The sequence below is a fragment of the Pseudomonas neuropathica genome, from assembly GCF_051174785.1.
GTDB classification, from domain to species: Bacteria; Pseudomonadota; Gammaproteobacteria; order Pseudomonadales; family Pseudomonadaceae; genus Aquipseudomonas; species Aquipseudomonas neuropathica_A.
This window is the reverse complement of the sequence record NZ_CP195111.1, coordinates 4,709,045-4,763,905: the sequence shown is the minus strand read 5'-3', so window position 1 is coordinate 4,763,905 and position 54,861 is coordinate 4,709,045. Positions and strand designations below refer to the sequence as shown.

The 54,861-nt window shown below is 58.9% G+C and carries 59 protein-coding genes and 2 tRNA genes (2 of these 61 only partly in view); 21 read left to right on the top strand and 40 right to left on the bottom strand.

Features of this window, described 5'->3' with window-relative positions:
- Nucleotides 1-1,329: the 3' portion of a ligase-associated DNA damage response DEXH box helicase gene (locus ACRRSD_RS21485; RefSeq protein ID WP_435035213.1), read on the top strand. It extends 1,161 nt beyond the left edge of the window; 1,329 of the gene's 2,490 nt are visible here — the last part of the coding sequence; the start codon falls outside the window, past its left edge; the stop codon is at nt 1,327-1,329.
- Nucleotides 1,326-1,982 (top strand): ligase-associated DNA damage response endonuclease PdeM, encoded by a 657-nt coding sequence (gene pdeM, locus ACRRSD_RS21480; RefSeq protein ID WP_435035212.1) that lies wholly within the window; start codon nt 1,326-1,328, stop codon nt 1,980-1,982. Before ACRRSD_RS21485 ends, pdeM begins: the two co-directional genes overlap by 4 nt.
- Nucleotides 1,983-2,028: 46 nt before the next feature.
- On the opposite strand, the gene ACRRSD_RS21475 is transcribed toward pdeM, so the two are convergent.
- Nucleotides 2,029-2,238 (bottom strand): hypothetical protein, encoded by a 210-nt coding sequence (locus ACRRSD_RS21475; RefSeq protein ID WP_095119221.1) that lies wholly within the window; start codon nt 2,236-2,238, stop codon nt 2,029-2,031.
- A 106-nt stretch (nt 2,239-2,344) separates the two neighbouring features.
- Complete coding sequence (dcd, locus tag ACRRSD_RS21470; RefSeq protein WP_122600782.1) at nt 2,345-2,911, bottom strand: dCTP deaminase; 567 nt, start codon at nt 2,909-2,911, stop codon at nt 2,345-2,347.
- Between the two features lie 355 nt (nt 2,912-3,266).
- Here dcd and ACRRSD_RS21465 point away from each other — a divergent pair, with 355 nt between their 5' ends.
- Complete coding sequence (locus ACRRSD_RS21465; RefSeq protein WP_002554837.1) at nt 3,267-3,476, top strand: cold-shock protein; 210 nt, start codon at nt 3,267-3,269, stop codon at nt 3,474-3,476.
- A 164-nt stretch (nt 3,477-3,640) separates the two neighbouring features.
- Here ACRRSD_RS21465 and ACRRSD_RS21460 read toward each other — a convergent pair whose 3' ends face one another.
- The gene (locus ACRRSD_RS21460) at nt 3,641-4,648 is read right to left on the bottom strand and encodes a DUF481 domain-containing protein (RefSeq protein ID WP_150749399.1); all 1,008 of its coding nucleotides are present in this window, start codon (nt 4,646-4,648) and stop codon (nt 3,641-3,643) included.
- Between the two features lie 164 nt (nt 4,649-4,812).
- Here ACRRSD_RS21460 and ACRRSD_RS21455 point away from each other — a divergent pair, with 164 nt between their 5' ends.
- The 4 genes from ACRRSD_RS21455 (at nt 4,813) to ACRRSD_RS21440 (ending at nt 9,585) form a co-directional block, all read left to right on the top strand.
- Nucleotides 4,813-5,166 carry an MGMT family protein gene (locus ACRRSD_RS21455; RefSeq protein WP_038358095.1) on the top strand — a complete coding sequence of 118 codons (354 nt, stop codon included), beginning with the start codon at nt 4,813-4,815 and terminating at the stop codon, nt 5,164-5,166.
- Nucleotides 5,167-5,209: 43 nt separating this feature from the next.
- The gene (locus tag ACRRSD_RS21450; RefSeq protein ID WP_435035209.1) at nt 5,210-6,769 is read left to right on the top strand and encodes an AmpG family muropeptide MFS transporter; all 1,560 of its coding nucleotides are present in this window, start codon (nt 5,210-5,212) and stop codon (nt 6,767-6,769) included.
- Nucleotides 6,770-6,898: 129 nt separating this feature from the next.
- A complete protein-coding gene (locus ACRRSD_RS21445; RefSeq protein ID WP_435035207.1) occupies nt 6,899-8,614 on the top strand; it encodes a proline--tRNA ligase in 1,716 nt (571 codons plus the stop codon).
- 17 nt (nt 8,615-8,631) lie between these two features.
- Nucleotides 8,632-9,585, top strand: a complete 954-nt coding sequence (locus tag ACRRSD_RS21440) for a hypothetical protein (RefSeq protein WP_435035205.1) — start codon at nt 8,632-8,634, stop codon at nt 9,583-9,585.
- 96 nt (nt 9,586-9,681) lie between these two features.
- Here ACRRSD_RS21440 and dinB read toward each other — a convergent pair whose 3' ends face one another.
- Nucleotides 9,682-10,743: a DNA polymerase IV gene (dinB, locus tag ACRRSD_RS21435; RefSeq protein ID WP_435035203.1), complete on the bottom strand. Its 1,062-nt coding sequence runs from the start codon at nt 10,741-10,743 to the stop codon at nt 9,682-9,684.
- A 280-nt stretch (nt 10,744-11,023) separates the two neighbouring features.
- On the opposite strand from dinB, the gene ACRRSD_RS21430 reads away from it, so the two are divergent.
- The 5 genes from ACRRSD_RS21430 to ACRRSD_RS21410 all read left to right on the top strand — a co-directional run bounded on the left by ACRRSD_RS21430 (nt 11,024) and on the right by ACRRSD_RS21410 (nt 16,659).
- Nucleotides 11,024-11,100 (top strand) — tRNA-Met (locus tag ACRRSD_RS21430).
- A gap of 220 nt (nt 11,101-11,320) precedes the next feature.
- A tRNA-Met gene (locus tag ACRRSD_RS21425) sits at nt 11,321-11,397 on the top strand.
- Nucleotides 11,398-11,676: 279 nt separating this feature from the next.
- On the top strand, nt 11,677-14,316 hold the full coding sequence (mprF, locus tag ACRRSD_RS21420) for a bifunctional lysylphosphatidylglycerol flippase/synthetase MprF (RefSeq protein WP_435035201.1): 2,640 nt from the start codon (nt 11,677-11,679) through the stop codon (nt 14,314-14,316).
- Nucleotides 14,316-15,611, top strand: coding sequence for an AcvB/VirJ family lysyl-phosphatidylglycerol hydrolase (locus ACRRSD_RS21415; RefSeq protein WP_435035199.1), 1,296 nt, complete (start codon nt 14,316-14,318; stop codon nt 15,609-15,611). The genes mprF and ACRRSD_RS21415 overlap by 1 nt, the downstream gene beginning before the upstream one ends.
- Nucleotides 15,612-16,332: 721 nt before the next feature.
- Nucleotides 16,333-16,659, top strand: coding sequence for a DUF3077 domain-containing protein (locus ACRRSD_RS21410; protein ID WP_435035197.1), 327 nt, complete (start codon nt 16,333-16,335; stop codon nt 16,657-16,659).
- 76 nt (nt 16,660-16,735) lie between these two features.
- Here the strand turns inward: ACRRSD_RS21410 and ACRRSD_RS21405 are convergent, their stop codons facing one another.
- From ACRRSD_RS21405 to ACRRSD_RS21395, 3 genes are all read right to left on the bottom strand, one after another.
- Nucleotides 16,736-17,023 (bottom strand): type II toxin-antitoxin system RelE family toxin, encoded by a 288-nt coding sequence (locus ACRRSD_RS21405; protein WP_435035196.1) that lies wholly within the window; start codon nt 17,021-17,023, stop codon nt 16,736-16,738.
- 11 nt (nt 17,024-17,034) lie between these two features.
- A complete protein-coding gene (locus tag ACRRSD_RS21400) occupies nt 17,035-17,325 on the bottom strand; it encodes a Phd-YefM (RefSeq protein WP_064393110.1) in 291 nt (96 codons plus the stop codon).
- Nucleotides 17,326-17,501: 176 nt separating this feature from the next.
- Nucleotides 17,502-19,343, bottom strand: a complete 1,842-nt coding sequence (locus ACRRSD_RS21395) for a potassium transporter Kup (protein ID WP_435038533.1) — start codon at nt 19,341-19,343, stop codon at nt 17,502-17,504.
- Nucleotides 19,344-19,692: 349 nt separating this feature from the next.
- Between ACRRSD_RS21395 and rimO the strand changes: the two genes are divergently transcribed.
- The 6 genes from rimO to tsaA all read left to right on the top strand — a co-directional run bounded on the left by rimO (nt 19,693) and on the right by tsaA (nt 25,146).
- On the top strand, nt 19,693-21,030 hold the full coding sequence (gene rimO, locus ACRRSD_RS21390; RefSeq protein ID WP_435035194.1) for a 30S ribosomal protein S12 methylthiotransferase RimO: 1,338 nt from the start codon (nt 19,693-19,695) through the stop codon (nt 21,028-21,030).
- A 432-nt stretch (nt 21,031-21,462) separates the two neighbouring features.
- Nucleotides 21,463-21,936, top strand: coding sequence for a GNAT family N-acetyltransferase (locus ACRRSD_RS21385; RefSeq protein WP_435035192.1), 474 nt, complete (start codon nt 21,463-21,465; stop codon nt 21,934-21,936).
- A 190-nt stretch (nt 21,937-22,126) separates the two neighbouring features.
- The gene (locus ACRRSD_RS21380) at nt 22,127-22,837 is read left to right on the top strand and encodes an rRNA pseudouridine synthase (protein ID WP_042704893.1); all 711 of its coding nucleotides are present in this window, start codon (nt 22,127-22,129) and stop codon (nt 22,835-22,837) included.
- A gap of 72 nt (nt 22,838-22,909) precedes the next feature.
- The gene (locus tag ACRRSD_RS21375; RefSeq protein ID WP_007908719.1) at nt 22,910-23,380 is read left to right on the top strand and encodes a DUF1456 family protein; all 471 of its coding nucleotides are present in this window, start codon (nt 22,910-22,912) and stop codon (nt 23,378-23,380) included.
- Between the two features lie 129 nt (nt 23,381-23,509).
- Nucleotides 23,510-24,280, top strand: a complete 771-nt coding sequence (locus ACRRSD_RS21370; RefSeq protein WP_435035190.1) for an SDR family oxidoreductase — start codon at nt 23,510-23,512, stop codon at nt 24,278-24,280.
- A gap of 167 nt (nt 24,281-24,447) precedes the next feature.
- Nucleotides 24,448-25,146, top strand: coding sequence for a tRNA (N6-threonylcarbamoyladenosine(37)-N6)-methyltransferase TrmO (gene tsaA, locus ACRRSD_RS21365; protein ID WP_435035188.1), 699 nt, complete (start codon nt 24,448-24,450; stop codon nt 25,144-25,146).
- A 178-nt stretch (nt 25,147-25,324) separates the two neighbouring features.
- Here the strand turns inward: tsaA and fpr are convergent, their stop codons facing one another.
- Nucleotides 25,325-26,104: a ferredoxin-NADP reductase gene (gene fpr / locus ACRRSD_RS21360; RefSeq protein WP_007908723.1), complete on the bottom strand. Its 780-nt coding sequence runs from the start codon at nt 26,102-26,104 to the stop codon at nt 25,325-25,327.
- Nucleotides 26,105-26,237: 133 nt separating this feature from the next.
- On the opposite strand from fpr, the gene ACRRSD_RS21355 reads away from it, so the two are divergent.
- On the top strand, nt 26,238-27,164 hold the full coding sequence (locus tag ACRRSD_RS21355) for a LysR family transcriptional regulator (RefSeq protein ID WP_038358063.1): 927 nt from the start codon (nt 26,238-26,240) through the stop codon (nt 27,162-27,164).
- Here the strand turns inward: ACRRSD_RS21355 and ACRRSD_RS21350 are convergent.
- The 3 genes from ACRRSD_RS21350 to ACRRSD_RS21340 all read right to left on the bottom strand — a co-directional run bounded on the left by ACRRSD_RS21350 (nt 27,161) and on the right by ACRRSD_RS21340 (nt 29,218).
- Nucleotides 27,161-27,523: a diacylglycerol kinase gene (locus ACRRSD_RS21350; protein ID WP_003222276.1), complete on the bottom strand. Its 363-nt coding sequence runs from the start codon at nt 27,521-27,523 to the stop codon at nt 27,161-27,163. The genes ACRRSD_RS21355 and ACRRSD_RS21350 overlap by 4 nt on opposite strands.
- A gap of 74 nt (nt 27,524-27,597) precedes the next feature.
- Nucleotides 27,598-28,248 (bottom strand): response regulator transcription factor ErdR, encoded by a 651-nt coding sequence (gene erdR / locus ACRRSD_RS21345; RefSeq protein WP_095119237.1) that lies wholly within the window; start codon nt 28,246-28,248, stop codon nt 27,598-27,600.
- 223 nt (nt 28,249-28,471) lie between these two features.
- Nucleotides 28,472-29,218 carry a tRNA-uridine aminocarboxypropyltransferase gene (locus tag ACRRSD_RS21340; protein WP_435035185.1) on the bottom strand — a complete coding sequence of 249 codons (747 nt, stop codon included), beginning with the start codon at nt 29,216-29,218 and terminating at the stop codon, nt 28,472-28,474.
- Nucleotides 29,219-29,407: 189 nt separating this feature from the next.
- On the opposite strand from ACRRSD_RS21340, the gene ACRRSD_RS21335 reads away from it, so the two are divergent.
- Nucleotides 29,408-29,833, top strand: coding sequence for a PA3611 family quorum-sensing-regulated virulence factor (locus tag ACRRSD_RS21335; RefSeq protein WP_008077172.1), 426 nt, complete (start codon nt 29,408-29,410; stop codon nt 29,831-29,833).
- Here ACRRSD_RS21335 and ACRRSD_RS21330 read toward each other — a convergent pair whose 3' ends face one another.
- Nucleotides 29,834-30,028: a hypothetical protein gene (locus ACRRSD_RS21330; RefSeq protein ID WP_034154934.1), complete on the bottom strand. Its 195-nt coding sequence runs from the start codon at nt 30,026-30,028 to the stop codon at nt 29,834-29,836.
- A gap of 338 nt (nt 30,029-30,366) precedes the next feature.
- Here ACRRSD_RS21330 and ACRRSD_RS21325 point away from each other — a divergent pair, with 338 nt between their 5' ends.
- Entirely contained in the window at nt 30,367-31,485 is a 1,119-nt protein-coding gene (locus tag ACRRSD_RS21325) for a TIGR00730 family Rossman fold protein (RefSeq protein ID WP_435035184.1), read from the top strand.
- A 54-nt stretch (nt 31,486-31,539) separates the two neighbouring features.
- Here the strand turns inward: ACRRSD_RS21325 and recX are convergent, their stop codons facing one another.
- The 28 genes from recX to ACRRSD_RS21185 all read right to left on the bottom strand — a co-directional run.
- The gene (gene recX, locus ACRRSD_RS21320; RefSeq protein ID WP_435035182.1) at nt 31,540-32,010 is read right to left on the bottom strand and encodes a recombination regulator RecX; all 471 of its coding nucleotides are present in this window, start codon (nt 32,008-32,010) and stop codon (nt 31,540-31,542) included.
- Nucleotides 32,011-32,018: 8 nt separating this feature from the next.
- A complete protein-coding gene (gene recA, locus ACRRSD_RS21315) occupies nt 32,019-33,074 on the bottom strand; it encodes a recombinase RecA (RefSeq protein WP_007908746.1) in 1,056 nt (351 codons plus the stop codon).
- A gap of 83 nt (nt 33,075-33,157) precedes the next feature.
- On the bottom strand, nt 33,158-33,658 hold the full coding sequence (locus ACRRSD_RS21310; RefSeq protein WP_435035180.1) for a CinA family protein: 501 nt from the start codon (nt 33,656-33,658) through the stop codon (nt 33,158-33,160).
- A gap of 67 nt (nt 33,659-33,725) precedes the next feature.
- Nucleotides 33,726-34,244, bottom strand: coding sequence for a lysis system i-spanin subunit Rz (locus ACRRSD_RS21305; protein ID WP_435035179.1), 519 nt, complete (start codon nt 34,242-34,244; stop codon nt 33,726-33,728).
- Entirely contained in the window at nt 34,223-34,789 is a 567-nt protein-coding gene (locus ACRRSD_RS21300; RefSeq protein ID WP_435035178.1) for a glycoside hydrolase family 19 protein, read from the bottom strand. Before ACRRSD_RS21300 ends, ACRRSD_RS21305 begins: the two co-directional genes overlap by 22 nt.
- Nucleotides 34,790-34,908: 119 nt before the next feature.
- Nucleotides 34,909-36,069 (bottom strand): tail fiber protein, encoded by a 1,161-nt coding sequence (locus tag ACRRSD_RS21295; RefSeq protein ID WP_435035177.1) that lies wholly within the window; start codon nt 36,067-36,069, stop codon nt 34,909-34,911.
- A gap of 13 nt (nt 36,070-36,082) precedes the next feature.
- Nucleotides 36,083-36,682, bottom strand: coding sequence for a YmfQ family protein (locus ACRRSD_RS21290; protein ID WP_435035175.1), 600 nt, complete (start codon nt 36,680-36,682; stop codon nt 36,083-36,085).
- A complete protein-coding gene (locus ACRRSD_RS21285) occupies nt 36,670-37,713 on the bottom strand; it encodes a baseplate J/gp47 family protein (protein WP_435035173.1) in 1,044 nt (347 codons plus the stop codon). Before ACRRSD_RS21285 ends, ACRRSD_RS21290 begins: the two co-directional genes overlap by 13 nt.
- Nucleotides 37,703-38,101, bottom strand: a complete 399-nt coding sequence (locus tag ACRRSD_RS21280) for a phage GP46 family protein (RefSeq protein ID WP_435035171.1) — start codon at nt 38,099-38,101, stop codon at nt 37,703-37,705. Before ACRRSD_RS21280 ends, ACRRSD_RS21285 begins: the two co-directional genes overlap by 11 nt.
- Nucleotides 38,101-38,610 carry a phage baseplate assembly protein V gene (locus ACRRSD_RS21275; RefSeq protein ID WP_435035169.1) on the bottom strand — a complete coding sequence of 170 codons (510 nt, stop codon included), beginning with the start codon at nt 38,608-38,610 and terminating at the stop codon, nt 38,101-38,103. The genes ACRRSD_RS21280 and ACRRSD_RS21275 overlap by 1 nt, the downstream gene beginning before the upstream one ends.
- A gap of 67 nt (nt 38,611-38,677) precedes the next feature.
- Nucleotides 38,678-39,721, bottom strand: coding sequence for a phage baseplate assembly protein (locus ACRRSD_RS21270; RefSeq protein WP_435035167.1), 1,044 nt, complete (start codon nt 39,719-39,721; stop codon nt 38,678-38,680).
- A gap of 3 nt (nt 39,722-39,724) precedes the next feature.
- The gene (locus ACRRSD_RS21265) at nt 39,725-40,963 is read right to left on the bottom strand and encodes a DNA circularization protein (RefSeq protein ID WP_435035165.1); all 1,239 of its coding nucleotides are present in this window, start codon (nt 40,961-40,963) and stop codon (nt 39,725-39,727) included.
- Nucleotides 40,950-42,521 carry a phage tail protein gene (locus ACRRSD_RS21260; protein ID WP_435035163.1) on the bottom strand — a complete coding sequence of 524 codons (1,572 nt, stop codon included), beginning with the start codon at nt 42,519-42,521 and terminating at the stop codon, nt 40,950-40,952. Before ACRRSD_RS21260 ends, ACRRSD_RS21265 begins: the two co-directional genes overlap by 14 nt.
- A gap of 130 nt (nt 42,522-42,651) precedes the next feature.
- Entirely contained in the window at nt 42,652-42,948 is a 297-nt protein-coding gene (locus ACRRSD_RS21255) for a phage tail assembly protein (protein WP_007908778.1), read from the bottom strand.
- Nucleotides 42,945-43,292 (bottom strand): phage tail tube protein, encoded by a 348-nt coding sequence (locus ACRRSD_RS21250; RefSeq protein WP_085581482.1) that lies wholly within the window; start codon nt 43,290-43,292, stop codon nt 42,945-42,947. The genes ACRRSD_RS21255 and ACRRSD_RS21250 overlap by 4 nt, the downstream gene beginning before the upstream one ends.
- 67 nt (nt 43,293-43,359) lie before the next feature.
- On the bottom strand, nt 43,360-44,856 hold the full coding sequence (locus ACRRSD_RS21245) for a phage tail sheath subtilisin-like domain-containing protein (RefSeq protein WP_435035161.1): 1,497 nt from the start codon (nt 44,854-44,856) through the stop codon (nt 43,360-43,362).
- The gene (locus ACRRSD_RS21240) at nt 44,856-45,035 is read right to left on the bottom strand and encodes a DUF2635 domain-containing protein (protein ID WP_034154909.1); all 180 of its coding nucleotides are present in this window, start codon (nt 45,033-45,035) and stop codon (nt 44,856-44,858) included. The genes ACRRSD_RS21245 and ACRRSD_RS21240 overlap by 1 nt, the downstream gene beginning before the upstream one ends.
- Entirely contained in the window at nt 45,032-45,616 is a 585-nt protein-coding gene (locus ACRRSD_RS21235) for a phage tail terminator protein (protein ID WP_435035159.1), read from the bottom strand. The genes ACRRSD_RS21240 and ACRRSD_RS21235 overlap by 4 nt, the downstream gene beginning before the upstream one ends.
- Nucleotides 45,617-45,712: 96 nt before the next feature.
- Nucleotides 45,713-46,681 carry a hypothetical protein gene (locus ACRRSD_RS21230; RefSeq protein ID WP_435035157.1) on the bottom strand — a complete coding sequence of 323 codons (969 nt, stop codon included), beginning with the start codon at nt 46,679-46,681 and terminating at the stop codon, nt 45,713-45,715.
- Nucleotides 46,682-46,769: 88 nt separating this feature from the next.
- Nucleotides 46,770-47,126 carry a phage tail protein gene (locus tag ACRRSD_RS21225; protein ID WP_435035155.1) on the bottom strand — a complete coding sequence of 119 codons (357 nt, stop codon included), beginning with the start codon at nt 47,124-47,126 and terminating at the stop codon, nt 46,770-46,772.
- Entirely contained in the window at nt 47,123-47,440 is a 318-nt protein-coding gene (locus ACRRSD_RS21220; protein ID WP_435035154.1) for a hypothetical protein, read from the bottom strand. The genes ACRRSD_RS21225 and ACRRSD_RS21220 overlap by 4 nt, the downstream gene beginning before the upstream one ends.
- On the bottom strand, nt 47,440-48,564 hold the full coding sequence (locus ACRRSD_RS21215) for a hypothetical protein (RefSeq protein ID WP_435035153.1): 1,125 nt from the start codon (nt 48,562-48,564) through the stop codon (nt 47,440-47,442). The genes ACRRSD_RS21220 and ACRRSD_RS21215 overlap by 1 nt, the downstream gene beginning before the upstream one ends.
- Before the next feature lie 122 nt (nt 48,565-48,686).
- Nucleotides 48,687-49,487, bottom strand: a complete 801-nt coding sequence (locus tag ACRRSD_RS21210) for a hypothetical protein (protein WP_435035151.1) — start codon at nt 49,485-49,487, stop codon at nt 48,687-48,689.
- A gap of 89 nt (nt 49,488-49,576) precedes the next feature.
- Entirely contained in the window at nt 49,577-49,825 is a 249-nt protein-coding gene (locus tag ACRRSD_RS21205; protein WP_435035150.1) for a hypothetical protein, read from the bottom strand.
- A gap of 55 nt (nt 49,826-49,880) precedes the next feature.
- The gene (locus tag ACRRSD_RS21200; protein WP_435035148.1) at nt 49,881-53,444 is read right to left on the bottom strand and encodes a host specificity protein J; all 3,564 of its coding nucleotides are present in this window, start codon (nt 53,442-53,444) and stop codon (nt 49,881-49,883) included.
- A gap of 68 nt (nt 53,445-53,512) precedes the next feature.
- A complete protein-coding gene (locus tag ACRRSD_RS21195; RefSeq protein ID WP_127926041.1) occupies nt 53,513-54,118 on the bottom strand; it encodes a tail assembly protein in 606 nt (201 codons plus the stop codon).
- A 30-nt stretch (nt 54,119-54,148) separates the two neighbouring features.
- Entirely contained in the window at nt 54,149-54,754 is a 606-nt protein-coding gene (locus ACRRSD_RS21190; protein ID WP_435035147.1) for a tail assembly protein, read from the bottom strand.
- Nucleotides 54,755-54,781: 27 nt separating this feature from the next.
- Nucleotides 54,782-54,861, bottom strand: the 3' end of a protein-coding gene (locus ACRRSD_RS21185; RefSeq protein ID WP_435035145.1) for a C40 family peptidase. Its footprint extends 724 nt past the window's final position; the window shows 80 of its 804 coding nt (coding positions 725-804); its start codon lies beyond the right edge, outside the window — the gene reads right to left on this strand; the stop codon is at nt 54,782-54,784.

Below are 54,861 nucleotides of genomic sequence, written 5' to 3'. Positions count from 1 at the left end.
CGGCGCATCGAACCACGCCAGTCACCGCACAAACCGCTGGATGTGCTGGTCCAGCATTTGGTCAGCATGGCCCTCGGTGGTGGGTTTATTCCTCAGGACTTGTACGAAGAAGTCCGTGGTGCCTGGGCCTATCGCGACCTGACCCCCGCCGATTGGGCCTGGGCGCTGGCTTTCGTACGCCACGGCGGGATGTCTCTGACAGCCTATCCGGATTACCGCCGGGTCGAGCCGGACGAGCACGGCGTCTGGCGTGTGCCGGATGCGCGATTGGCGCGGCGCCATCGCATGAGCATCGGCACCATCGTCAGCGACGCGAGCATTCACCTGAAATTCTGGAGCAAGGGCGGCGGTGGCAAACAACTGGGCAGTGTCGAGGAAGGCTTTATCGCCCGACTCAAACCCGGTGACGGTTTTCTCTTCGCCGGGCGTTTGCTGGAACTGGTGCGAGTGGAAAACATGACCGCTTACGTCAAACGCAGCACCGCCAAAAAAGCCGCCGTACCGCGCTGGAATGGTGGGCGGATGCCACTTTCCAACGAACTGGCCGAAGCCGTGGTCAGGCGTTTCAGCGAGGCCGCGCAAGGTGAGTTTGTCGGCCCGGAAATGCAGGCCTTGCGACCGTTACTGGAAACCCAGATGCGCTGGTCGGGTTTGCCCACGACAGACAACCTGTTGGCCGAAGTGCTGAAGTCCCGCGAGGGCTGGCACCTTTTCCTCTATCCGTTTGCCGGGCGCCAAGTGCATCTGGGGCTGGCGAGTCTGCTGGCATGGCGCGTCAGTCAACGGCAACCCGTGACGTTTTCCATCGCGGTGAACGATTACGGCCTGGAATTGCTCAGCGCTACGCCGATCGACTGGGCCGAGTACTTGAATGCCGAGCTGTTCCATGCCGATGATTTATTGGTGGACGTTCTGGCCAGCCTGAACGCCGGCGAACTGGCCCTGCGGCGCTTTCGCGAGATCGCGCGCATTGCCGGGCTGGTCTTCGCTGGTTACCCCGGCGCGCCGAAAAGCACCCGACAGGTGCAGGCTTCCAGCGGTTTGTTTTTCGAAGTGTTCAAACAATACGACGCCGACAATCTGTTGCTGGCTCAGGCCGGGGAAGAAGTCCTGCGGGAAGAACTGGATATTCGTCGTCTGGAACAGACATTGGAGCGGATCAACGGGATGAAACTGGACGTGCATCTGCTTAAACGTCCTACACCGCTAGGCTTTCCGCTGCTGGTGGAACGCATGCGCGAAAGCATGAGTTCGGAAAAACTCGCTGACCGCATCCGACGGATGGTCGGTGATCTGGAGAACAGCGCCGACAAGGATAGATCCCCATGAGTTCAGGCTATCCGGTGCGTCTGGCCGGCGAAGAGCTTTGGCTCTTGCCGGAAAAAGCCTTGTACTGGCCCGCGCAGCAGGTTCTGTTGATTGCCGATGTGCATTTCGGCAAAGCCGCGGCTTACCGCAGTCTTGGTCAACCGGTTCCACACGGCACCACGGCGAGCAATATCGCCGTGATTGATCGGTTGCTGGCAAAGCTGCCCTGCCGTTTATTGATCTTTCTTGGGGATTTCCTCCACGGGCCCGGCTCTCATGCCCCGGGCACGCTGAGCGCGCTGGCGCAATGGCGTGCGCGCCACGCTGAGCTACCGATGACACTGATCCGCGGCAACCACGACAAACGCGCTGGTGACCCACCTGAATCGCTGAACATCAGGGTGGTGCCGGAACCGCTGCTGCTCGGGCCATTTGCCTTGCAGCATGAACCTGACCCCCACCCTGAAAGGCATGTGCTGGCGGGCCACGTACACCCGGTCTATCGCCTGCACGGCAAGGGTCGGCAGAGCTTGCGCCTGGCGTGTTTCAGGCTTGGCGAGCACATCAGTCTGCTGCCGGCATTCGGCGCCTTTACCGGCGGGTACGCGGTCGAGCGGGAAGAAAGTTGCAGGATTTTCGTCATCGGCGATAACGAAATATGGCCAGTCAGTTGAAGTCTTTGCAGACCTCAGCTGACTGGCCATTCGTTTTCAATGCAGATCAGGCAACCGGTGCCGGTGGCGGCTCGTCTGGAAGGGTCGGTTCGCCCGGTTCGGTCGGTTGTTCGTTGGGGGTATCAGGATCGGGCTGTCCGGGAATTCCGCCAGCCATGCTCAGCGCCGGATGCGCCAGCAATGACCAGGCCAATACGCCAATCTGATTGGGCTCGAGCCTTGCCAGTTCGGCAGTGATTTGCGGATCGATCTTCATAGGGCACTCCTCGGCGAAGGCCCGTTTCGCCGAAAGCAAAACGGGCAGTACACCCCATAGAGTGTCTGCCCGCCAAAGAATTCCCGCGATCTGTCGGATGGACCGATCAGGTGCGCGGCAGGGTCACGCCACGCTGGCCCTGATACTTGCCGCCACGATCCTTGTAGGACACTTCACATTGCTCGTCGGATTCGAGGAACAACATCTGCGCCACACCTTCGTTGGCATAGATCTTCGCCGGCAGGTTGGTGGTGTTGGAGAACTCCAGAGTCACGTGACCCTCCCACTCAGGCTCGAGCGGCGTCACATTGACGATGATGCCGCAACGCGCGTAGGTGCTTTTACCCAGGCAGATGGTCAGCACATTGCGTGGAATACGGAAATATTCGACGGTGCTGGCCAGTGCAAAGGAGTTCGGCGGAATGATGCAGACGTCGCTGTGGACGTCGACGAAGCTGCCCGGGTCGAAATTTTTCGGGTCGACGATGGACGAGTTGATGTTGGTGAACACCTTGAAGTGGTTGGTGCAACGCACATCGTAGCCGTAGCTCGACACACCGTAGGAGATCACTCGGCTGTCGTCGCTGCCGCGCACCTGGCGCTCGACGAAAGGCTCGATCATGCCCTGTTCCTGCGCCATGCGGCGAATCCACTTGTCCGATTTGATGCTCATGGCGGGGGTGTCCTGAATAGCGAGGTGGAAAAATTCTGTCCGGCATCTTACCGGGCGCGCCGCCGGGTTCAAAGTGCGCGGTGCAATTCTCGCCGAACACCCATGAAATACGCGCTTTGGCGACGAACCGTCACACCGCCGATCCCGAAAACAGAGAAACCTTCGCAAGAAGCATTGGCACTTCTCGGAAACTGGGTTAAGGTGGCGTCACTGTGTTGCTTGTGTCACTGAGAATCTCTACACGATATGTTGAATTTCGATCCAACCATCTACAAGAATTTTTCCTGCTCTTTGCACTCAGTCTCGGCCAGGGTTCTTCCTGAGTCGCAGTTATCTTTGTTCAAGGAGTTACACCATGTCTAATCGCCAAACCGGTACCGTTAAGTGGTTCAACGATGAAAAAGGCTTCGGCTTCATCACTCCACAATCCGGTGACGACCTGTTCGTTCACTTCAAAGCTATCCAATCCGACGGCTTCAAAAGCCTGAAAGAAGGCCAACAGGTTTCTTTCATCGCTACCCGCGGTCAGAAAGGCATGCAAGCTGAAGAAGTACAAGTTATCTAACTTGTAGCTTCTTTAGAAAAGAGCCCCGCCCTTAAAAGCGGGGCTTTTTTGTGGGCGTCTGTTTTTCAGCTCGCAAAAAAAGATCGCAGCCTTCGGCAGCTCCTACAGGATGTACATCAATCCTCTGTAGGAGCTGCCGAAGGCTGCGATCTTTTGCTTGTGCCTTACCAGGCCACGCCAAACCCGGCGGTATAACGGGTCTTGTTCAGATCGGCATCATTGGTGCCGCTGATGATGTCGCGCTCGGCCTTGAGGTTGAGCGAGGCCCAGTCGGTAACCTTGTAGCGCAGACCCAATTCAGCATCCAGCGCGTAATCGGCAACACCGGACAGCGGCTTGCCCACTTCACCATTGGTGAAGAACTCGACCTTCTTGCCAATCAGGTAACGGTTGTAATCCCACTTCATGGCGACGGAATAGAAGTTGTCCTTACTGCCATCGCGATACTCGTAATCGGTGCGGTTGAGCAGCGAGCCCAGCGAGAATGCGCCCAACTCATCATCCCAGAACTGGTAGCCGGGACCGGTACCGACCACACGCTGGCGTGCCAGCTCTTCGATGTGATCACGCTTGTAGTTCAGGCGGCCCTGCCAAAACCATTGATCGGTCAGGAAGCGGTCGAGTGCGTATTCGGCGCGCCAGTTGTTGGTGGTGGTTTCGTCGTCCTGCACTTCGCGGTTGTATTCACCTTCGGCGGTATGACGCCAGCGACCATGACGTGCCGAGGTCTTGAAGCCGACATCGTAGTCATCGGTGTCCTTCTCGGCGCGCTGATAGTCCAGTGCCAGGTCGACATTGCCCTTCCAGACCAGATCCTCGACCACCGGTTTTGGCTTGAGAATCTGCTGAATGCTCGCCAGCTCAACGGTTTTCGGCGCTTCGCCGTTGGCCAGGGTGACTTTGCCATCTTCGGCGGCCGTCAGCGACTTGGACACTTCACCGGTGTAGGCGTCCTGCTTGACCAGCAAGTGCTGATCGCTGTCCAGGGTTTTCACCTCTTTCCAGTCAATCGTGACCGCACCGGCATATTTGGTCTGGATCAACAGCTTGCCGCCGTCGAATACCGTAATGGTACCGCTCAACTTGTCACCGTTCTTCAACCAGACGGTGTCGGCAAGCAGGGGCGTAGACGCACTGAAAACAGCAAGGCACAGCAAGGATCTGGAAAACATAAGCGAATCGAAGGCTCAAGTTTGCGAAAAAGGTCGGCATTATCCGTAGGAATAAGACCCTGACAAGGACTGACCGGACGATTTCCATTGAGTTCATTTCTCAACTACGCCGCGACGGATTACCCTTCAAGCATCAAATCCGCCCATGTTCAGGAACCGCGCCCGTGACAGAGCAGCCCCACGACCGTGACAGTGAAGCGCAAATCCGACGCACGGCGCTCTACTCCACCCTCGCTCAAGTGCCTGAAGGCAAAGTCGTCAGCTATGGTCAGTTAGCCGAACTGGCCGGTTTGGGGCGCGCCGCCCGCTGGGTCGGCCGCACCTTGAGTCAATTGCCCGGCGATACCAAACTGCCCTGGCACCGCGTGCTGGGCGCCGGCGGTCGGATCAGCCTGCCGGTGGGCAGCCCGTCGGGCGATGAACAACGGGCTCGATTGCGCATGGAAGGCATCACCGTCCTGAACAATCGTGTGGATATTCAGCGCCATGGCTGGCGTCCGGTAGAGCACAGCGGTTAGAGTGCGCGCTTTGTTTTCGCAATCTTGAGGCAGACTTCAGCCCATGCCCCGTAAAACCTGGCGCGCCGCGCTAGCCGCTTATGCCAGTCCTTCGACGCTCGTGCTGTTGTTGCTCGGTTTCGCCGCCGGCCTGCCGTACATGCTGGTATTTTCAACGCTTTCCGTCTGGCTGCGTGAAGCCGGTGTGGCCCGTGAAACCATCGGCTATGCCAGCCTGATCGGCCTGGCCTATGCGTTCAAATGGGTCTGGTCACCTCTGCTCGACCAATGGCGCCTGCCATTGCTGGGCAAGCTTGGCCGTCGCCGTTCATGGCTGGTGCTCTCGCAGGCGCTGGTGATCCTCGGCCTGATCGGCATGGGTTTCTGTGATCCGCAGAAGCACTTGTCCTGGCTGATCGCGATCGCCGTTGTCGTCGCCTTTGCCTCCGCCACTCAAGATATTGCGGTGGATGCCTATCGCCTGGAAATCGCCGAGGACAACCGCCAGGCCGCCCTTGCCGCCAGTTATATGTCCGGTTACCGCGTCGCCGCACTGCTGGCGACTGCCGGTGCGCTGTTCTTCGCTGAGGGCTTCGGCTCCACTGGCTTCAACTATCAACATTCCGCCTGGGCCGGCACTTACGCGCTGTTCGGCGCGCTGATGATTCCCGCACTGCTGACCACGCTGCTGATGCGCGAGCCGCCGGTGCCGCTGCGCACTCAATTGCAGGCCGGGCGCTACACCTTCATGCACCAACTGATGTCGGTATTTGTGCTGATCGTCTTGCTGGTCTCGGTACCGGCGATGTTCACCCAGCTCTACAACACTGATTTCGCCAGCGTGCTGTTCGGTGACATGAGTCCGCTAGACCTGCTGCTGGAGGACCGTGCCTTCCTGCGCGCCATTCTCTATACGCTGCTCACCGGCTTGTGTCTGTCGACCATGGGTCGTCGCGGCCTCGCACCGGTGCTGACACCGGTCAACGATTTCATTTTGCGCTATCGCTGGCAGGCACTGCTGCTGCTCGGTCTGATCGCCACCTATCGAATGTCGGACACGGTGATGGGCGTCATGGCCAACGTGTTCTATATCGACCAGGGCTTTACCAAAGATCAGATTGCCAGCGTCAGCAAGATCTTCGGCCTGATCATGACGCTGGTTGGCGCCGGTATGGGCGGCCTGCTGATCGTGCGTTTCGGCATTCTGCCGATTCTCTTTATCGGTGGTGTCGCTTCGGCAGCCACCAACCTGCTGTTTGTCATGCTCGCCGACATGGGCCCGGACCTGCAGATGCTGGTGGTCACTATCTCCCTCGACAACTTCAGTTCGGGTCTGGCGACGTCGGCGTTCGTGGCCTACCTGTCGAGCCTGACCAACCTGAAGTTCTCCGCCACGCAATACGCCCTGCTCAGCTCGATCATGCTGCTGTTGCCACGCCTGATGGGCGGCTATTCCGGGGTCCTCGTCGAGAAGTTCGGTTACCACAGTTTCTTCCTGATCACCGCCCTGCTCGGCGTGCCGACGCTGGTGCTGATCGCCCTGCACTGGTTCCAGGAAAGCCGCCGCGAAGGCCCGACGCCAACGCCCGAGCCTTTACCGACGCCGGTCACAGAAGAATCGTAAGACGTTTCGGCAACGGCGGGAGGAATCCCGCCGTCGTGCCTCCCCACTGACCTCACGCCTGTACGTCGGCAAAACTCGCCGGTACACTGCGGAGTCATTTCCAGTCATAGCAACCGACAACGGCCAACCATGCGCACCAGTCAATTTTTGCTCGCCACACAGAAAGAAACGCCTTCCGACGCGGTCGTGATCAGCCATCAGCTGATGCTGCGCGCCGGCATGATCCGCAAACTCGCCTCGGGCCTGTACACCTGGCTGCCCATGGGCTTGCGAGTCATGCGCAAGGTTGAAGCCATCGTTCGCGAAGAGATGAACGCCGCCGGCTCTCTGGAAGTGTTGATGCCGAGCACCCAACCGGCCGAGCTGTGGCAGGAATCGGGGCGCTGGGAAGAATACGGTCCTGAGCTGCTGCGCATCAAAGACCGCCACGGTCGTGATTTCTGCGCGGGCCCGACCCACGAAGAAGTGATCACCGATCTGATGCGCAACGAGTTGAGCAGCTACAAACAGCTGCCGATCAACCTGTACCAGATCCAGACCAAATTCCGTGACGAAATCCGTCCACGCTTCGGTTTGATGCGCGGCCGTGAATTCATCATGAAGGACTCGTACTCCTTCCACGCTGATCAGGCGTCGTTGCAGATCACCTACGACCGCATGCATGAAGCGTACTGCAACATCTTCACGCGCCTGGGTCTGAAATTCCGTCCGGTTGAAGCCGACAACGGTTCGATCGGTGGTGCCGGCTCCCACGAATTCCACGTACTGGCCGAGTCCGGCGAAGACGACATCGTCTTCAGCAACGGTTCCGACTACGCCGCGAACATCGAAAAAGCCGAAGCGGTGCCACGCGAAACCTCGCGCCCAGCACCGACCGAAGAGCTGCGCCTGGTCGACACCCCAGATACCAAAACCATCGCGGCGCTGGTGGAAAAATTCAATCTGCCGATTGAGAAGACCATCAAGACCCTGATCGTGCGCGCCGAAGAAGAAGGCAAGCTGATTGCGCTGGTCATCCGTGGTGATCACGAACTCAACGAAATCAAGGCTGCCCAGCAACCTGGCGTGGCCAGTCCGCTGGTCATGGCCACGGATGCCGAACTGCGTGACGCCATCGGCGCCGGCGCCGGTTCGCTCGGTCCGCTGAACCTGCCGCTGCCAATCATCATCGATCGTTCGGTCGAGCTGATGAGCGACTTCGGCATCGGCGCCAACATCGATGACAAGCACTACTTCGGCGTGAACTGGGAGCGTGATCTGCCGGTTCCGACCGTCGCTGACCTGCGCAACGTGGTTGCCGGCGACCCAAGCCCGGACGGCAAAGGCACCCTGGAAATCAAGCGCGGCATCGAAGTCGGGCACATCTTCCAGCTGGGCAACAAGTACAGCAAAGCGATGAAGTGCGAAGTGCTGGGCGAGAACGGCAAGCCAGTCACTCTGGAAATGGGTTGCTACGGTATCGGCGTGTCCCGCGTGGTGGCTGCGGCCATCGAGCAGAACAACGACGAAAACGGCATCATCTGGAGCGACACCCTGGCGCCGTTCCAGATTGCTCTGGTACCGCTGCGCTATGAAACCGAGCAGGTCCGCGAAGCTACCGACAAGCTGTACGCCGAACTGACGGCGGCTGGCTTCGAAGTGCTGCTGGACGATCGCGACAAGAAAACCAGCCCGGGCATCAAATTCGCGGACATGGAGCTGATCGGCATCCCTCACCGGATCGTGGTCAGCGACCGCGGCCTCGCCGAAGGCAACCTGGAATACAAGAGCCGTACCGAAGGCGAAGCGCAAGCATTGCCGGTGGCCGACGTATTGTCCTTCCTGCAGGCCCGTATCCGCCGCTGAAACCAGATAGAGACATCATGTTCAAGCGAAACACCTTAGGCCTCGGTGGCACCGCCCTGTGCGGTGCCCTGCTGGTCAGCGGCTGTGCCAATCACATGTCACAACGCAGTGAGCACGAAGAGCGGGTCGAGCGAAAGTTGCTCGACCATAGCCTGCAGATTGATGTCGGTGAGCCTAAGGAGCTTGAGCTGCCGCAGCGACGCGTGAAGATCAACGAACAGAAGACTTTTGAAGTCACCGAGTTCGAAGTAACACGTCGCTACGATCGCTATACGCCCTACCAGCCTTGGCGGGAGGTCTACGAGATCCCGCTGGGTGCGGTCGCCGTGGTCGGTGGCGTCGGCGCCAACGTGATCAACGTGTTCGCCCTCGGCAACCTGCCAGACAGCGTCACCAAGGACTGGCTGAGCTACGGTTTTGCCGGGCTCAATCCGTTCATGAACGTGCAGTCCAACGGTCGTGCGCAGCAGAACCTGGCCGGCATCGATGAAGTCCAGCGCGACAAGCGCACGGAGTATTCGAGCCTGCCCTGGAGCGAGCGGCCGGTGCAGGTCAAGGCCGGCAAGCAGATCTTCGACATGTCCACCGATCGTAATGGTGTGCTGCGTCTGAACCTGCTCGACAGTCCGTTCGCCGAAAATGACCTCAATCACGTCGGCAAACTGCAGATCAGCGTCGAAGACGCCAAGGATGATGTGCACTCGGACTCATCGCTGATGATCAGCAGTCATCTGCGTAGCAAGTTGCTGGAAGCGCACGGGCTGATTTACGACGATCTCGAAGACGACGAAGTGAGCCAGTGGGTACACCGGGTCAAGCGCTTGTCGGAACTGGGTCTGGAAGAAGAAGCCAGCGAGCTGGAACAAAGCCTGATCGAACTGACGCGCAATGATCCTGAGTTGCAGACTGAGTTTCTCAAGTCGCTGACCAAGGATGCCGGGCGTCTGGTGGCGGATCCGGGTCCGAATTAAGGCCTATTAAAAGATCGCAGCCTGCGGCAGCTCCTACATGGGAACGCATTTCTCTGTAGGAGCTGCCGCAGGCTGCGATCTTTTGCTTTTAACGGACTACCGCTCAAACAACTCCATCTGCTCAAACCCGCCGCGCAAGTCCTCCAGCCTCACCCCGACCCCAAGCAACCGCACCGGTTTCCCGCCGCGATTGAACGCCTGCGTCAGCATCAACTGATAGCTGCCCAGATCCCGCCCTGCCCCGGCCTGCTCCAGCGTGGTCTGGGTAAAGTCATGAAACTTCACTTTGACGAACGGCTTGCCCGGCCGATAGCTGCTGTCGATCCTTGCCATACGGGTTTTCAGGGTTTCCAACAGCTCTGGTAGCTTGTCGAGGCAACTGCGCAGATCCGGCAGATCAACGTCGTAGGTATTTTCCACACTGATCGACTGACGCCGACTGTCGTTATGCACCAGCCGGTCATCGATCCCACGGGCGAGACTCCACAATCGCTCGCCGAAGCTACCGAATTCGCGTACCAGCGCCAGCTTGTCCCACTCGCGCAACTGCGAGCAGTCAATGATGCCGAGCCTGCCCAGTTTGTCGGCCGTGACCTTGCCGACACCGTGCAACTTGCTCACCGGCAAGCCACTGACAAAGTCTTCGACCTGATCCGGCGTGATCACAAACAAACCGTTGGGCTTTTTCCAGTCGCTGGCAATTTTGGCCAGAAACTTGTTCGGCGCCACCCCCGCAGAAACGGTGATGTGCAATTGATTGGAGACTCGGCGACGGATGTCCTGAGCGATGCGCGTGGCACTGCCGCCAAAATGCGCACTGTCGGATACGTCGAGATAGGCCTCATCCAACGACAGTGGCTCAATCAGGTCGGTGTAGTCGCTGAAGATCGTGTGTATTTCTTTCGACGCTTCGCGATACGCATCCATACGCGGCTTGACGATGGTCAGGTCCGGGCACAGTTTCAAGGCATGCCCCGACGCCATCGCCGAACGCACGCCGTACGCGCGCGCTTCATAGTTGCAGGTGGCAATCACCCCACGGCGATCCGCCGAACCGCCCACCGCCAACGGCTTGCCGGCCAGACGCGGGTCATCGCGCATCTCGATGGCGGCGTAGAAACAGTCGCAGTCAATGTGGATGATTTTTCGCTGAGTCATGTCAGAAAAGGGAATGTGGCAAGCCGGACCGGCAGTATCTCACTGACACCTGTATATAGCACCAGTGGTATGAATGTTCTTTCCAGGCGGTAGGAAATGTCCTTTGAATTTATTTTCTCAATCGACGAGCGGCCGCCAATAGAGCTGAAAGCCCCGCCCCACCTGCCCTGCAGCCTGAAAAACACCCGAGAAAAAACGCTAACCGATTGAACCTCAACAGATTTTATCCAGATTGCGGGTTGACACCCCGGCGTTCATCTGTAGAATGCCGACACACAGACGCGGGATGGAGCAGTCTGGTAGCTCGTCGGGCTCATAACCCGAAGGTCGTCGGTTCAAATCCGGCTCCCGCAACCAAACATCAAAAAAGGCTACTCGAAAGAGTGGCCTTTTTTGTGCGCGTCTGTTTTTGGATTTCCTTCTTTTTAGAGATGTGATCGCCAAACAGGAATTCTTTGCATTTCCGAAACTTAACGCGCCACCTGCGACCGTTTGACGCGATTGCACACTTATTTGACCCTTTACGGGATTAGCGGTTGACACCCTGTCGTTCGTCTGTAAAATGCCGCCACACAGACGCGGGATGGAGCAGTCTGGTAGCTCGTCGGGCTCATAACCCGAAGGTCGTCGGTTCAAATCCGGCTCCCGCAACCAAACATCAAAAAAGGCTACTCGAAAGAGTGGCCTTTTTTGTATCTGTTGAAAAAGTCCTTTCGCAACAATGATCTGTCACTGTGCAGTGAACCGCTTGGGATCTTCAGAAGTGCTGACTTGCGACTATGCTTGAGTCGCAGTCCAGGCCTCTGCAATCCAGGAACTGCCCTCGCCGATACCCGGTGAGAGGCGTAGTATTTTGTGATTATTTTTTTCTACAGGGATTGGTAACTTGGCTGGATACCTCCATCCTGTCGCGCACAATCCAAGAGGTGATTGATGCGCGCCAACTCGTCTGATCCACAAGACACCGTCACAGCGGAACACCCGATCAAACCCGAGCGCCTGCGCTTGCTGGATCGGTTAAGCAAATACCGACAACCGATTGGTCTGGCGGTGACTTTGCTGCTGTTTGCCATTGCGCTGATTGCCTGTCGCCATCTGCTTGCCGAACTCGATCTCGATGCGCTGCACGACTCGATTCTCGACGTACCGAAACCCGCGCTGATCGGCGCCCTCGGTGCAACCGTGGTCGGCTTCATTATTCTGCTCGGCTACGAATGGTCAGCCAGCCGCTATGCCGGCGTGACCTTGCCGCCGCGCACATTGGCGTTGGGCGGCTTCACCGCGTTTGCGATAGGCAATGCAATCGGTCTGTCGCTGCTGTCCGGCGGCTCGGTTCGCTACCGTTTATATGCACGACTGGGTCTGGGGGCTTCGGAAGTCGCGCACATGACCCTGTTCGCCAGCCTGTCGCTGGGCTGCGCGTTGCCGCCACTGGCTGCACTGGCCACGCTGAGCGACCTGCCTGCAGCGTCCCAGGCGCTTGGCTTGTCCGAGGGATTGCTCGGTACGGTCGCCGTCACCGTGCTGCTGCTCGGCGCGATTCTGGCCATCGGCATCTATCGTCGGCGCCTGCCGGAACAACCCTACCCTGACAACCTGCTGGTCAAGGCCGGACGCCGCACCCTGCGCCTGCCGGGTCGGCGCCTGACGTTCCTGCAACTGGTCATCACCGCGCTCGACGTCGCCGCTGCCGCCACTGTTCTTTATCTGCTGTTGCCGGAAGCGCCGCCGTTCGGTGCCTTCCTGCTGGTGTACCTGTTGGCACTGGCTGCCGGCGTACTTAGCCATGTACCCGGCGGCGTGGGTGTGTTCGAAGCGATTCTGCTGGCCGCTTTCGCTGACAAGCTCGGTGCCGCGCCTCTCGCCGCTGCGCTGCTGCTGTATCGCCTGATCTACGTGGTGCTGCCGCTGCTGGTGGCCTGCGTATTCCTGCTGATCAATGAAGGTCAACGCCTGTTTCAAACCCAGACCATGCGCGCGGCGTCCGGTCTGGCCGCGCCGATTCTGGCGGTGCTGGTGTTTCTGTCCGGTGTCGTGCTGCTGTTTTCCGGCGCCACTCCCGAGATCGACACACGTCTGGAGCACATCGGCTTTCTGATTCCGCATCGTCTGGTCGACGCTTCGCACTTTGGCGCCAGCCTGATCGGCGTGCTCTGCCTGATGCTCGCTCAAGGCCTGCGTCGTCGCCTGTCCGCCGCGTGGATGCTCACCACCATTCTGTTGCTGGTCGGCGCCCTGCTCTCGCTGCTCAAAGGCTTCGACTGGGAAGAAGCGACGCTGATGACCCTGACGGCTGCGCTGCTCGGGGTGTTCCGTCGCTCGTTCTATCGCCCGAGCCGCCTGACCGAACTGCCCTTCTCGCCGCTGTACCTAGTAGCCAGCCTGTGCGTGCTCGGTGCCTCGACGTGGCTGCTGCTGTTCGCCTATCAAGACGTACCGTACAGCCATCAGCTGTGGTGGCAGTTCACTCTTGATGCTGACGCACCGCGTGGCCTGCGTTCGCTGCTCGGCGCCGCCGTCCTGCTGCTGGTGATCGCGCTGACCTGGCTGCTGCGCACCGCGCGCCCGGTCATTCACCTGCCGACGCCTGACGAACTCGATCGCGCGGCGAAGATTCTGATGGCGTCGTCGCAACCCGACGGTGGCCTCGCGCTGACCGGTGACAAGGCGCTGCTGTTTCACCAGAACGACGAAGCGTTCCTGATGTACGCGCGGCGCGGCCGCAGTCTGGTGGCGCTGTACGACCCGATCGGCCCCGGCCAGCAACGCGCCGAAATGATCTGGCAGTTCCGCGACCTCTGTGACATTCACCACGCTCGCCCGGTCTTCTACCAGGTGCGCGCGGAGAACCTGCCGTACTACATGGACATCGGCCTGACCGCGATCAAACTCGGCGAAGAAGCCCGGGTCGATCTGCACCGCTTTGACCTGGAAGCCAAGGGCAAAGAGATGAAGGACCTGCGTTACACCTGGAACCGTGGCACCCGCGATGGCTTGTCGCTGGAAATCCATGAGCCGGGGCAGGCGCCGATGGATGAGCTGAAAGTGATTTCCGATGCGTGGCTGACTGGCAAGAACGTGCGTGAGAAAGGCTTCTCCCTCGGCCGTTTCAGCGACGATTACCTGAAGCATTTCCGCATCGCGGTGATTCGCTTCGAAGGTCGCCCGGTGGCGTTCGCCAACCTGCTCGAGACTTACAGCCATGACCTGGCCAGCCTCGACCTGATGCGCGCGCACCCGGACGCCCCCAAGCTGACCATGGAATTCATGATGGTCGGCCTGATTCAACACTATAAGAGTCACGGATACGCGCGCTTCAGCCTGGGCATGGTGCCGTTGTCGGGGTTGCAACCCCGGCGTGGTGCACCGCTGACCCAGCGTCTGGGCTCGATGGTTTTCCGCCGTGGTGAGCAGCTGTACAACTTCCAAGGCTTGCGCCGCTTCAAAGACAAGTTCCAGCCTGACTGGGAACCCCGTTATATGGCCGTGCCCGCCGGACTCGATCCGCTGGTGGCGCTGGCCGACACTGCTGCCCTGATCGCGGGCGGCTTGACTGGATTGGTGAAACGCTGATGATTCAACGCTCCCTGAAGTACATCCTGGCCGCACTGATCGTGCTGGCCGTGATTGCCGGCGGCGGTTTCTGGTACCTCAAACGTCCGGCACCGGAACCGACCGTCGAACAGCTGACCCCGGCCGATGGCGCCGCCATGACCCGCGTTATCCCGGGCACCAAGCCCAAGGCGCAGGTGCTGGTGGCGGTCAACGACGACCAGAAACTCTCTGAAAAACAACTGACCACCTTGAGCCGCAGCGCCTCGGCGCAAATCGTTCAGGTGATTCTGCCCAAGGACTGCCTGCTGCAAAGCCGCGCCCTGCAAACCGGTCTGCGCGAACTGAACGGCCCGGCTACGCTGGTCAGCGGTATCGGCCCCGGCGCGGTACTGGCCTGGCGTTGGTTGTCCGAGCAAAAGGACGACAAGGCCCAAGCGATTTCCGTGGACCTGGCGCTGGAAAAACCCGGCTGCACTCACCTGTTGCCAAAATCCGCCGCCCACGGCCACTGGCTGGTGGCGTGGAACGACAACCCGGACGACGCCAGCGCAGGTTTCGTACGCGATCAACCGAACGCCGAAACCAGCATCAGCGACTACGACATCAACCTGCCGCAAGTGCTGAACAACGAACTGCGCAAGATCCTGGTCGGCGGCGACAAGGCCAACGGCGGTCTGGCGATCCCGGTGGTGGAAGTGCCGGCCGGTCAAGCCAAGGACACCGTGACCCTGTTCCTCTCCGGTGACGGCGGCTGGCGCGACCTCGACCGCGACGTGGCCGGTGAAATGGCCAAGATCGGCTACCCGGTCGTCGGCATCGACACCCTGCGCTACTACTGGCAGCACAAGAGCCCGGAGCAAAGCGCCCTGGACCTGACCGAACTGATGCAGCACTACCGGCAGAAATGGGGCACCAAGCGTTTCATCCTCACCGGTTACTCGTTCGGTGCTGACGTGTTGCCAGCGATCTACAACCGCCTGCCGGACACCGAGCAGCAACGCGTAGACGCAATCATCCTGCTCGCCTTCGCCCGCACCGGCAGCTTCGAAATCGAAGTCGAAGGCTGGCTGGGTAACGCCGGCAAAGAAGCCGCCACCGGCCCGGAAATGGCCAAGCTGCCAGCGGCCAAGGTTGTGTGCATCTATGGTGAAGAAGAGACCGATGAAAGTGGCTGCACCGACAAGACAGCAGTCGGCGAAGCGGTGAAACTGCCTGGCGGCCACCACTTCGACGAGAACTACCCGGCGCTGGCCAAGCGCTTGGTGGACTTGATCGAGAAGCGTCAGAGCAAGGACTCGGTCGCCGAAGAGTGATCTGAGCCGTGCCCCCAAAAGCCCCCGCAACTTCACAGTTGCGGGGGCTTTTTACATTCCAGCCGCCACCACAATCCCTGTGGGAGCGAGCTTGCTCGCGAAAGCGGCGGGTCAGTCAACAGATTCGCCGACTGACACTAAGCCTTCGCGAGCAAGCTCGCTCCCACAGGGGAATTGCGCTGGATTCAGCAGTTTTGTGCCAAGGCTCGCAAATCTCTTGACTCTTCAGGAAGCCAAAAACGCCAAGTGTCCACATTCCATAAAACGTGGACACCTGCTTGATTGGCATTATCGAATCGTCAACTCCACACTCAAATCTTCCGCCGAACCAATACCCGCAAAACCACCAGCAACGTTTAGTTTCGTTTACGTCTGGTCTCGCAATATCAGATGACGCCCACAGACCTTGTAGGCAAACTCCGAAACTCGTGTTCGGGCGCTTTGCCGCTCTATTGCGCTGTTTTTTGACGGGATACTCTCCGGACGTCGCTGACCCATTCAGCGATCGGGTGTGGTAACCCGGTTAGGCAAAGTGCAACAGTGCCTCCATCACGACATCAGGCGTTCTTTTACGCCTGTAATTCACTGTCATGGCAGCTGTACGTGGGAGACCTTCGGGTCTGCCGGTTTCTTTGCTCTCCCGGTTTACCACCCTGCGTACAGCTGCCACCCATTCGTGTGGTAACGAATGAGGCAGCTCCTCGTTTTAGGGAGCAAAACAATGAGCAAAGAAATTCCGTCAACGCCTTCAGACCTTACAACCATCGGCTTCACCCCTTTCCTCTACAACGCGGATCAAGCGTTCTTCAACGTGCGCGCCGGCATCCCGATTCTCGATGCCCTGTCCAAATCCTCCGACCTGCTGTACCTCGCAAAATCCTTCGCCGAAGATGCGGCCTTCATCAGAGACACCGACCGCCACGCCTGGGCTGCGCATTACCTCACACTCATGGGCAAGGCTTTGCTTGATGATGTGATTCAGACACTGACTCCTCGTCCTCCGCGAACAAAGGCTGAATCTGAATTAGATGCACCCGAGAGCATGTAAAAGCGCAGGCACAAAAAAGCCCCCGCCAGTTGAAAAACCGGCGAGGGCTATCTTTTAATTGGTTTCGACACATTGATCAGATTCGACGCTCGGCGGCGTCGTAAACCTCTTCATCTCGCCGCGCCCCAACTGCGACGATCAACACCTGAATCGCCCTGCCATTGACCCGATAAACAATGCGCGTGTCGCCCGTGCGAATCCTGCGACATCCGGCAAGGCTGGCTCTGAGCGGTTTTCCAGACTTGTCTGGCTCACCATTAATAATCCGCTCTTCAATGACATCAAGAATCCGGTTGGCTGCCGCAGATCCCAGTTGATCCAGATCCCCTTGGACTTCCGGATGATAAATCACTCCCCAAACCATCCAGCACTCCTTTAGTCCTTCCTGGCATACCTGGCTCGCATATCGTCATGGCTGACCGCCTGGGCCGGATCAAAATTGATCAATCTCTCCCGGGCTGCCGCTTCGATGCGCAGATTCTCGAGTTCATCCAGCATCTCTTGATAGGCCTGCACATTGATGATGACAGCGGCCGGTTGATTGTCTTTGAAGATAACCAAACGCTCAGTTGCACGACTGGAGATTTCCTTGAGCTTCGCACTGAAGCTCCTGACCATGGCAGTGACGGAAATTGCCTGGTCAGCACGTTCTAGTAATGCCGTCATAACTACCTCTCACTCACTTGCTGATTAGCACAATAATGCACAGAGTATTGCGTTGAATTAAACACAGTGCAACTTCCTGTTTCCAGCCACCGACCAAATACCCGCTCGACCAGACGCCCACAAAAAAGCCCCCGCCAACCACAAGGCTGACGGGGGCTTTTCGGTTGAGGCCAGGCTTACATTTCTACCTGCGTGCCGAGCTCAATCACCCGGTTCAACGGCAAATTAAAGAACCGCAAATTCCCATTGGCATTCTTCAACATGAACGCAAACAGCGCTTCACGCCAACGCGCCATGCCTTCCAGCTTCGAAGCAATCACCGTTTCGCGGCTGAGGAAGTAGGTCGTGCGCATCGGGCTGAAATCCAGATCGTCCAGATGACACAGCTTCAGCGCTTGCGGCACGTCCGGCTCGTCGGTGAAGCCGAAGTGCAGGATCACCCGGAAGAAGCCCTCTCCGTGCGCCTCCACTTCAAAACGCCGCGATGGCGGCACCCGCGGGATGTCTTCGTAGACCACCGTCAGCAATACAACCTGCTCATGCAGCACCTGGTTGTGCAGCAGGTTGTGCAACAACGCATGCGGCACGGCGTCGGAGCGCGCGGTGAGGAACACGGCGGTGCCTTGCACACGATGCGGCGGTTGCACGCGGATGCTGCTGATGAAGATCGGCAGCGGCAGCGCGCCTTCGTCGAGGCGTTCGACCAGCAGTTGTTTGCCGCGCTTCCAGGTGGTCATCAGCACGAACAGGGCGATACCGGCGATCACCGGGAACGCGCCGCCCTGAACGATCTTCGGCACGTTGGCGGCGAAGTACAGGCCATCCACCAGCAGGAAGCCAAGCAGCACCGGCACCGCGAGGATCGGTGGCCATTTCCACAGCAGCAGCATCACCGCCGACACCAGAATGGTGGTCATCAGCATGGTGCCGGTCACCGCCACGCCGTAGGCCGAGGCCAGTGCGCCGGAGGATTCAAAGCCAAGCACCAGCAGCACTACGCCAACCATCAGCGCCCAGTTCACCGCGCCGATATAGATCTGGCCCTGCTCATCGCTGGAGGTGTGCTGGATGTACATGCGCGGAATGTAACCAAGCTGAATCGCCTGACGAGTGAGGGAGAACGCGCCGGAGATCACCGCTTGCGAGGCAATCACCGTGGCCAGGGTCGACAGGCCGACCAGCGGAATCAACGCCCAGCTCGGCGCCAGCAGATAGAACGGGTTACGCGCCGCCTCGGGGTTTTCCAGCAGCAAGGCGCCCTGACCGAAGTAATTGAGCACCAGCGCCGGCAACACCAGAATGAACCACGCGCGGGCAATCGGCTTGCGGCCAAAGTGGCCCATGTCGGCGTACAGCGCTTCGGCACCGGTCAGCGCCAGCACCACGGCGCCGAGGATCGCCACGCCCATGCCCGGATGAACGACGAAGAAATTCACCGCCCACATCGGATTGATCGCGTGCAGCACTTCCGGCGTATGGCTGATGCCGTACACGCCAAGCGCGCCGAGGACGAGGAACCAGGTGACCATGATCGGCCCGAACAGAATGCCGATCCGCGCCGTACCGTGACGCTGAATCAGAAACAGCGCCACCAGAACGACCAATGACAGCGGCACAACCCAATGGTCGATACCATCGAATGCCAGCCCCAGACCTTCAATCGCCGACAGTACGGAAATCGCTGGGGTGATCATGCTATCGCCATAAAACAGCGCCGCGCCGATGAGTCCGCAAACTACCAGCAACGACCGCAGCTTCTTGCGCTGCCCCGCCGCCCGCCGCGCCAGTGCGGTGAGCGCCATGATGCCGCCCTCGCCCTGGTTGTCGGCGCGCAGCACGAACATCATGTATTTGATCGACACGACCCAGATCAGCGACCAGAAGATCAATGACAGAATGCCCAGCACTCCATCGTGATTGACCGATACGCCGTAAGCGCCGGAAAACACTTCTTTGAGGGTGTACAACGGGCTCGTGCCGATGTCGCCGTAAACCACCCCGACCGCCGCGACCAGCATGCTCAGCGGCTTGGTGGCCGAACCCTCGGCGCCTGCCGCATGACTACTTGCCTGACCCATCCAACACTCCTACTTCTCAGAACCGGCTTCTTGAATGAAGCACTATGCTTTGTGGTGCAGCATGCGCTGTTTTACCTGTTGTTACAGACGTTTTGTTGACTGTAAAAAATTGGTAAAGCTCAACGGCGCGAAGCATAGCGCAGCACTCGTCGTATTTCCCTGCATAAAGCTGGTCAAGTGCGTTGCCCGCCGCTAGAATTGCGCACTTTTTGATCAGAGGCGCGCCCTAAGCGCCCGTCCGTCGGCTTTCGCACCAAGAAAGCGATGTCACAAAATACCGAGGTTAGACATGTCCACCACTCCTGCGCCGGCCAATCCAAAGGTTGGCTTTGTATCTCTGGGTTGCCCGAAAGCACTGGTCGACTCCGAGCGCATCCTGACCCAGCTGCGCATGGAAGGCTATGACGTGGTGTCCACCTATCAGGACGCCGACGTGGTCGTGGTCAATACCTGCGGTTTCATCGATTCGGCCAAGGCTGAGTCGCTGGAAGTGATCGGCGAAGCGATCAAGGAAAACGGCAAGGTGATCGTCACCGGTTGCATGGGCGTGGAAGAAGGCAACATCCGCGACGTACACCCGAGCGTGCTGGCCGTGACCGGTCCGCAGCAGTACGAGCAAGTGGTAAACGCCGTGCACGAAGTGGTGCCGCCGCGTCAGGATCACAACCCTCTGATCGACCTGGTGCCGCCGCAAGGCATCAAGCTGACCCCGCGCCACTACGCCTACCTGAAGATTTCCGAAGGCTGCAACCACAGCTGCTCGTTCTGCATCATCCCGTCGATGCGCGGCAAACTGGTCAGCCGTCCGGTCGGTGATGTGCTCGACGAAGCTCAGCGCCTGGTCAAATCCGGCGTTAAAGAGTTGCTGGTGATTTCGCAAGACACCAGCGCTTATGGCGTTGACGTGAAATACCGCACCGGTTTCTGGAACGGCGCACCGGTGAAAACCCGCATGACCGAACTCTGCGAAGCGCTGAGCACCCTCGGCGTCTGGGTGCGTCTGCACTACGTTTACCCTTACCCGCACGTTGACGAGCTGATCCCGCTGATGGCCGCCGGCAAGATCCTGCCGTACCTGGACATCCCGTTCCAGCACGCCAGCCCGAAAGTGTTGAAGTCGATGAAACGCCCGGCGTTCGAAGACAAGACCTTGGCGCGGATCAAGAACTGGCGCGAAATCTGCCCGGACCTGATCATCCGTTCGACCTTCATCGTCGGCTTCCCAGGCGAAACCGAAGAAGACTTCCAGTACCTGCTGAACTGGCTGACCGAAGCCCAGCTCGACCGCGTCGGCTGCTTCCAGTACTCGCCAGTGGATGGCGCACCGGCGAATGATCTGGATCTGGAGATCGTACCGGACGACGTCAAGCAGGATCGTTGGGATCGCTTCATGGCGCACCAGCAGGCGATCAGCTCGGCACGTCTGCAAATGCGTATTGGCCGTGAGATTGAAGTGCTGGTGGACGAAGTTGACGAGCAAGGCGCGGTTGGCCGTTGCTTCTTCGATGCACCGGAAATCGATGGCAACGTGTTTATCGACAATGGCAGCAATTTGAAGCCGGGCGATAAGGTCTGGTGCAAGGTGACTGACGCTGACGAATATGATTTGTGGGCTGAGCAGATCTGATCTGAACGTCAAAAGCCCCTCACCCTAACCCTCTCCCAGAGGGAGAGGGGACTGATCGAGATGTTCTTGCGTGCTGCACCGACCTGAACGTGCGAGTCGTGCTTAGGCTTTGAACAGCACGTAGACCAGCGCCCTTCCCCTCGCTCAGATGGATTGGGGACTGATCGAGGTGTTCTTTCGAATTGCGGCGACTTGAAATATCGAGTCGAACTCAGGTTTTGAACAGCATGAAGATCAGCCCCCTTCCCCCTCGCCCCCTCTGGGGGAGAGGGTTGGGGTGAGGGGGAGAGTTCTTGCTGGCGACAGAAATAGCCAGCCAGACACCATAACAAATACAGAAAGCCCCGCTCTTTTTCCGAGATGCGGGGCTTTTTTACGGCTATCGTTTAGCGGGGGACGGACTCCCTTGAAACGGACAAGAGGCAAACGGGCATGCGTCACCATTCGGTCATCCACACGCCGAAACTCAGCGATTATCAGGAACTGACCCAGGTCTGGGAGGCCTCGGTCCGCGCCACCCATGATTTTCTCCCGGACAGCTATATCGAGCTGCTGCGCAACCTGGTGCTCACCCGTTATCTGGATGCGGTGATGTTGATTTGCACCAAAGACGCCAGTCAGCGCATCACCGGGTTTGCCGGTGTCGCGGCAGGAAAGATCGAAATGCTGTTCATCGATCCCGCCTATCGCGGCCAGGGTTTGGGCAAGAAACTGCTGAATTACGCCCTGCAACATTTGAATGCCGATGAACTCGACGTCAACGAACAGAACCCGCAGGCGCTGGGGTTCTACTTCAAGCAGGGTTTTGAAGTGATCGGCCGCTCGGAGGTGGATGGCATGGGCCAGCCGTATCCGTTGTTGCATATGCGTTTGCGCCAGAACCAGCAGCGCTCCAGCAACGGTTGACACCGTGTAAAACCCTGTGGGAGCGAGCTTGCTCGCGAATGCGGTGTACCAGTCACTGCACACATAGACTGGCAGGACGCCTTCGCGAGCAAGCTCGCTCCCACATTGAATTCAGCGCCTGTAAATGGAACCGGACTTAACCGGCGCCACACAGGTACAATGCCCACCCCTTTTTTGTTACGGCCCTGTCATGACTGACCCGATTCGCCTCTCCAAACGCCTCATTGAACTGGTCGGTTGCTCCCGCCGGGAGGCCGAGCTGTTCATTGAGGGCGGCTGGGTCACCGTGGACGGCGAAGTGATTGACGAGCCGCAATTCAAGGTCGGCGACCAGAAGGTCGAGCTCGATAAGGACGCCAAGGCCACCGCTCCGGAGCCGGTGACCATCCTGCTCAACGCGCCGGCCGGTATGGACGTCGAGACTGCCATGCAGTCGCTCAGCGCCGAAACCCTCAGCGAAGAGCACCGTTTCAGCAAGCGCCCGTTGCGCGGGCACTTCCTGCGCCTGACCGCCAGCGCCGACTTGCAAGCCAAGGCCAGCGGCCTGCTGGTGTTCACTCAGGACTGGAAAATCCTCCGCAAGCTCACCGCCGACGCCGCGAAGATCGAGCAGGAATACGTGGTCGAGGTCGAAGGTGACATGGTCGCTCACGGCCTCAATCGCTTGCAGCACGGCCTGACCCACAAGGGCAAGGAGCTGCCGCCGGTCAAGGCCAGCTGGCAGAACGAAAACCGTCTGCGCTTCGCCATGAAAAACCCGCAGCCCGGCATCATCGCCCAGTTCTGCGAAGCGGTCGGCCTCAAGGTCATCGGCATCCGCCGTATCCGCATCGGCGGCGTCTCGATCGGCAAGGTCCCGGTCGGCCAATGGCGCTACCTGTCCGGCAAAGAGAAGTTCTAAGACTTCCACTGCCGCCACACATTCCGGCTGCGCGCCTGCGTGCTGCCCACAAACGCTTACAGGATTACTCACATGATTCATAACGACGTATTGCGCAGCGTGCGCTACATGCTCGACATCAGCGACAAGAAAGTTGTCGAGATCATCAAACTCGGCGGCATGGAAGTAGCACTCGCCGACGTAGTGACCTGGCTCGACAAGAAAGAAGAAGACGAAGAAGGTTTCGTGCGCTGCCCGGACGAAGTCATCGCGCACTTCCTCGACGGTCTGGTGATCTTCAAGCGTGGCAAGGATGAAAGCCGTCCGCCGCAGCCGATCGAAGTGCCGGTGACCAACAACATCATTCTGAAAAAGCTGCGCGTGGCCTTTGAACTGAAAGAAGACGACATGCACGCGATCCTCAAGGCCGCCGAGTTCCCGGTGTCCAAGCCTGAGCTGAGCGCGCTGTTTCGCAAGGTCGGCCACACCAACTACCGCCCGTGTGGCGACCAGTTGCTGCGTAACTTCCTCAAGGGCCTGACCCTGCGCGTTCGCCCGGCCTGATCCCCTTCTGCGGTGGCGACTGATGGTCGCCGCCGCAACGCATGACCGCTCATTCCCTCCGAAAATAGTGGCTCCGCTTTTTGCGGCTGACGACTAGGGTGTACTGATCCCTAATCCTCAGGACTCGCCATGCACCCGTATTTCTCCCTGCAAGGCCGCACCGCTCTGGTGACCGGCGGCACCCGTGGTATCGGCAAAATGATCGCCAAGGCGTTCGTCGAGGCTGGCGCACGCGTCTATGTCTGCTCGCGCGACGCCGAAGCCTGCCACCAAACGGCTGAAGAACTCAGCGCCTTGGGCAAGTGCTACGGCGTGGCAGCGAACCTGGCGACGGAAGAAGGCGTACAGGAACTGGCCGCGCGCCTGGGCGAGCAGATCACGCATCTGGATATTCTGGTGAACAACGCCGGCACCACGTGGGGCGCGCCGCTGGAAAGCTACCCGGTCAAAGGCTGGGAGAAAGTCATGCAGCTCAACGTGACGTCGGTGTTCAGCTGCATCCAGCAGTTTCTGCCGTTGTTGCGCAAGGCCGGCTCGGCGGCGAATCCGGCGCGGATTATCAACATTGGTTCGGTGGCGGGGATTTCTTCCTTTGGCGAGCAGGCGTATGCCTATGGGCCGAGTAAAGCGGCCTTGCATCAGTTGTCGCGAATACTGGCGCGGGAGTTGGTGAGCCAGCACATCAACGTCAACGTGATCGCGCCTGGGCGGTTTCCGAGCAAGATGACCCAGCATATTGGTAATGATCAGCAGGCGTTGGCTGAGGATACGGCGTTGATTCCGATGAAGCGCTGGGGGCGTGAAGAGGAGATGGCGGCGTTGGCGATCAGCCTGGCGAGTACCGCCGGCGCTTATATGACCGGGAATATTATTCCGCTGGATGGTGGTTTCAGTCTCTAAATCGGCGGTGCGGCCTTCGCGAGCAGGCTCGCTCCCACATTGGAACTGTGTCATGCATACAACCCCTGTGGGAGCGAGCCTGCTTGCGAAGAGGCCAGCCCTGCCACCACCAGACTTGAGACGGGACGGGTTATCATGCCCACCCTGCCCTGCTTCGAATGCAAACCATGACTTACAGCGTCTCCCCCATCGGCTTCGTGCGCTCCTGCTTCAAGGAGAAATTCGCCATCCCCCGCCAGCCACAACTGGCCCCCGCCGCCCGTGGCGTACTGGAACTGGTGGCGCCGTTCGATCAGGGTGACGCCGTGCAGGGCCTGGAACAGGTCAGTCATGTCTGGCTGCTGTTTCTGTTCCATCAGGCACTGGAGGAAAAGCCACGCTTGAAAGTCCGTCCGCCCCGTTTGGGTGGCAACAAGTCCATGGGTGTGTTCGCTACTCGCGCCACACACCGTCCGAACGGCATTGGCCAATCGGTGGTGAAATTGGACAAGGTCGAAGCCAATCGCCTGTTCATCTCCGGCATTGACCTGCTGGACGGCACGCCGATCCTCGACATCAAACCCTACGTGCCTTACGCCGACATCATCGCCGACGCCGCCAACAGCATTGCCAGCGCTGCGCCGCAGTTGATTGACGTGCAGTGGACGGACTCGGCGCTGCAACAGGCGCACACACACGCTCAGCGCCTTGGCGAGCCTTTGGTTGAGCTGATTGAACAGTGTCTGGCTCAGGATCCGCGTCCGGCGTATCAAACCCCGGTCCCTGAGCGCGAATACGGCGCGCAGTTCTGGGATCTGGACGTGCGCTGGCATTATCCAACACCCGAACAGATCCGCGTGCTGGAAGTCATCCCAGCCATGATCTGAACCGCGCCCAATGTAGGAGCTGCCGCAGGCTGCGATCTTTTGATTTTGCTCTTCAAAAGCAAGATCAAAAGATCGTCCGATCGCGGCCCGAGCCTTCGGCAGCTCCTACAGGTGAATGTCGCGGGCATAAAAAAGCCCCCATTGCCAATTCAGGAAATGGGGGCTTTTTGAGTGGGGCTTACTTCTCGACGAACGCACGCTCGATCAGGTAGTCACCCGGCTCGCGCATACGGGCCGAGATCTTCAGGCCGAAGCTGTCGAGCACTTCGCTGGTCTCGTCGAGCATGCTCGGGCTGCCGCAGATCATTGCGCGGTCATCCTGCGGGTTGATCGGAGGCAGACCGATGTCGCTGAACAGCTTGCCGCTGCGCATCAGGTCGGTCAGACGGCCCTGATTCTCGAAAGGCTCGCGGGTCACGGTCGGGTAGTAGATCAGCTTGTCACGCAGCGCCTCGCCGAAGAACTCGTTCTGCGGCAGGTGCTCGGTGATGAATTCGCGGTAAGCGACTTCGTTGACGTAGCGTACGCCGTGAACCAGGATCACTTTTTCAAAGCGCTCGTAGGTTTCCGGGTCCTGAATCACGCTCATGAACGGCGCCAGGCCAGTGCCGGTGCTCAGCAGGTACAAGTGCTTGCCCGGATTCAGGTCGTCGAGAACCAAGGTGCCGGTAGGCTTCTTCGAGATGATGATCTCGTCGCCTTCCTTCAAGTGCTGCAGCTGCGAGGTCAGCGGGCCGTCCTGCACCTTGATGCTGAAGAATTCCAGATGCTCTTCCCAGTTCGGGCTGGCGATCGAGTAAGCGCGCATAAGCGGGCGGCCATTGGGCTGTTGCAGGCCGATCATCACGAACTGACCGTTCTCGAAGCGCAGGCCCGGATCGCGGGTGCACTTGAAGCTGAACAGAGTGTCGTTCCAGTGATGAACACTGAGGACACGCTCGTGGTTCATGTTGCTCATGTACGTTTGACTCCTGGATATTGGGTCTGCGCTGGCTTTTGAAGGCGACGGTGCGCAATTGCATCGCATTCTAATAGCGACGACAATATCTGTTAACTGGATTATTAAGATAAGGGTTATCGGTTATATCGATATGCGATTTACTCTCCGTCAACTGCAAGTCTTCGTCGCCGTCGCCCAGCAGGAAAGCGTATCCCGTGCTGCGGGTCTGCTCAACCTCTCGCAGTCGGCTGCCAGCACCTCGATCACCGAACTTGAGCGCCAATCCAGCTGCCAGCTGTTCGACCGCGCCGGCAAACGGCTGAGCCTCAACGCCCTCGGCAAACAGCTGTTGCCACAAGCGGTGGCCCTGCTCGATCAGGCCAAGGAAATCGAAGACCTGCTCAACGGCAAATCCGGTTTCGGCTCACTGTCGGTGGGCGCGACGCTGACCATCGGCAATTATCTGGCGACTCTGCTGATCGGCAGCTTCATGCAGCGCCACCCGGAAAGCCAGGTGAAGCTACACGTACAGAACACTGCCAATATCGTGCAACAAGTCGCCCACTACGAAATTGATCTGGGTCTAATCGAAGGCGATTGCAGCCACCCGGACATCGAAGTGCAGAGCTGGGTCGAGGATGAGCTGGTGGTGTTTTGCGCGCCGCAGCATCCGCTGGCCCAACGCGGCAGTGCAACCATGGAAGAGTTGACCCACGAAGCGTGGATTCTGCGTGAGCAGGGTTCCGGCACACGCCTGACCTTCGATCAAGCTATGCGCCACCATCGCAGTGCACTGAACATTCGTCTGGAGCTGGAACACACTGAAGCGATCAAACGCGCGGTGGAGTCAGGGCTGGGGATTGGCTGCATCTCGCGGCTGGCGCTGCGCGATGCGTTCCGCCGCGGCAGTCTGGTGCCGGTGGAGACGCCGGATCTGGATCTGGCGCGACAGTTCTACTTCATCTGGCACAAACAGAAGTATCAGACTTCTGCAATGCGCGAATTTCTCGACCTGTGCCGCGCTTTCACCGCCGGGGTGCAGCGCAGCGACGAGATCGTCTTGCCAACCATCGCTTAAAGCAGAATCACTGCCCACACCAGCGCGATCATGCTCAGTGCCACGAATTGCGCGGCGCTGCCCATGTCCTTGGCGTTCTTCGACAGCGGGTGCAGCTCGAGCGAGATGCGGTCGATGGCCGCTTCTACCGCCGAGTTCAACAGCTCGACGATCAGCGCCAACAGGCACACGGCAATCAGCAAAGCCTGTTCGACACGGCTGACATTGAGGAAGAACGTCAGCGGAATCAGCACGACATTGAGCAGCACCAGCTGACGAAATGCCGCTTCACCGGTGAAGGCTGCGCGCAGGCCGTCCAGCGAATAACCGGAGGCATTGAGGATACGTTTCAGGCCGGTCTGGCCCTTGAAAGGTGACATAAAGTAGAAACCAACCAAAAAGGAGTGGGAAAGCTAGAGCAACAAAAGTCAAAAAAGCGTGAAGACGCCAGCCATTACTGACTCGGAATTGACTCAAGTTGTTGCAGCAGTAAAGCCGCTTGCGTACGAGTGCGCACATTCAGCTTGCGAAAGATCGCCGTGACGTGGGCCTTGATGGTCGCTTCCGACACACTCAGCTCATAGGCAATCTGCTTGTTCAACAGGCCTTCACAGACCATGGTCAACACGCGAAACTGCTGCGGCGTCAGACTGGCGAGGCCATCGCTGGCGGCCTTGGCCTCGTCGGAAACGCTCACCGCTTCGAACGCCTGCGGTGGCCAGAACACATCGCCGTCGAGCACTTTGCGCACGGCTTCCTGAATCACGCTCAAGTCGCTCGACTTGGGAATAAAGCCGCTGGCGCCGAACTCACGGGATTTGACCATCACTGACGCTTCTTCCTGCGCCGAAACCATCACCACCGGTATCTGCGGGTACTGCCCACGCAGCATGACCAACCCGGAAAACCCGAAAGCGCCGGGCATGTTCAGGTCCAGCAGGACCAGATCCCAGTCAGCTTTTTCGGTCAGGCGCGCTTCCAGTTCGGCGATGCTCGCCACTTCTACCAGGCGGACATCCGGGCCAAGGCCCAGCGTCACCGCTTGATGCAGCGCGCTACGAAACAGGGGGTGATCATCGGCAATCAGGATGTCGTATGTGGCCATTTTTCAAATGATCCTGTTTTTGATGGCAGACCCGGTGCATTCCGGTCTGGCCAAAGCAACTCAAGATGCCGCTTGAAAGCGATATCCACAGGGGCACGTTCAACGCCAATCAACAGCAAACACGGCGTTTCAAACCTTGGCCGCACCCTAAACGGCGCCAAGCATGCCCAGCGAAGACGGGGTGGTCAAGCAGCACGGCCGCCGCTGCGTACAGTATGGGCCACTATTGCGCCAACTCTGGCTGCGGCTTTCGTATATAGCGCAGCAACTCGGCGTGGGCCGGGGTGGATTCATTCATGTCCAGTTGCTGCTTGGCACCGAGGTAATGCTGGCTGAACACGTCGAAATAGGCGTCCAGCGCAGAGGCGGCGTCGCTGTCACCGGCCAGTTCCAGACACAACGCGGCGACTTCGGCAGTGCACAAATGCTCGCTTCGGGTCGAACGGCGCAAGCGGTAGCGCGAGAGTTTATCGGGCAGCAGGCTAAGGATCGGCAAACGGTCGAAATACGGGCTCTTGCGGAAAATCTTCCGCGCTTCGGTCCAGGTCGCATCGAGCAGAATGAACAGCGGGCGCTTGCTGCTATCGGGTGCGACCGTGTTGGTCACCCGCGATGGCTCAACGTATTCGCCGGGGAACACCAGATACGGTTGCCATTGCGGGTCGCTGAGCAGTGCGAGCATCTGCGGATCGGGCTCGGTGCGCGACCAGATGAATGCGTGGTTGTCGCGCACCACGTCGGCAATCAACCAACCGGTGTTGCTCGGTTTGAACACTTCCTTGCCGGTCATGATCAGGCATACGCCCGAACGCGTTTCGACACTCGGGCGCCAAGCGCACAGGCAATGGCTGATGATCACCCGGCAGTCGCGGCAACGCTCGGAGCGAAAGCCTCGAGCCTGAATCGGCTTGATACCTTCATCTTCGCGCTGATCGCGCAGACGGGCGACGGCGTTGGGGGCATGATTCATCGCGGGCAACGCCGGCAGACAGGGAAACTCGACACGAACAGCACTCGGCAGGGCAATAAAGGCCGGCAGTTTACCAGAGCGACGGGCACAAGCCTGTACCCTCCCGACCGGCTCCCCTATAATTCGCCGCCACTGAACGCACAGTCACGTGGCTGGTCGAACCACCAGTCACTGAACCAGGAGAGTTTCATGCTGCGCCTTATCGTTCCCACCGCTGCCATTCTGCTGGCGTCGTCCTTCACCGCTCAGGCTGCATCCCTGAGTGAGCAGAATCTGAACCGCGAGCTGCGCAACGTCGCCGCCCAGAGCAGCGTCGGCACGCCACGCGCCATCAGCGAAGACATTCTTGATCAGGGCTTCACCGTTGAAGGCACTCAGTTGATCAACCATCTGAGCGTGCAGAAAAGCCACGCCGACAAAATGCGCGCTGACCCTAAAGCCGTGTATTTCCAGCTGGGCGCTTCGGTGTGCAACAACCCGTCGTTTCGCAAGCTGATGGCCAAAGGCGCGATCATGCGTTACGACTTCACCGAAGTGAAAACCAACAAAGCGATCGGCTCCGCCAGCTACCAGGAATCGGATTGCCCGAAAGCCGGCCCGGCGAAGAAAAAGTAATCATCGCGAATTGGCGCGCCGCTGTTCATCCTCGGCGCGCAGTTCGGCCAGCAAGGCCTGTAGATAGTGCGAACGGCGCTCGCCGCCCGCCAACCGCCGGCAGCACTCCTCTTCGAGACTGAGATGATTGGTCTCGGCTGATGCCTTCAACATTCGATACAACTGCGTATCGATCTCCAGAATCACTCTGGCCATGTGTCCCGCCTCCTTGCCACCTGCAAATCCTTGAATCGCGTGCACCGTGACGCAAAGCTGTCGTACGACGCCTGTAAGTTAGTTAATCAGAGGGATTGCCGCTCGGAGCAGGTTCGGACGAGCGGTGAAGGAACCGGCGGAAAATCAATAAATGGTTGCCAGCCAAAACGTTGCGGCGCAATGATCAAGTCAGCGCAAATACGCGCCAGGGTCTAGATTCAGAGTATTCCTGATCATTTTTCAACGGCAGACAAGGAACTGCCGATCGTGAGTTTTTTGCAGCGCGGCACTGACGCCGCTCGTCAGGGCCATCCGCTCTGTGCAGAAGGAGACGTTGAATGCCTTACCAACCGAATGACCTGCTCAGCCGTCATTTTCAGGAAAGCGGCCCCGACCTCATCAGCCAGGTCGAAGAACAACTCAACCGTATTTCCCCCAACAGTCCGAATATCCCCATCTACCGTGACATGATCCTGACCGTGCTGCGCATGGCCCAGGAAGACCACAATCGCTGGAATGCCAAGATCACTCTGCAAGCCCTGCGCGAACTGGAGCAAGCGTTTCGGGTGCTGGAGCAATTCAAGGGCCGACGCAAAGTCACGGTGTTCGGCTCGGCGCGCACGCCGGTCGAACATCCGCTGTATGCCATGGCCCGTGAACTCGGCGCGGCACTGACGCGCTCGGACATGATGGTCATCACTGGCGCCGGGGGCGGCATCATGGCCGCCGCGCATGAAGGCGCCGGCCGCGATCACAGCCTCGGTTTCAACATTACCCTGCCCTTCGAACAGCATGCCAACCCCACCGTCGATGGCACCGGTAATCTGCTGCCATTCCACTTCTTCTTCACGCGTAAGCTGTTCTTCGTCAAAGAGGCCGACGCCCTGGTCTTGTGCCCGGGCGGTTTCGGCACACTGGACGAAGCACTGGAAGTGCTGACATTGATCCAGACCGGCAAAAGCCCATTGGTGCCGGTAGTGTTGCTGGATGCGCCGGGTGGAACGTTCTGGCAAGGCGCGATGGATTTCATCCGCCAACAACTGGAGAGCAACCGCTACATTCTGCCGACCGACATGAAACTGATGCGATTGGTCTACAGCGTCGAAGAGGCAGTGGAGCAGATCAACCAGTTCTACAGTAACTTCCACTCCAGTCGCTGGCTCAAGCGCCAGTTTGTGATCCGCATGCATCACAAGCTCAGCGATCAGGCGCTGGCGCACATGCAGGAAGCTTTTGCCGATCTGTGCCTGAGCGACCAGTTTCATCAACACGCCTACGCCGGCGAGGAGCACGATGAAGCGCAGTTCAGCCATCTGGCGCGACTGGCCTTCGCCTTCAATGCGCGCACTCATGGGCGTCTGAGGGAGTTGATTGACTACATCAACCTGCCGGAAAACTGGGCCGATTCAAAACCGCAAACAGCGCAACGCAGCCGCGAACCGTCAAAGGTAATTTGAGGGCAAAAAAAAACGGCCCGCTATTTTCATAGCGGGCCGTTTAATTGAATCAGTTTAATCGTCCATGCCTCGACCGCTGAACAAGCGGTTGATCATCTCCATCGAAAAACCCCGATACGCGAGGAACCGACCTTGCTTGGCCCGCTCTTTTGCATCAATCGGTAAATGCCCGGAGAACTTGCGACGCCACGTGTCCTGAAGTTGCTCCTGCCAACTGATACCACTTTCGCGCAGGGCGAGTTCGATATCGGCACGTTGCAACCCTCGTTGGCTCAGTTCCTCGCGAATCCGCAAAGGGCCGTAGCCGGAACGGGCGCGGTAGGAAACAAAGCTTTCAAGGTAACGGGCTTCGGAAAGCAGCCCCTCTTCCGTCAAACGGTCGAGGGCTGTTTCGATCATCTGCGCCTCAGCGCCGCGTTGACGCAGTTTGCGCGTCAACTCGACTCGACCGTGCTCGCGGCGTGCGAGCAGGTCCATGGCGGTTCGCCGCACAGCGACGAGGGTATCGAGTACGGCGGTGGTCATCGCTGGAATCAGATGTCAGCGTCGGCCAAGTCGTCTTCAGTCTCTTTGACTGCAGAAGCCTTGGAGTCGATCACTGCAGGAGTCAGCAGTTTGTCACGCAGTTGTTTCTCGAGCTTCGCGGCGATTTCCGGGTTGTCTGCCAGGAACTTGGCCGAGTTGGCCTTGCCCTGACCGATCTTGGTGCCTTCATAGGCATACCAGGCGCCGGACTTCTCGACGAAACCGTGCAGCACACCCAGATCGATCATCTCACCATTGAGGTAGATGCCTTTGCCGTAAAGAATCTGGAACTCGGCCTGACGGAACGGCGAAGCCACCTTGTTCTTCACAACCTTGACGCGGGTTTCGCTGCCGACCACTTCGTCGCCTTCCTTCACCGCGCCGGTGCGGCGGATGTCGAGACGAACCGAAGCATAGAACTTCAGCGCGTTACCACCGGTGGTGGTTTCCGGGCTACCGAACATCACGCCGATCTTCATACGGATCTGGTTGATGAAGATCACCAGGCAGTTGGCGTTCTTGATGTTACCGGTGATTTTACGCAGCGCCTGGGACATCAGACGGGCTTGCAGGCCCACGTGCATGTCACCCATTTCGCCTTCGATTTCAGCCTTCGGTACCAGGGCTGCCACGGAGTCGACGATGATCACGTCAACAGCGTTGGAGCGCACCAGCATGTCGGTGATTTCCAGCGCCTGTTCGCCGGTGTCCGGCTGCGACACCAGCAGGTCGTCGACGTTGACGCCCAGCTTGCCGGCGTACTCAGGGTCGAGGGCGTGTTCGGCGTCGACGAATGCGCATGTCGCGCCGGCTTTTTGCGCCTGGGCGATCACGGACAAGGTCAGTGTGGTTTTACCGGAGGATTCAGGACCGTAGATTTCAACGATACGGCCTTTTGGCAGGCCGCCAATGCCGAGCGCGATGTCCAGACCCAGAGAGCCAGTCGAGATAGCCGGGATCGCCTGACGGTCTTGATCGCCCATACGCATCACGGCACCCTTGCCGAATTGACGTTCGATCTGACCCAGGGCCGCAGCCAAGGCTTTCTTCTTGTTGTCGTCCATTAAAGTCCTCACGTAATCAATAAGGCCTGACGGCCAACACCTGTATAAGTAGACAGTATTATTCCACAGCGTTCGCGGATCGCCTACCCCTGATTTTCGATTTCTCGTGCCGCTAGTCGCAGGAGCCCCTCTAGCGCGGCCTTCACCGTTTGTCGGCGGACTTCATCACGGTTGCCGGGGAAGTGCTGAACCTCACTGGTCACTACCTCGCCAACTCCCCACGCCAGCCACACCGTGCCGACCGGTTTGTTCGGCGAGCCGCCGTCCGGCCCCGCTACGCCGCTGACCGCCACGGCAAATCGCGCCAGGCTTTTTTCCTGCGCGCCACGCACCATCGCCTCAACCACTTCGCGGCTGACCGCACCCACCGTCTCGAACAACTCGGCTGGCACATTCAACTGCTGGGTTTTCTGCCGGTTGGAGTACGTCACATAGCCCGCTTCGAACCACGCTGAACTGCCCGGGATCCGCGTGATCGCCTCTGCGATGCCGCCGCCGGTACAGGACTCGGCGGTGGTCACGTGGGCATTGAGCACTTGCAGACGTCGGCCAAGGTCGGCGGCCAGTTGAGTGATCTCTTTCACGGCATGCTCCGGATCGTGTGGAATGCCTCCACCGTACACGACCCGGTTGCGCTTTCAATACACAGACTCATTCAAAATGTTCGGGCGCGAGCGCTCTGACATACGCCTGACACGCCCGCAAGGCAATCAGTCCGCGGTCGCCGGTGTCGGTGATGGCGACAATTCGTTGAGCATGCGCCGGGTCAAGTCGGGCGCGTACGGTTGCATGATCCACGCTGCCGGCGCCGGCGGTGGCTGGCACGTTGCAGCCTGGGGCAATGTCGCTGGCGTCGAGAAGGACTGACAGGCGCACATCAGCAGTGGCAAGACGATCGCGCAGGCGATCCTGATCACGTTGGGCATTGCTCAGCGCTCGATAGTGGGTTTGCTCACTGGCCGCCAGCCGTTGCTCCAGCGCCAGCCGTTTATCCTGCTCGGCCTGTTGCGCGGTGGCGGCGCTCTGCGTCAGTTGATTAAGGGTTTCGGCGTTTAACCGAGCCTGCTCGGCCAGTTGTCGGCCGTAGCGCCACTCCTGAAATTGCCAGGCTGCTGCAAACGCACCAGCGCCCAGCAACACAACGCCAATCACTCGCCAGGGGATTTGCATAGCACCGCCCTCGCCCGCGCCCAGATTTCCAGGCGATCCTGCAAACCGTTCAACCCGCCGTTGATCCGGCGGGTGATGGTGTTGAACTGGTCGCGGTCGGCCAGTTCATTCAAGCCGTTCTGCTCCCAGAACCATGCGGCAGACTCGGCCGCCCATTGCGGTTGCTCGAGCAGTTCGGGCAATGACAGCAGACGCTCATCGCCGAACAGGCCAAGGCTGCACTGACGATAATTGCTGCGGCCAGTGATCTGGATCAGACCGCGACCACGATACTTCTGCCCGTCGCCATCGGCCTCCGGCGTATTGCCCAGACGTAAAGCCAAAGTGCCGGTGTCGTATTTGCTCAGGTATTGGTTGTTGCCCAGTTCGCGCACGTAGCGCAATTGACCTGACTCGTGCCCGACTTGCGCGAGAAACGCAGCAATGCGTTTGGGCGTATTGATAGACCTGCGCGCCATCGCGGTGTTGAGCACAGAAACAAAAACGCCCGCTTGGGCGCGGGCGTTGGGCATGATGGATAAAAGGTTGTTTTCAGTTATTTGCATGATGCGTAATCCTCCCTGGATGCTCCGATTGAATCACGGCTGGCGGTCATTACCTGCCAGCCATTTTTTGCCAGAGTTGTCAGGGCGTCTGGACGGACGATATCTCCATTCGCAGGCCGTCAGTACTTGATGACATACAACAGAGCGGTGTTCATGGGTCGAGCCTCATTACCACCCGACGCCGCAACCGACATCGTATGGGTATGTTGCCCGGCAGCGTCCACGCCGACGTTATGCGCATGGTTGCCATCGGCCACGATGCCGTGGGTGTGAGCAGGTGCGTTGGTCGTAAAGTTGCGATTGATAAAGGGCGCCGAACTGGAACCCATGATCGAGCCTGCGGTGTTGCCGCCGTTTATCTGGCCCTGCCCACCCATGACTGTGTCGATATTGAACGCACCACCGCTCACGACGGCACCACCGTGTGCGTGCAAACCGGCGGCGTCAGTGCGCGCGGTATGGGCATGATTGCCCGCTGCGGCAGCGGATACATCGTGAGTGTGCGAGGCGTTTTGCCCCGCCTGCTTGCTGCCCAGTACGCGACCGGGGTCGACGCCACGCCCCTCGTCCAGACCGCGGACAAACTCACCGCGCAGATCCGGAAGATTGAAGGTGTTGGCGCCGTCGCCGGCGCCAAACCGCGTACCGATGGCGGCGAACAGATTGGCGTATTGCGTCCTCAGCACCGGCTGACCGTTGCACTTGAGCCAGCCACTGGGTGCATCGACGGTTGCAACGGTTTTCACATCACCGACATCGGCACCCAGTTGTCTCGCCACCCCCGTGCTCGCGATCAGAATCCAGGCGCCACTGCCCAAGGAGCTGTTCCATTGCACCCAGGCATCCCCGGTCGCAACGATTTCACCGGAGCGCAGCGGCGTATGGTCAATGTTGACCAGGGGCTTGGCTACTGAACCTGCGACCGAGAAGGTACTGGCACCGGTGTTGGTATTCAGCGCCTTGAAACGCAAGACCATGCCATCGACCAGCGCGGTCGGCGCCGGCGAGTAGGTCGCAGCATAAGCATTGGCAGTGCCGGTATCCAGAGCGAAGTCGATGAGGCCGGCCTGATTGATTTTACGTACGGCGGTCAACAACTGCCCGACGTTGTTTTCGTCGGGAACCAGCGCGCCGCCCTTGATAACGCCGAGTATTTCTTCAGTAACGGAGTTGCCCCACACCGCCGGGATCAGTGATCCCGGTGTCCCGGCAATCGGGTTTTCATCGACGAACTTGCCATTGACCAGACCTACGCTGGGTACACTTTTCGGGTAATCCATTTGCTTTTATTCCTTAGTCGAAATTGATGTACACCTGGGTATGAGCCGGTGCACTGCGGTGAATGAGGCATTCCAGGGCCGAACCCGGATTCATGCCGAAGCGTTCGCCCCAATAACTGGCGCCAAAACGACGTCCGGTGGCCAGACGTCCGCCGGTGTTGAGGACCCACATGAACTGCGCCTTCCACGTGCCAAAACGGGCGAGGCCAAATCGCGAACGGCCCATGCGCGGGACGCGCAGTTCGGTCACTGTGGCGTCCGGATAACCCTGGCTGCGGGCGACTTCAATGAAGTACGCGGCGTTCTGATTACCGACCGCCAGCAACCGTCGGCGGACGGCCAGACGCCGGTCGTCATACAGCGGGGTCGCGCCCAGACAAGGGTCTGGCAGGTTCATCACCTGTTCCCAATCCGGCACCAGTTCGCTGACGCCCGCCGGGTCCATTTCATTGAGCAGATCAACGGCACGTGCATCCAGACGCGCCAGCTCCGCAGCAACGCCTTCCAGCACTTGATTGAGTTCAGGCAGGCGCTCCAGCTCCCAGGCCGGGCCGCTGGGCAGGAGGCTGCGCAATTGGTTGCGGTACTGCGCGACACCTCTCAAGACAGCCATTCGATACCCCCGAAAGTCAGCAACTGATTCGCGGCGGCCGTAACGTCGGCCGAAGGTGCATCGAGCCGGTGATCAGTCTCACCGGTGGCACTGCTGATCGCTTCGCTGATATGGCTCAGCAACAAGGTCTCACCAAGGCCGGCCTCGCGGTTGTGCAGATCGCGCAGTTGGCTTTCGATCGCTGCGCGCACGGCGCTGGTGTCGGGAGTGATCCGCAGTTTGTAATTGACCAGCACCTGCACCGGAGCCAACACCCTCACGTCGGCGGTTACCGGGCGCAACGGCTCGATGTAGGCCAGGACATCGGCCAGTTGCTGCTCATTGGGGATCGGCTGCAGATCGTCGTCACGCATGACGAAGACACCTACGGTGCCGGGCCCGAGAAAATTGCCCCGACACCAGGCGCGGGTGATGCCGGGGCATTCCAGCGCCCAGGTTTCATAGTCCTGCGCCGAACCACCGTGAGGAATGAGGCGGTAGGAACGACTCACCCGCGAGCGCAGCGACTCCAGACTTTCCTCGGCGACACCGCCCGTGAGCCCCGGCGCCAGGACCACAAACGTATTGCTGAGGATGCCGGCGATCGGTTGCACCAGGCTGAGTGTCAGGCCGGTATCGGCATTACCCAGGCTGCCGGCCTCCAGTGCAGCGATGGTCGTGGTGTTGATGCCATTGCTCGCGGTGCGGGCAGCCGTGACCTTGTAGATCCGCCCGTCAGTCGATTGCAATAGCGTATCGACATCCAGCACGGCGCCAAGGGTGGCGGTGAATCTGACACTGCCTTTGGCCGCCTGAGCGGGCTTGCGCGGCTGATTAAGACGCAGTGCAGCGATACGCTCCAGGGTCGATTCGTCGGCCTTGTCGGGCAGGATCTGCTGGGCAATCCAGTCGAGATAGCCATACAGACCGTACACTGCGCCACCGAGAGTACGGGCCAGCACTTGCGCATCGGACTGGCGCAGCGCATCGCTGGCCAGGTCGCTTTGGGCGCGCTTGATCAGCACCGGCAGCGAAGGGATTTCAAACGGCATAGATCACCTGCCAACTGTTTTCGGGGTTGATGTCCAGGCGTTCGCCGTCGGCCAGGGTCAAGACCGTGCGCAGGTTCAGACGCTGGGCGTCGAGGCGATCGCTGATGATGTCGATGGCGCTGCAGTGGCCGTCGTCGATCAGCCACTGCAGGGCCTCGCGGGCGTAGAACTCGGCGTCCATCTGCGTTTGTCGGGTCAGCTTGACCCGGCGCAACAGCCATAGCCGTGAACCGATACGGTCGTCGGCGACGGAGGGAAAGGTGTCGCCCCACCAGCCATAACGTTCCTCGTCGTCGAGGGCATCGTCATCGGCAGCGCGGCGCCAGGTGAACAAGCTGATGAGCACAGCGCGGGTCAGTGCGGCGTGGAGGTTCGGGCTGACCAGCATCACTTGCCTCCTGCCGGCGCGCCGGTCTGGCCGCTGCCGGCTTGCACGCCGACGTGCACGTGGTTGATCTGGCTGATGCCGCCGGCCAGTTGATCGCCGGTGGAAACGATCTTGCCGGTCTGATTGATCACTGGCGTATCGAAGTTCACCGCGCTGCTGGCGCGGATGTTCAGCGTGGCGGTTTCGATATCGATGATCCGCCCGCGCTTGAAGTGAATCCTGTCGCCTTCGTCGGTGTAGATCGCCACTTCGCCAGCGGCCAGCGCTTGCAGGCGATAACGGCGGTCGGCGATGACCAGAGCGATGGCATGGGAACGGTCACCGCCGATGAAGGTGACGACGCCCTCGGCACCGGCCAGCGGATGGCTGGTGAAGCCGTAGGGTTCGAAATGCTCCATATCGTCGTTCACTTCACCGGCGGTGAGGCGCATTTGCAGCGATTGCAGCTTGGATGCCGAGTTGGCGAGCACGACGGTGCCGCGCGCCAGCAGGCGTGTCAGTAGGCTCATGAATTGTCCTCAAGACTTTGCCAACACAAAACCTGTCAGGTGATGCCAGTCAGGTTCGCTGTCAGGTCTAAGTTTTTTTCGGCGGCGTCGGATTGGCGTCGAAGGTGTGCGGCGGTGCCACTTGTAGCGTGGTGACCGAACCTTGCGCCGACAGTGAATAGGTCACTTTGGAAATCAGCATGTCGTCATCGAACCCCAGCACCGGATCCTTGACCCGGACCAGGGTGTTATGACGCCACAAATCACCATTGGACTGGCGCCAGCCCTGCACTTGATAAGTGGTGGTCTGCGCCCGCCCGACACGCGTCGAGCTTTCCCACATCGCGCGTTGCAATGACAGGTCGGGACTGATCTGCAAACCTTCGTTGATGACCGTGACGCGTCGGCGCTTGTAACCCAGATCAGTGGCCACCGATTCAATCTCGCTGACGGCCGCCCCGCTCTTTTGATCGCTGCCCTTTTGCTGGCCGATCACTCGGTACTCGGAAAACACCTGGCTGTAATCCATCGGCGCATTAGCCGAAAGAATATTCTTGCCCAGTTCCAGTGCATCACTGGCCCGGCCACTGCTGCCGGGGCTGGCCAGCAACAACCGGCCTTGTGCGTCATCGGTGGAAAACACCCGAAACAACGAGAGCAATCGGTCGATGGATTGAAACACCGTCTCACCCGGCACGATGGTGTAACTGCCCAGTCGCGCCGTTTCGGCAATTTCGCTAACCACCTTGACCTTGTAGGACGACGCCAGCGCTTCGACGATGCTCAGCATCGGCTGATCTTTCCATTGGTTCGGGCGATTGATCGCGGCGCAATCCACCAGATCCTGCGTACAGGAACTGCCTTCGATGCTCAGACTGATCTGCCGCCCGTCATAGCGGATCGGCGCCTTGAACACATACCCGGTCAATACCAGATCCTTGCCGATCCGTACCTCGCAGGCATCGCCTGCGGCAATGCGCTGATCCACCGTCTGTCCCGGCCATTGCCAGGTGATATCAAGCTTGAAAGTGCGAAACTGGCGCTCGAGATCTGCGGTGATTTCAACACTTTTCCAACCGCCATATTCCATATCGCCAACGGTCAGCGTGACGCGATTATCCATCTCGCTCATGACTCACTCCCTGGCGACTTTCACGTCATTGGGCGACATGAACCCGGGATGGGCAGCCGCGTTGCGTTGGCTCACTTCGTCGACTCGCGTGGCATCGGTGAACTGCTGGTAGGCCACCACCAGCGCCGGCAAGCTTTCCTTGAAAGACTTGCTGACCAGCCTCACGCCCGACGAAGCCACGGCCTTGAGGTGCGCATTCAAGGCATCCTTCAGATCGTTGATCGCTTGAAAATGTACCGGGCCAGCCTTGTCCAGCATTGGATTGACGGCCAGCGCCACCGCATCCCGCAGCGCCTGCATATCGTCGGTGACCGGCACTTCCTGGCGAGTGACTGGCTGGTGTACCTGCTGTCCTACCGACGGTGTCGACTGCAGCTTCACCGGGGTTGTTGCCACGGGCATGGATGCGACCCATTGCGCGACTTTGACCAGCATCGTGTCCTGTACCAGATCGGCCATGGCCTGCGCCGCTGCACTGGTGTCTTTGCCGGTGGTGAGCTTCGGCGCATCGGCCTTGCGGATCGCTTCGAGCTGTTGCGACACGTCGGCAATCACGCCACGGTAGCCTTCCTTCGCGAACGCCTTGAGTTCCTTGATATCGCCGAGCAAACCCTTGAACTCAGCGGCCACTTCCTTGGGCAATTCCTTGACCGCTTTCACCAGCTCAGTGATCTCTTTGTACTGCTCGATCAGCGGCTTGAGTTGTTCCTTGATCACCTCGTAAACGCCGGTGAGGCTGTTGCGCAGATTGGCAATGCCGATCCGCGCAGCCTTGATCAGCGTCATCGCCTGCTCGAAGCGCGCAACGGCCGAGCCCAGTAGCGTATCGGCCTTGGCCAGCAGCACCTTCTGTGTGCTGACGGTGGCCGTCGGAAACGGTACCGGCTGGTCGGGATAGAACTTCAGCGCAAAGGTCACCAACCCGCCGTCCTGGCGGGTATGAGTCATGTCGCATTCACCGACCCTGACTTGCAGGCGTCCCAGCCATGGGTGCACCAGTTCACCACTGCCCGCCTCCAACGCTTTGAGCAGCTTGTCGCGCTGCTCCAGGCAATCGGCACCGATGATGAATGCCGTGATGTCGTGAGTCTTGGCCTGTTGACCAAGGTCTTCGAAATACGGCAGGTCGCGTTGCGGATACTCATGCAACTGACCCTTACGACCAACCGGGGTTTTCGCCTGATCGATCCAGAAGCCGACACCGCGAAAGGATGCCGGCAACAAACGGTCACGCCAGTTCATTGGAACCTCCCATCGACAGCGAGCGATAGCCAATGCGCGAAGACAGCGCCAGGCCCGGTTGATTGGTTTGTGGTTGATCGGTGCGCAGCCCGGCCGGCGCGTTTTCGAAGCGCACGGTCAGGCCACCTTCAAGTTGCGTACGGTTGTTGAGTGCGCTTTGTTGGATCAGCGCGCTGGACGTCTGCGTCAGCGAACTGGAGGATTGCGTCAGTGGGCTCGAGGATTGCATCAGTGTCCCCGCCGACAACGGTTTTTTTGACGTAACGTCCGTGCTGGAGCCAAGGAATTGCGGCGCCCATTCACCTTTGCCCTCGGCATTGGTTTTTTCCTGTGAGCGGGTGAGCACGTCGACCTTGGCCGATGCTTCGGCCGCGAGTTTCCCCAGGCCTCCGTTGAAAAAATCCCTGATCGGCGCCAGCACTTCGTAAAACGTGTCGCTCCACTTTTTAATCCAGGCGGTCAAAGGGTCCCAGGCCTGAATGAACATCTCCAGCGGCGACCAGCCCAATTGCTCGCGGATAACGGCATACAGCGCAAGGATCGGCAGTTTGATGTAATCCACAAGGTCGCGAAAAAAAGCCGCTACCGGCACCGACACCGCCCTGAGCAAATCCCATATCGATGCAAACAGACCAACCAGCGGCTGCCAGTTCTTCAGAATCAGCGCCTGCGGTGAATACGCAAACAACGTCGCATAGAAGTCGATGACCGGCGCCGCCAGCGCTTTGAGTACGTCCCACAGCGCCGCGAAGAAGCCACTGACCGGCCCCCAGTTGTTGATCAGCATCCCCATCGGAGTGAAGCCGAACAGCGTCCGGAAAAAGCCGGCCATCGGTATCACCACCGGGGCAATCTGTTGCCACAGCCGGGCAAAAAACGCTGAGATCGGCTGCCAGTTGGCGACGATCAAGCCTGCCGCCAATGCAACCCCGGCGGCAAAAAGGCCGATAGGCGAAGCGAGCAGCGTGAGCACAGCACTGAAACCCGCAGCCGCCGTCGTCACGACGGTGAACGCTACCGCTGCTGCCGCCAGCCCTTCGACCAGTTGCGGATGATCGGCGACAAATTCACCGACCGAGGTCATGACCGGCACCAGCGCCGTCACCAAGCCATTGACTGCCGGCAACAACGCCTGACCGATCTTCAACGAAATGTCATCGAGCGAAACGTTGAACTTCGCAAGGTTGGTGGACGTTTCGCCCTTCACCACGGCGGGCACCTGCGCCGTTGCAGGTGCCCCCAGTGGCGCGGGAATCAGGGCGTCCTTGCCCAGCGTCGGGGTTTTAAGATTTTTGCTTTTGCTCGCCAGTTCGTCCTCGGCCTTGATCGCCTTTTTCAAGCCCTCCTGAAACGGCTTGAGCAAGCCGCCGCCCGAGATAAACCCAGACAGATCAAGCGGCTTGATCCCAGTGCTTTCCAGGCTTTTCTTGAACGCCGCGACTTTGCCCCGGACGCCCTTCATCTCGGTCTCCATTTTCTGCAGACCTTGCATGACCACGAGCATGTTGACCGTGGTCTGAACGTTTTGCTGGATCGCGTTTATCTGTGTAATAGCCATCACTGCACCTGCTGCATCGCATTGATCCGTTGCGCGTGCTCCAGCGATTCGCGGAGCACATCCAGTGGCCTGGCCATCATCTGTTCGGGGTCAACCTTCCAGAACCAGGCCAGGTCATAGGCGACGGCGATCAGGTCGGTGATGGCGCCGACGCCGCACTCATGAAAAAACTCGCAACGGCCCAGCTCAGCGCATTGAGGTCAGCCAGATCCAGCTGGTTGACCGACGACGGCGGAATGCCGGCGCACACGGCGATGTATTTGGCCGCCACGTCCATGTCGAGGCTGACTTCTTCGCTCTTGTCGATCTTGTACGGCAGCGCCTTGATCGCTCGCACTTCCTGCACCGTCGGACGGCGCAGGACGAGTTCGGTCAGGGGCTCGCCGTGAGCTTCGATCGCAACCTGAAGCTTCACGGCGCCGCTCATTGCCAGGTCCCCTTGATGCCTTCGAATTTAAGTTCGATGGTGGCGTCATCGCCTTTGGAGACTGGCTCTTCGACCAGGTAGGCACCGGCCAGTACGTAGACTTTGCCGTTGCTGAATTCGCAGGTGACGGTGATGTCGGTGCCTTCGACCAGCTTCTTCAGCGGGAAGTCGGCAGTGTGCAGCGCGGTCACTTTGAACGACGGCGCGATGTCGGTTTCCTTGTAGAAACCGGGGACGACGGTTTCGCGTTTGACCGCCATCAGCGGGGCTTCGCAGCCGCCATTGATGGTCAGTTGTGCGCCGTCGACTTTGACGTAGCAGGTGCCTGCAATCAGTTGACCCATGGTGTTACTCCCTTGCATAAAAAAGCCCACGCGAGGTGGGCTGAAAACGTGCCGTCAAACGCGCTGATCAAGCCGCGTCGTCGTACTGCAGACGGAATTGGTTGAGCAGCGCGAACACGCGCAGACCGTTGATGTAATCCGGCGGGAACAACACGTTCACGCGGCTCGGGTCCTGCACGTCGCGCTCGACGATCAGGTGCTCGGCGAACAGCTCGGCGTTCTCGACGTGGCCTTCCAGTTCGAGCTTGGCGTACTGCGCGATCAGCTCACCGCGAATGGTCGCAGGCGTCACGATCGGCTGGCCGGCGCCGAAACGGGTGCCGTCGGAGGCCAGTTTGTGCCGACCGTATTTGCTGGTGATCACGCTTTGCAGACGGCGCACGATGAACGCCGACTGGTGCATGGTTTCGCTGTCCAGATAGGAGTTGTCGGCCTGGCCAAAAGCGTTCTTCTGGTAGGTGGTGATCGAACGCTGGATGCGCACGTAACCGCCTTCGTAGTAGGCGGTGGCGATGCCGTAATTGAGCAGCGACTGCCGCTCGGTCAGAGTGAAGCGCTCACTCGCCGGCGCCGGGTCAACGCCCGGCAGGCTGCCGCTTTGCGTCGGACGGCTGGCGTCGGCAGAGATGAACACCGCGGTGCGCGCAGCCAGTGCCGCGGCTTGTACCCAGAACGGTTGCGGAACGCCCGGCTCCAGCGCCTGAATGGTCATGTGCTGGTCATTGCGTGCCTGACCTGCAGCGACCAGCGTACCGACGGTGCCGCGTTTGGCGCTGTAGACGTGACCGAACAGTTGCTTGGCCCACGACCAGCGACCGGTGCTGTCATCCATGACCGCTTGCCAGGTGTTGAGGGTGGCCAGGTCCGACCATGGCAAAGCGATGAACTCGAACGGTTCGTCACCCAGCGCAGCAACTGCTGCAACCTGATCCGGTACGCCAGCACCGCCGATCATCGCCGTGATCGCCGTGACCAGACCGGCCGGCGTGTCTTCGCCGTTGCTCTTGCCCAGGCGGTTGAACTGCAGACTAATGTCATTGCCGCTGTCGCCAACCCATTTGGCGCTCACGGTCACGGTGCCGTCGACAGCCGCCGCACTGACCGGCAGATCGGCAGTCGCGTTGATTTTCTGCGCCAGTGCCGTGGCCGCTTGTGCAGCGGTAGCACCGCTGACCACGGTGGCTTGCACTCGCACGCCGCCGACATACAGATTGAGCACACCGGCCTGGGTGGCGGTGCCGGTCAAAGTCAGCACGCCTTTGGCGATGGCGCCTTCAGCGTTATGCAGCGGCAGGCACCAGATCTCGCCGATCGGGTCGGCCTTGCGGAAGGTCTCGTACATCGAGGCGAGCATCGAGCCTTGGCCGCCGATGCTCTTGGCCAGCGCGGTGCTGGAGACCAGTACCAGCTTGCCGACGTCGGTCGGCGCGATATTGTCGTTGACCTGCGCGACGATCAAACGACGCATGGTCGAACTCGCACTATTGGCGGCCGAGTTGTCCATTTCGGCATAGAACAGCGGTACACGAATGTCCGCGGGGATGTTGCTGAATCCGATCGCCATTATTTGGCTCCCTTTTGTTTGGCTGGTGCGGTTTTGAGGGTGATATCGCCGTCGGCCAGACGTCGGCGCCACCAGGCGCTGTCCAGCACTTCACGGCCTTCCAGCGGCAGCAGATCGCCCGCCTCCGGGTCAGGTACGACACGGCCGGCGGCCGGCAGTACGGTGATGCGATTGCTCATGGGGTTACCTCTGCAGAGAAAGTCATTTCCACGCGCCCATCGGGGCCCGGGCGTTTCAGGTTGGGGTCGGCCGGGTCGATCGCATCGACCCGCACGGTGGCCCCGGTAAAGGACGACAAACCGTCCAGTTCGCGTTCGTGCCAACTCTCCGCAGGCTGACTCGGCAGATTGCGGCCGAGCTGGAACTCGGCAAAAAAGCGCAGCCGGTAGAAGGCGCGGCTGCTGTTGATCGAGACCAGTTCGCCGCCGTCATAGACGATGGCGCTGTAGGTGGAATCAGGTTTGAAACCGACCAGTGCGCGCCACAGTTCGGCGCGCAGGTCGTGCAACAGATCCAGCGCTTTTGTAGCGTCGCTCGCGTCAAGAACCAGGACGATTTCGAAGCGGTCGCGGATCGGTTGGGTGATGAGGTTTTGGCTGGTGCTGTTGCTGGCCAGATCGGTCAGAGGTGTGATGCTGGCGCACGGGGTTTGCAGCGCCGCATCGGCTTGCAGTGCCGTAACGTCAATGCCTACTGCGATCCGATTGCCCAGCGTCGGGCACTGAGCACGCATTTGCGTGACCAGAGGAGTCATTTTCATGAGGTAATACCGAATATAGGTCGCCGCCACTCAAGTTCAACAGGCAACCCGGATTAACGATGGGCAGCAGCGCTGGTGTGTTGGGCAGGGACCCGACTAAAACCATCTGCCGATGGCGAGGCAGTCAAAGGCGACTATGGACGCGTCGGTCTCAATGAACTGACCAAGACTGAAAACACAGATGCTGGCAAAACCAGAATTTCTGCTGTAAGCACCGACGCTGGTCACTTGTTTCGCCACACCCAGGACACCCACCAGATTTGCGGTGACGAATCCCGGTGCAACAAAGGTCATCGGATAAGTCCAGTTGAAGCCCATGTTGGACGGGTTGTTGAACGCGATGCCACCTCGGCCGTAGAGCGTGCAAATCAGCGTGCCGTCGGCAAACTTGATGTACTCACCATTGGCATTGGTGCCACGTTCGATGATTGCTCCTGTTGCAATGCCTTTGTCCTGGCTGACCGTACCAACCAACGCGGCGACAGCAGCGCTTCCCAGACCAAGGCCCGCTCGGGCGGCGGCCGGAGTGTTTCCGCCTGTTCCACCTCTCGCTACCGGTACCACAGCGTCTGACGCAACAGCACCAAGCCCAAGCGCCAGGCGAGCCGACGCGGCATCCGTCGCACCGGTGCCGCCACGTACGATGGGCACAATGGTGTCGGTTGCGACTGCACCCAGGCCAAGGCCCTGGCGAGCAGAAACAAGATCCGTTCCTCCGGTGCCGCCATTTCGCACCGGTAGGACATCGAAACCACTCGCGTCACCTAGTGCTGCCAGCTTCGGGCCGTACTGAACGTTAAGGTTGTTGAATGCATCGGCCAGTGCTTTGGGATACCCCTGCACCGGCATGATCGAATAGGACGCGTCGTTTGCCGTTGCGCCTTGGTAAGCCGGGGTGATCGACAACAAGACCGGACTGGCGATATTGCTCACTTCATACTGTCGTCCATCAGGTCCGACGAAGGCATCGCCCACCCGGACGTTAGTCACGAAATCAACGTTGAGGCCAATGACCGCGGGCGAATTGTTGGTGACATTGACCGAACCTGTTCTAAGCCATGGCATGGTGCAGTCCTTTTTTAAGCGAAAAAAAACCGCACTCGGCGGTATGGGTGTTCAAGATGACTCGATCAGGTAGCTGTCAGAAAGCCAGTCAGCCCGGCGGCAGGACCGAATCAACCATAATTACCGGAACATCGGGCTGGACAGGCCACTCTGGCGTCACGGGCCAGGCAGCTTGTGTGCTCACTTTGCCCAAGCTGAACTTGTAGGCTTTCCACTGTTTCAGGTTGGCAAGCAGTGCTTGCTGTTCCGCCTCATCTTCAGTCGTCGCCTCCCCCAGATCGATGCCGTAACCGAGGGTTTCGATCCGATCCTGAATGCGAGCGACCTGCGCTGCAGCCACCTCGTTTTTGCTCTTGATCAGTGCTTGAGCTTCGGTCAATCGTGCTGCGGCAGCCGCTGTCTCTTTCATGGCTTTGGTGATCAATTGCGACCAGTCGATATTCATACTTCAACCTCCTTTTGCGGCAAAGGCTGTGGCAATGCCACGTCACCTTCGGGAATATCGATCAGGTCTTCGGGAAATGCTTGCGCCTGGCTGTAATGGGCGGGAATCGGCAACAACAGATGAAGCGTCAGTTGCCCTTGCTCGCGAGTAACGTCACCCACGAACCATTCAGATTTGATCGCGCCTTGTGGCAACGTATCACCGTCGCAGAGCAGCGAGAAATCGAACGCTTCACCGTTGATGGTGAGCACGTCACCCGATTTGTAAAGTGCCAGAGAATCCTCTCTGCGCTGTGGAGACAAAACAATATTCATCAGTACCACCTCCCGATGGCGATCAGGTTAATTTGGGCAGCCGCGGCTACGTTTGTGGTTGCCATAGCACGCCACCCCCCCCAATTGTTAAGCGCTGGGGGAATCCAGGCACTGGCGAAAATGCAGTCCGCGTGTACGGCCCCTATGGCCCCCGACGTAACTGTAGGCACCGATGCATAAGCCGAAGGAAACGGGCCGGGAGCATAGGCATCACTACCGAACAGAGCGCCCACGGCGTACGTGCCGGTTGAGTTGGTGGGGATAACTCTCCAGCAAACAAGGGTGCCATCTGCAAACTTGGTGTATTCACCGTTGCCGTTGGCCCCCCTCTCGATGATCGCTCCCGTGGGGGCTCCTGCCCCTGAAACGACGCCGAGGATGTTGTTCTGCCGATAAACCATGCGCCAAGGGCCGAACACCCCCGTGCCGTATTGATCTCGCTCCCAAGTGCGTAAAGTGCCACCGCCTGCGGTGCCGTTGACTTCGTGCCAGGCCTGATGAACCGGCTGACCAGCGTACTTGATGGTGTCCATCAAACCGTAAGGGGATCCCGTCGGTTTCACCCCGGTTGCGGTGTTAATGACAAAACAGCGTCCTGCCGGAACAGCCGCGGTGTCGTCGATGTTGCCGGTATAGACCGGGGGGTTCCCTCCAATGCCGAACGCGCCGACCTGCATGACGCGGCCAGCTGTTGCATCGCTGGGAGTCGTTTGAAGAGTGGCTGTTGCGGCAGAACCCAGTTCCAGGGCAGCCCTCGCAGCTGCAGTTGTCACGCTGCCGGTTCCGCCTTTTGAAACGGGCAATACTTCGTAGTTGCCGGTGCTCCCAAGTGCAGCGAGTTTTGCTCCAGCCTGATTGACAAAAGTTCGCAATTGGTCAGCCGAGTCTTTGACATAGCCCTGCATAGGGGCCAGCGTGTATGCACCATTGCTGGTGTCCCCCTTGTACTCCGGTGCGATGGACAGTGCTGTATCACTGGCGATATTGACGACCTCGTACCATCCGCCATCAGGCCCTCGAAAAGCATCGCCCACACGACTATTGGCGATAAATGCCGTACCGTCTCCCAATACGGAAGTTGAATTCCGGACAACAGAAACTGTTCCAGCCTTGTACCATGGCATAGATATCTCCAGTAACGAACAAACATTAATTACTCAGCACTTGCGCTCTCAAAGGCAAATGCTGGAACTTAGTCTTAAATGCAAAAAATCTAAAATCACCTTCGCCAGCAGTTTAACTTTATTCAACCAAACGGAATCGGAAGGGACGCTGTTTGAATAATCAAAGCCGTAGGGTATTTGTCCGTTGCTACTCCGCCATAACTTATCCCGGCAGGTACCCCACCTCCGGCCATTGCTCGGGAGTCCGTCGTTCCGGCTGAAGCTCCAAACATGAAGCTGATTCCTCCCGTACGACCATATGCGCCTTCCAAAACTGCATAAGCTGCAGCATCACCTTGATATCCAGAGCTGAAATCCATGATGCTCGACCCTCTGGACCATGGGAGAAAGACAGCATACTCAATGCCTGGCGTCATAGGCACATCAAAAATACAATCGGCCTGCGGCACTCTATAGTCGGGAGGTATTCTCAGCTGTCGCCTCTGGGTTCTCCCCCCTTGGTAAAGGAAATAATACCGGCCGGCCTGCGTACGAGGATCGGGCGGTGGAGCCGTATATTGACCAATCACATTCAGCGGTGCTTGCAGAGAGTTGAACGTTAATGTTCGATCATCGTTATAGATTTTCAGAAATGTTGTTCCAGCAATATTATCGGACATCAAATCGAAACAATAATATCGGGTATCAGCACTCGCGTTCGAATAGAGAAACGTGATGGTATTGCCTGATCGCTGGGATCCGTTCAGGGTTCCCGACCCCACAAGAAACACAATCGGATTACGTGCATTATTCAAAGTAAAACCGAACAGATTGTCACCCTTATCTTGAGCAACATTTTGCACTGGATACCAGTTCGAGCCTTGTGACGGGTCAAGCTGGGCCGACCTTAGCTGTCTGCGTGACCACGACTGCTGGTAAGTCATGTTTCCACTTTTCACGAGTCCGTAAGATATCTTTGTAGTATCAAAGAGCATCTGACCGTTATCTTTATATACAGTTAAGCCCGTCATACCTAATAGTACCCATAGAAGATCCTGGCATTGGCCGCAAAGAAGCCCCAGCCACTGGTGACAAAACGATAGTTCCACGACAGCACATTAGACGACAGTGTGACGCCCGGCAGATGGCCCGCCTCTCGCTGCATGTCAACCAGTGGAACAACTCCGAAAAATCGGGTTTTCCCGGCGGGCGGTGGAGGAATGGCGACAGAACCATTTAATCCCCCAGTGTCGACATAACCTTGATCCTGACTAATATTCATAGTCATATCGACCAGGAGCGCTCCCGTAGGACTTCTAATTATTAGTCCCGTCATTTCAGACACTCATATCAATGGCCAGAACACCGTTAGGATGGAAGAGCTTCACACTACTTGGAGTTATCGCAATTCTGCTTGATCCCGCGCCCTGCCCATTCATTTCAAAACCACCGCTTTTATTGATGGCCCACCCGGATTTGCCTGGCACGTAGTTAGTTGAGGCAATGTACTCACCAATTTTGGCATTGGTGATAGTGCCGTCCTGAATGAATGCATCTCTAATAAAGGTCTGGCCACCACTCACCGCAAACGGAGACACCGGTACGCCATTTGCCAGATTCAATAACATAAACGTATCGGCGCGCACGACGAATTGTGACGAAACGCCAGAAGGATCGACCTGCAGCCCCAAACCAAACGACGCAGCATATTTTTGGCCACCCGCCGTCGTATCCATCTTCACCGACCACATCGTCGATAACTTGCCATTGGTATCGGCAATGGCACTTGAGGCTTGCTGAACGGCTGCAGTGTTTTGTCCCACGGACACGTTCAACTGTTCAAGCTTGGTCGCCGTGGCCGAGCTATTGGTTGTTACAACTTTCTCGAGCGACTGGATACTTGCCGCGTTATCTCCAATGCTTGTTTCCAGTGTAGAAACGCGTTGGGCAGTGGCTTCGTTCTGGGAAGCCCGGACACTGCTTTCCGTAGCGATGGCTGCCGTACTGGTCCAGCCTTTGAGGGCATCTGCCAGTTCACCTTCCCCATTGTCGTCCCGGGAGGATGCTCGTAACGCCTGGAATGCCGCGGCTTGAGCCGTTACTTCGCCGTCGATCTTGCTGATATCGGCGGTGTTGGTCTCAACTTGTTGAACCAGTCCAGTGGCAGTCTCGACTGTTTGCCCTACATCGACCCAATACTCGGCATTCGGTGGCGGCAGGTTGATCGGCACTGGCCCTTTGGCCTGATACAGACGATCGCCAAGACGAACAATTGCGTATTTCGCATAGCTCTTGGCCGAGTCGTAAGCTTCATCCAGCGAATCAATCTGATTCTGCAATCCCGGAATTTTCTCGATCTCGGTGAGCAGGTCTTTGCCCAATTCCGTCTGCGAAACTTTGCCAGCGAGCAGGTCAAGAATCGGTCCAGCCTCCGAACTGGCCTGCCCCTGCACGCCATTACCGGTCGGATACCAAGGCCCGATATTGCCCGTGCGGTCAACCAGCCTCGCCCAGAAGAAGAACGATGCGCCAGCCAACAGGCTCTGCATGGTGTAATCACTTTGCGGATACGCCAGATCCGTCAGCTTGGCAGCCGTCTCAAGGTTTGGCGTCGGCCCGTACCAGACCTCTGTTCGCTGTGTGTCCTCGGCACCCGAGGGAAACTCCCACTTCAGGCCGATACCGAACAGCAGGCTGTCAGCCTTGAGGAAAGTCACTGAAGGCGGTGGCGTGGTTTTCCCGGACAGTTGCGTTTCCACCGAAGTCGCATAGATCGAACCGATGTCCAGCGCGTTGATGGCTCGCACTTTGGCCACGTAACGCCCGGCATAAATGCCGCGTACCTCCATCGACGAACCACCGGTTCGACCGGCAAACACCCATTCGCTTTCGTTCTTGCGCCAATAAACCTCATAAGCGATAGCGTTGGCCGGTCGCGCCCATTCGATGGTCATGACACCGACTGCACTGCCCTGATCGACGAAGTGGTTATTACTGATCGTGACTGAAGTCGGTGGCGCCTGAACGCCTGGCGGTATGACCGTGACAGGGGGGCGTTCGATGCGGGAGCCGTTGTCGATCGCGCCGTACTTGCTCGGCACATGTTTGACTGCACTGATGCTGTACTTGATTTCAGTGTCGGTGAAGTCTTCAGCAATCGACAACACGCGAAATTGCTGTGCGGCCAGGGAAGCGGAATCAATGGCCCACATCGACTGCGCCGGTGGCAACTCGCTCAAGGGCTGAGCCAGGATCACACGTTGAGCCTGGTCGCTGATGCTCACTGACTTGATCACGCGGGAAACGGCTTTACCCGTCGGCATGACCAGGGTGAGCGTATCACCAGCTTCGGCGGTCACGTGGGCATCCAGGGTCAGCGTATCGAGTGTTGCACCACGCAGGCGGCCACCAATCCGTCTGCCGGCACGGTCGTTGTCAGCCACGCGGATAATTTGTCCCGGACGCGCGAGTGTCCCGTCCAGACCGACGGAGAAAGTGACACTTTCAGTTTCCAGGCGATTGGTCAGCAGTGCCCATTTACCGATGCGCTGGGCCTGAGCCTGAGACGTGCAACCGGTAGCGGTGATCTCAGTCTGCTGTACACCATAGCGAGCGACGCCCTCTGCATCATCGACGTATTGAACCTTCTGTCGGTAGAAGTCCGTCGGATCATTCCAACTGACCAGCGCCACGCTGAAACGGGTCTTTTTCGCCGACCCGCCATAGACGAACTTGCCGCCAATGACGTTGCCGTTGGAGTAGGTGTACACCGGGTCTTCCGGCATGTCGGCCACCGCCATGACCGAACCCGCCCCCCAATATGACATGCCACGAAACGTAGTAGCCAGATCCTGCAAAACCTTCAGGGCATCGGCACGCACCGACAGATACAGGTTGCAGGTGAAGCGCGGTTCAGTCCCGCCCTTTCCGTCGGAGACAGGCTGATCGCAATACTGACCGATGCGGTACAGCTCCCATTTATCGACCTGACCGGCATTGAGCAAATGGCCCAGGCCATAACGTGGATGCAGCAGCAGGTCGTAGTAAATCCACGCCGGGTTGTCGGTCCAGGCCGATTTGAACGTACCGTTCCAAATGCCGTTGTACGTGCGGCTCTGCGGGTCGTAGTTGCTCGGCACCCGAATGATCCGTCCCAGCAATTCAAACGAACGCGACGGTATCGACTGGAACTGGGAGGCGTCGAATTGCAAACCGATGATCGCCGAGCCGGGATAGCGCAGCTTGGCGTCAATTACCTCCGTACTCGATTCGACACTGGTGGTGTCGGCAATGGCGCCGCTGGTGGAGTTAGGGGTCAAACGGCGTACTCGCACGGTCCAACCGCTTTTGGCCGCAGGCAGATCGATGCGGTGCGATCGCTCGTACTTGGTGGTGGTTTTGCCACTGAACGCAGACGCCAGTACCTCGACGAAGGCACCGCCATCGGTGGCCAGATCGATCGCGTATTTGACTGTATAACCGTTAGTGTCGCCGTTGCTGGTATTGGTCTGCGCCAGTCGCGCCACCGCCAGACGAATCCGCACAGCCGACAGTTGCAGGTTGGTAAAGGCCTTGGTCCACGGTTGATCACTACGCAGCTCGACCGATGCGACCGTCTCGTTTTCCACTGCGGGAAAACCGGGGATATGTGCCTGATCCTGGCTACCGGTACGAACATCCAGCGTGACACCATTGAAGTTCAGGCTGCCGTCGTCGTTGGCCAGCGGTGTTTCATCCAGAAACACCGAGCGGGAATCATTTTTCAGACCGACAATCTCGCCTTCGCTGACGAGATCGAGGATACGAGCGTAAGCCGTGCTTTGCAGGCTGTCTGGCGCCTCCACGGAGGGGCGCGGCTTGGCGCCGCCACCTTTGCTGCCAGCGAGAGTGAGGTCAGTCATGGCTTTCCTTCAGGCGAAATAAAACCCGCACAGGGCGGGTTGGGTGGACGTCAATAAAAGATCGAACGCTAGAGTTGATCCTGCGCGTAGATACCAGCGCTGATCACGGAACTGCCGACGACCAACTGGCCATACAGCAGACCGACCGGGTTACCTTGGGCGCTGGTGTTGACCGGGCCGTTGAAGCTGTAACTGGCGCGATTGGCGGGGCTGTCCTGAGCCCCCAGGCCTTTGGCTTGGGGGGACAGCATTTGCAAAACGCCACCGATCACCATGGCGGTTCCCATTTGGTACAGAAAAGGTGAAGCACCGGCGAATGGTGTAAATGACAGAACGAAAGCGGCAGCAATCATCACGCTGCCGACAATGGTTTGGAGTGATCCTGCGCGCTTTGACCCTGCGATGACTGGCACAATTCGCAGCACCTCTTTGCCGGTTGGCTTACCCAGTTCATCTTGCGAAAGATTTTCTCGACCATTGAACAGCGCAAACCGAAGCCCTTTGCCAGCGCTTTCGTTCATATACCTTTCGAAACCGGGGAATTGCTTGAAGTAGCCCATGACATCCCGAAACCCTCCGGAAGTTGTCACGCGATGCTTGCGCCCAAACAATCGTGCCAGGGATCCGGATAACAGGACCGTCTGAATTTTTTGTTGATCTGTTTGCATTGCCATAGTTTTCTCCGGCAGTGAAAAAGCCGCTCGCTACAGTTGATCCTGCGCGTAGATCCCGGCACTGATCACTGCGCTGCCGACAATGGCCTGGCCGTAAAGCAGACCCACAGGGTTACCTTGAGCACTGGTATTGGTGGGGCCGTTGAAACTGTAGCTGGCTCGGTTGGCAGGGCCGTCCTGGGTGCCCAGGCCTTTGGCTTGTGGAGAAAGCATCTGCATAACGCCACCAATCACCATGGATATCCCTACAGACCCCACTGCACCCCAGGTACCGCCAGCGGCAATGCCTGCAAAACCACCGGTGAAAAATGTTGCTGCGGCGATCAATACGACCCCGACAACCGTCTGCAATGAGCCCGCTCGCTTGCTGCCAATAACCACTGGCGCAATACGAATATCCATCGTGCCACTTGGCGCTTTGAGCCGGTCATGGCCAATGTTGTCGTGCCCCAGGAAAACAGAGTACGTAAGCCCCCGGTCCCTGGACTCCATCAGAAAGCGCTCAAATCCCGGAACCAGAATGCACAAGGCATGAATGGCTTCCGCGGCGTTGTTCACAGCCAGCCGGTGCACGCGACCAAAGCTGGCACCCAAGGTGCCATAAAGGCGAATAGTCCTAAGTTTTTGCTGATGCATTTCACAGCTCCAGGAGAAGACCTCCAGTCAGGTTTCAGTCATTGAGTCAGGGGGCTGGTGATGCGAAATTTTCGATTGATGCCGCCAACAGCTCACTGTCACTTCTG

Excerpts from the sequence above, each read along its gene's own strand:
- tsaA (WP_435035188.1), top strand. The coding sequence starts at position 24,448 with ATGACTTACAGCGTCTCCCCCATCGGCTTCGTGCGCTCCTGCTTCAAG.
- ACRRSD_RS21445 (WP_435035207.1), top strand. The coding sequence starts at position 6,899 with ATGCGCACCAGTCAATTTTTGCTCGCCACACAGAAAGAAACGCCTTCC.
- ACRRSD_RS21255 (WP_007908778.1), bottom strand. The coding sequence starts at position 42,948 with ATGAGCGGCGCCGTGAAGCTTCAGGTTGCGATCGAAGCTCACGGCGAG.
- ACRRSD_RS21330 (WP_034154934.1), bottom strand. The coding sequence starts at position 30,028 with ATGGCCAGAGTGATTCTGGAGATCGATACGCAGTTGTATCGAATGTTG.
- ACRRSD_RS21260 (WP_435035163.1), bottom strand. The coding sequence starts at position 42,521 with ATGGCTATTACACAGATAAACGCGATCCAGCAAAACGTTCAGACCACG.
- ACRRSD_RS21465 (WP_002554837.1), top strand. The coding sequence starts at position 3,267 with ATGTCTAATCGCCAAACCGGTACCGTTAAGTGGTTCAACGATGAAAAA.
- ACRRSD_RS21285 (WP_435035173.1), bottom strand. The coding sequence starts at position 37,713 with ATGCCGTTTGAAATCCCTTCGCTGCCGGTGCTGATCAAGCGCGCCCAA.
- ACRRSD_RS21195 (WP_127926041.1), bottom strand. The coding sequence starts at position 54,118 with ATGGCAATGCAAACAGATCAACAAAAAATTCAGACGGTCCTGTTATCC.
- ACRRSD_RS21400 (WP_064393110.1), bottom strand. The coding sequence starts at position 17,325 with ATGACGGCATTACTAGAACGTGCTGACCAGGCAATTTCCGTCACTGCC.
- ACRRSD_RS21275 (WP_435035169.1), bottom strand. The coding sequence starts at position 38,610 with ATGAGCCTACTGACACGCCTGCTGGCGCGCGGCACCGTCGTGCTCGCC.
- ACRRSD_RS21450 (WP_435035209.1), top strand. The coding sequence starts at position 5,210 with ATGCCCCGTAAAACCTGGCGCGCCGCGCTAGCCGCTTATGCCAGTCCT.
- ACRRSD_RS21375 (WP_007908719.1), top strand. The coding sequence starts at position 22,910 with ATGATTCATAACGACGTATTGCGCAGCGTGCGCTACATGCTCGACATC.
- ACRRSD_RS21250 (WP_085581482.1), bottom strand. The coding sequence starts at position 43,292 with ATGGGTCAACTGATTGCAGGCACCTGCTACGTCAAAGTCGACGGCGCA.
- ACRRSD_RS21235 (WP_435035159.1), bottom strand. The coding sequence starts at position 45,616 with ATGAAAATGACTCCTCTGGTCACGCAAATGCGTGCTCAGTGCCCGACG.
- ACRRSD_RS21225 (WP_435035155.1), bottom strand. The coding sequence starts at position 47,126 with ATGAATATCGACTGGTCGCAATTGATCACCAAAGCCATGAAAGAGACA.
- erdR (WP_095119237.1), bottom strand. The coding sequence starts at position 28,248 with ATGGCCACATACGACATCCTGATTGCCGATGATCACCCCCTGTTTCGT.
- ACRRSD_RS21405 (WP_435035196.1), bottom strand. The coding sequence starts at position 17,023 with ATGGTTTGGGGAGTGATTTATCATCCGGAAGTCCAAGGGGATCTGGAT.
- ACRRSD_RS21380 (WP_042704893.1), top strand. The coding sequence starts at position 22,127 with ATGACTGACCCGATTCGCCTCTCCAAACGCCTCATTGAACTGGTCGGT.
- ACRRSD_RS21385 (WP_435035192.1), top strand. The coding sequence starts at position 21,463 with ATGCGTCACCATTCGGTCATCCACACGCCGAAACTCAGCGATTATCAG.
- ACRRSD_RS21415 (WP_435035199.1), top strand. The coding sequence starts at position 14,316 with ATGATTCAACGCTCCCTGAAGTACATCCTGGCCGCACTGATCGTGCTG.
- ACRRSD_RS21325 (WP_435035184.1), top strand. The coding sequence starts at position 30,367 with ATGCCTTACCAACCGAATGACCTGCTCAGCCGTCATTTTCAGGAAAGC.
- pdeM (WP_435035212.1), top strand. The coding sequence starts at position 1,326 with ATGAGTTCAGGCTATCCGGTGCGTCTGGCCGGCGAAGAGCTTTGGCTC.
- ACRRSD_RS21190 (WP_435035147.1), bottom strand. The coding sequence starts at position 54,754 with ATGCATCAGCAAAAACTTAGGACTATTCGCCTTTATGGCACCTTGGGT.
- ACRRSD_RS21230 (WP_435035157.1), bottom strand. The coding sequence starts at position 46,681 with ATGCCATGGCTTAGAACAGGTTCGGTCAATGTCACCAACAATTCGCCC.
- ACRRSD_RS21305 (WP_435035179.1), bottom strand. The coding sequence starts at position 34,244 with ATGCAAATCCCCTGGCGAGTGATTGGCGTTGTGTTGCTGGGCGCTGGT.
- ACRRSD_RS21410 (WP_435035197.1), top strand. The coding sequence starts at position 16,333 with ATGAGCAAAGAAATTCCGTCAACGCCTTCAGACCTTACAACCATCGGC.
- ACRRSD_RS21210 (WP_435035151.1), bottom strand. The coding sequence starts at position 49,487 with ATGACTTACCAGCAGTCGTGGTCACGCAGACAGCTAAGGTCGGCCCAG.
- ACRRSD_RS21280 (WP_435035171.1), bottom strand. The coding sequence starts at position 38,101 with ATGCTGGTCAGCCCGAACCTCCACGCCGCACTGACCCGCGCTGTGCTC.
- ACRRSD_RS21295 (WP_435035177.1), bottom strand. The coding sequence starts at position 36,069 with ATGGATTACCCGAAAAGTGTACCCAGCGTAGGTCTGGTCAATGGCAAG.
- ACRRSD_RS21205 (WP_435035150.1), bottom strand. The coding sequence starts at position 49,825 with ATGAATATTAGTCAGGATCAAGGTTATGTCGACACTGGGGGATTAAAT.
- ACRRSD_RS21240 (WP_034154909.1), bottom strand. The coding sequence starts at position 45,035 with ATGAGCAATCGCATCACCGTACTGCCGGCCGCCGGCCGTGTCGTACCT.
- ACRRSD_RS21215 (WP_435035153.1), bottom strand. The coding sequence starts at position 48,564 with ATGCCATGGTACAAGGCTGGAACAGTTTCTGTTGTCCGGAATTCAACT.
- ACRRSD_RS21370 (WP_435035190.1), top strand. The coding sequence starts at position 23,510 with ATGCACCCGTATTTCTCCCTGCAAGGCCGCACCGCTCTGGTGACCGGC.
- ACRRSD_RS21300 (WP_435035178.1), bottom strand. The coding sequence starts at position 34,789 with ATGCAAATAACTGAAAACAACCTTTTATCCATCATGCCCAACGCCCGC.
- recX (WP_435035182.1), bottom strand. The coding sequence starts at position 32,010 with ATGACCACCGCCGTACTCGATACCCTCGTCGCTGTGCGGCGAACCGCC.
- ACRRSD_RS21335 (WP_008077172.1), top strand. The coding sequence starts at position 29,408 with ATGCTGCGCCTTATCGTTCCCACCGCTGCCATTCTGCTGGCGTCGTCC.
- ACRRSD_RS21270 (WP_435035167.1), bottom strand. The coding sequence starts at position 39,721 with ATGAGCGAGATGGATAATCGCGTCACGCTGACCGTTGGCGATATGGAA.
- mprF (WP_435035201.1), top strand. The coding sequence starts at position 11,677 with ATGCGCGCCAACTCGTCTGATCCACAAGACACCGTCACAGCGGAACAC.
- dcd (WP_122600782.1), bottom strand. The coding sequence starts at position 2,911 with ATGAGCATCAAATCGGACAAGTGGATTCGCCGCATGGCGCAGGAACAG.
- ACRRSD_RS21290 (WP_435035175.1), bottom strand. The coding sequence starts at position 36,682 with ATGGCTGTCTTGAGAGGTGTCGCGCAGTACCGCAACCAATTGCGCAGC.
- dinB (WP_435035203.1), bottom strand. The coding sequence starts at position 10,743 with ATGACTCAGCGAAAAATCATCCACATTGACTGCGACTGTTTCTACGCC.
- ACRRSD_RS21220 (WP_435035154.1), bottom strand. The coding sequence starts at position 47,440 with ATGAATATTGTTTTGTCTCCACAGCGCAGAGAGGATTCTCTGGCACTT.
- rimO (WP_435035194.1), top strand. The coding sequence starts at position 19,693 with ATGTCCACCACTCCTGCGCCGGCCAATCCAAAGGTTGGCTTTGTATCT.
- ACRRSD_RS21200 (WP_435035148.1), bottom strand. The coding sequence starts at position 53,444 with ATGACTGACCTCACTCTCGCTGGCAGCAAAGGTGGCGGCGCCAAGCCG.
- ACRRSD_RS21395 (WP_435038533.1), bottom strand. The coding sequence starts at position 19,343 with ATGCTGGTCGCGGCGGTCGGGGTGGTTTACGGCGACATCGGCACGAGC.
- fpr (WP_007908723.1), bottom strand. The coding sequence starts at position 26,104 with ATGAGCAACATGAACCACGAGCGTGTCCTCAGTGTTCATCACTGGAAC.
- ACRRSD_RS21340 (WP_435035185.1), bottom strand. The coding sequence starts at position 29,218 with ATGAATCATGCCCCCAACGCCGTCGCCCGTCTGCGCGATCAGCGCGAA.
- ACRRSD_RS21440 (WP_435035205.1), top strand. The coding sequence starts at position 8,632 with ATGTTCAAGCGAAACACCTTAGGCCTCGGTGGCACCGCCCTGTGCGGT.
- recA (WP_007908746.1), bottom strand. The coding sequence starts at position 33,074 with ATGGACGACAACAAGAAGAAAGCCTTGGCTGCGGCCCTGGGTCAGATC.
- ACRRSD_RS21460 (WP_150749399.1), bottom strand. The coding sequence starts at position 4,648 with ATGTTTTCCAGATCCTTGCTGTGCCTTGCTGTTTTCAGTGCGTCTACG.
- ACRRSD_RS21350 (WP_003222276.1), bottom strand. The coding sequence starts at position 27,523 with ATGTCACCTTTCAAGGGCCAGACCGGCCTGAAACGTATCCTCAATGCC.
- ACRRSD_RS21265 (WP_435035165.1), bottom strand. The coding sequence starts at position 40,963 with ATGAACTGGCGTGACCGTTTGTTGCCGGCATCCTTTCGCGGTGTCGGC.
- ACRRSD_RS21245 (WP_435035161.1), bottom strand. The coding sequence starts at position 44,856 with ATGGCGATCGGATTCAGCAACATCCCCGCGGACATTCGTGTACCGCTG.
- ACRRSD_RS21355 (WP_038358063.1), top strand. The coding sequence starts at position 26,238 with ATGCGATTTACTCTCCGTCAACTGCAAGTCTTCGTCGCCGTCGCCCAG.
- ACRRSD_RS21475 (WP_095119221.1), bottom strand. The coding sequence starts at position 2,238 with ATGAAGATCGATCCGCAAATCACTGCCGAACTGGCAAGGCTCGAGCCC.